This window comes from Paraliobacillus ryukyuensis (genome assembly GCF_003315295.1).
GTDB lineage: Bacteria > Bacillota > Bacilli > Bacillales > Amphibacillaceae > Paraliobacillus > Paraliobacillus ryukyuensis.
Map to the genome: position 1 here is coordinate 57672 of NZ_QNRI01000008.1, position 57671 is coordinate 115342.

General features: G+C 35.0%; 56 protein-coding genes, 1 tRNA gene and 2 pseudogenes (2 of these 59 cut by a window edge). 38 read left to right on the forward strand and 21 right to left on the reverse strand.

The window, feature by feature from the left end:
• Window positions 1–696 carry the end of a sensor domain-containing protein gene (locus DES48_RS11480; RefSeq protein WP_113869338.1) on the forward strand. Its footprint begins 1464 nt before the window's first position, so the window shows 696 of its 2160 coding nt (coding positions 1465–2160); the start codon falls outside the window, past its left edge; its stop codon occupies window positions 694–696.
• Window positions 697–1020: 324 nt separating this feature from the next.
• Here the strand turns inward: DES48_RS11480 and DES48_RS11485 are convergent, their stop codons facing one another.
• Window positions 1021–2373: an alanine/glycine:cation symporter family protein gene (locus DES48_RS11485; RefSeq protein WP_113869340.1), complete on the reverse strand. Its 1353-nt coding sequence runs from the start codon at window positions 2371–2373 to the stop codon at window positions 1021–1023.
• Window positions 2374–2538: 165 nt separating this feature from the next.
• Between DES48_RS11485 and DES48_RS11490 the strand changes: the two genes are divergently transcribed.
• The 3 genes from DES48_RS11490 (at window position 2539) to DES48_RS11500 (ending at window position 4230) form a co-directional block, all read left to right on the forward strand.
• Window positions 2539–3009: a low molecular weight protein-tyrosine-phosphatase gene (locus tag DES48_RS11490; RefSeq protein ID WP_113869484.1), complete on the forward strand. Its 471-nt coding sequence runs from the start codon at window positions 2539–2541 to the stop codon at window positions 3007–3009.
• A 1-nt stretch (window position 3010) separates the two neighbouring features.
• On the forward strand, window positions 3011–3292 hold the full coding sequence (locus DES48_RS11495) for a YtxH domain-containing protein (RefSeq protein ID WP_113869342.1): 282 nt from the start codon (window positions 3011–3013) through the stop codon (window positions 3290–3292).
• Between the two features lie 110 nt (window positions 3293–3402).
• Window positions 3403–4230 (forward strand): YihY/virulence factor BrkB family protein, encoded by an 828-nt coding sequence (locus DES48_RS11500; protein WP_113869344.1) that lies wholly within the window; start codon window positions 3403–3405, stop codon window positions 4228–4230.
• A gap of 357 nt (window positions 4231–4587) precedes the next feature.
• Here DES48_RS11500 and DES48_RS11505 read toward each other — a convergent pair whose 3' ends face one another.
• Complete coding sequence (locus tag DES48_RS11505; RefSeq protein ID WP_113869346.1) at window positions 4588–6453, reverse strand: heavy metal translocating P-type ATPase; 1866 nt, start codon at window positions 6451–6453, stop codon at window positions 4588–4590.
• Window positions 6454–6902: 449 nt separating this feature from the next.
• Between DES48_RS11505 and DES48_RS11510 the strand changes: the two genes are divergently transcribed.
• Together DES48_RS11510 and DES48_RS11515 are read left to right on the forward strand one after the other, a co-directional pair.
• Window positions 6903–7577, forward strand: coding sequence for an amino acid ABC transporter permease (locus DES48_RS11510; protein ID WP_079708796.1), 675 nt, complete (start codon window positions 6903–6905; stop codon window positions 7575–7577).
• Window positions 7578–7607: 30 nt separating this feature from the next.
• Window positions 7608–8507 (forward strand): ribokinase, encoded by a 900-nt coding sequence (locus DES48_RS11515; protein WP_113869348.1) that lies wholly within the window; start codon window positions 7608–7610, stop codon window positions 8505–8507.
• A gap of 16 nt (window positions 8508–8523) precedes the next feature.
• Here DES48_RS11515 and DES48_RS11520 read toward each other — a convergent pair whose 3' ends face one another.
• Window positions 8524–9702, reverse strand: a complete 1179-nt coding sequence (locus DES48_RS11520) for an MFS transporter (protein ID WP_113869350.1) — start codon at window positions 9700–9702, stop codon at window positions 8524–8526.
• A 148-nt stretch (window positions 9703–9850) separates the two neighbouring features.
• Here DES48_RS11520 and DES48_RS11525 point away from each other — a divergent pair, with 148 nt between their 5' ends.
• The 3 genes from DES48_RS11525 (at window position 9851) to DES48_RS11535 (ending at window position 11856) form a co-directional block, all read left to right on the forward strand.
• Window positions 9851–10243, forward strand: coding sequence for an OsmC family protein (locus tag DES48_RS11525; RefSeq protein ID WP_113869352.1), 393 nt, complete (start codon window positions 9851–9853; stop codon window positions 10241–10243).
• Window positions 10244–10390: 147 nt separating this feature from the next.
• Window positions 10391–11014, forward strand: a complete 624-nt coding sequence (locus DES48_RS11530; RefSeq protein ID WP_113869354.1) for a YczE/YyaS/YitT family protein — start codon at window positions 10391–10393, stop codon at window positions 11012–11014.
• A gap of 59 nt (window positions 11015–11073) precedes the next feature.
• Window positions 11074–11856, forward strand: coding sequence for a YfkD family protein (locus DES48_RS11535; RefSeq protein WP_113869356.1), 783 nt, complete (start codon window positions 11074–11076; stop codon window positions 11854–11856).
• A 164-nt stretch (window positions 11857–12020) separates the two neighbouring features.
• On the opposite strand, the gene DES48_RS11540 is transcribed toward DES48_RS11535, so the two are convergent.
• Entirely contained in the window at window positions 12021–12884 is an 864-nt protein-coding gene (locus DES48_RS11540) for a mechanosensitive ion channel family protein (protein WP_113869358.1), read from the reverse strand.
• A gap of 184 nt (window positions 12885–13068) precedes the next feature.
• On the opposite strand from DES48_RS11540, the gene DES48_RS15940 reads away from it, so the two are divergent.
• From DES48_RS15940 to pdaA, 3 genes are all read left to right on the forward strand, one after another.
• Window positions 13069–13230, forward strand: coding sequence for an SE1561 family protein (locus DES48_RS15940; RefSeq protein WP_170126207.1), 162 nt, complete (start codon window positions 13069–13071; stop codon window positions 13228–13230).
• A 103-nt stretch (window positions 13231–13333) separates the two neighbouring features.
• Complete coding sequence (locus DES48_RS11545; RefSeq protein ID WP_113869360.1) at window positions 13334–14635, forward strand: Na+/H+ antiporter family protein; 1302 nt, start codon at window positions 13334–13336, stop codon at window positions 14633–14635.
• 60 nt (window positions 14636–14695) lie between these two features.
• Window positions 14696–15487 (forward strand): delta-lactam-biosynthetic de-N-acetylase, encoded by a 792-nt coding sequence (gene pdaA, locus DES48_RS11550; RefSeq protein ID WP_113869362.1) that lies wholly within the window; start codon window positions 14696–14698, stop codon window positions 15485–15487.
• 60 nt (window positions 15488–15547) lie between these two features.
• Here the strand turns inward: pdaA and DES48_RS11555 are convergent, their stop codons facing one another.
• The 3 genes from DES48_RS11555 to DES48_RS11565 all read right to left on the reverse strand — a co-directional run bounded on the left by DES48_RS11555 (window position 15548) and on the right by DES48_RS11565 (window position 20833).
• Window positions 15548–17641, reverse strand: a complete 2094-nt coding sequence (locus DES48_RS11555; protein WP_113869364.1) for an RNA degradosome polyphosphate kinase — start codon at window positions 17639–17641, stop codon at window positions 15548–15550.
• Window positions 17642–17749: 108 nt separating this feature from the next.
• The gene (locus tag DES48_RS11560; RefSeq protein ID WP_113869366.1) at window positions 17750–19294 is read right to left on the reverse strand and encodes a Ppx/GppA family phosphatase; all 1545 of its coding nucleotides are present in this window, start codon (window positions 19292–19294) and stop codon (window positions 17750–17752) included.
• Window positions 19295–19456: 162 nt separating this feature from the next.
• The gene (locus DES48_RS11565; protein WP_113869368.1) at window positions 19457–20833 is read right to left on the reverse strand and encodes a tetratricopeptide repeat protein; all 1377 of its coding nucleotides are present in this window, start codon (window positions 20831–20833) and stop codon (window positions 19457–19459) included.
• Between the two features lie 207 nt (window positions 20834–21040).
• Between DES48_RS11565 and mbcS the strand changes: the two genes are divergently transcribed.
• The gene (mbcS, locus tag DES48_RS11570) at window positions 21041–22618 is read left to right on the forward strand and encodes an acyl-CoA synthetase MbcS (RefSeq protein ID WP_079708808.1); all 1578 of its coding nucleotides are present in this window, start codon (window positions 21041–21043) and stop codon (window positions 22616–22618) included.
• A gap of 17 nt (window positions 22619–22635) precedes the next feature.
• Here the strand turns inward: mbcS and DES48_RS11575 are convergent, their stop codons facing one another.
• Window positions 22636–23037 carry a hypothetical protein gene (locus tag DES48_RS11575; RefSeq protein ID WP_113869370.1) on the reverse strand — a complete coding sequence of 134 codons (402 nt, stop codon included), beginning with the start codon at window positions 23035–23037 and terminating at the stop codon, window positions 22636–22638.
• Between the two features lie 384 nt (window positions 23038–23421).
• Between DES48_RS11575 and DES48_RS11580 the strand changes: the two genes are divergently transcribed.
• The 7 genes from DES48_RS11580 to DES48_RS11610 all read left to right on the forward strand — a co-directional run bounded on the left by DES48_RS11580 (window position 23422) and on the right by DES48_RS11610 (window position 31336).
• Window positions 23422–25536 (forward strand): ATP-dependent Clp protease ATP-binding subunit, encoded by a 2115-nt coding sequence (locus DES48_RS11580; RefSeq protein WP_113869372.1) that lies wholly within the window; start codon window positions 23422–23424, stop codon window positions 25534–25536.
• Window positions 25537–26597: 1061 nt separating this feature from the next.
• The gene (locus DES48_RS11585) at window positions 26598–27461 is read left to right on the forward strand and encodes a ComEC/Rec2 family competence protein (protein WP_113869374.1); all 864 of its coding nucleotides are present in this window, start codon (window positions 26598–26600) and stop codon (window positions 27459–27461) included.
• A 56-nt stretch (window positions 27462–27517) separates the two neighbouring features.
• Window positions 27518–28384 (forward strand): dimethylarginine dimethylaminohydrolase family protein, encoded by an 867-nt coding sequence (locus DES48_RS11590; protein WP_245911427.1) that lies wholly within the window; start codon window positions 27518–27520, stop codon window positions 28382–28384.
• A 254-nt stretch (window positions 28385–28638) separates the two neighbouring features.
• Window positions 28639–29010 (forward strand): GntR family transcriptional regulator, encoded by a 372-nt coding sequence (locus tag DES48_RS11595; protein ID WP_113869376.1) that lies wholly within the window; start codon window positions 28639–28641, stop codon window positions 29008–29010.
• Window positions 29000–29866, forward strand: coding sequence for an ABC transporter ATP-binding protein (locus DES48_RS11600; protein WP_113869378.1), 867 nt, complete (start codon window positions 29000–29002; stop codon window positions 29864–29866). The genes DES48_RS11595 and DES48_RS11600 overlap by 11 nt, the downstream gene beginning before the upstream one ends.
• Entirely contained in the window at window positions 29863–30576 is a 714-nt protein-coding gene (locus DES48_RS11605) for a hypothetical protein (RefSeq protein ID WP_113869380.1), read from the forward strand. Before DES48_RS11600 ends, DES48_RS11605 begins: the two co-directional genes overlap by 4 nt.
• A 172-nt stretch (window positions 30577–30748) precedes the next feature.
• Window positions 30749–31336: a DUF421 domain-containing protein gene (locus tag DES48_RS11610; protein WP_113869381.1), complete on the forward strand. Its 588-nt coding sequence runs from the start codon at window positions 30749–30751 to the stop codon at window positions 31334–31336.
• A gap of 249 nt (window positions 31337–31585) precedes the next feature.
• On the opposite strand, the gene DES48_RS11615 is transcribed toward DES48_RS11610, so the two are convergent.
• The 3 genes from DES48_RS11615 to DES48_RS11625 are packed head-to-tail and all read right to left on the reverse strand — an operon-like array spanning window position 31586 to window position 33452.
• Complete coding sequence (locus DES48_RS11615) at window positions 31586–32359, reverse strand: ABC transporter permease (RefSeq protein ID WP_113869383.1); 774 nt, start codon at window positions 32357–32359, stop codon at window positions 31586–31588.
• Window positions 32359–33261, reverse strand: a complete 903-nt coding sequence (locus DES48_RS11620) for an ABC transporter ATP-binding protein (protein WP_113869385.1) — start codon at window positions 33259–33261, stop codon at window positions 32359–32361. The genes DES48_RS11615 and DES48_RS11620 overlap by 1 nt, the downstream gene beginning before the upstream one ends.
• A gap of 5 nt (window positions 33262–33266) precedes the next feature.
• Complete coding sequence (locus tag DES48_RS11625; RefSeq protein ID WP_079708818.1) at window positions 33267–33452, reverse strand: PLDc N-terminal domain-containing protein; 186 nt, start codon at window positions 33450–33452, stop codon at window positions 33267–33269.
• Window positions 33453–33563: 111 nt separating this feature from the next.
• Between DES48_RS11625 and DES48_RS11630 the strand changes: the two genes are divergently transcribed.
• Window positions 33564–33636: transfer RNA gene (locus DES48_RS11630), tRNA-Ala, on the forward strand.
• Between the two features lie 89 nt (window positions 33637–33725).
• Here the strand turns inward: DES48_RS11630 and DES48_RS11635 are convergent.
• Window positions 33726–34463, reverse strand: coding sequence for a tyrosine-type recombinase/integrase (locus DES48_RS11635; RefSeq protein WP_113869387.1), 738 nt, complete (start codon window positions 34461–34463; stop codon window positions 33726–33728).
• Window positions 34464–34564: 101 nt separating this feature from the next.
• Between DES48_RS11635 and DES48_RS16225 the strand changes: the two are divergent.
• Window positions 34565–35275 (forward strand): annotated as a pseudogene (locus DES48_RS16225) (phosphodiester glycosidase family protein).
• Between the two features lie 157 nt (window positions 35276–35432).
• Here DES48_RS16225 and DES48_RS11650 read toward each other — a convergent pair.
• Complete coding sequence (locus tag DES48_RS11650) at window positions 35433–36449, reverse strand: acyltransferase family protein (protein WP_113869393.1); 1017 nt, start codon at window positions 36447–36449, stop codon at window positions 35433–35435.
• Window positions 36450–36618: 169 nt separating this feature from the next.
• Here DES48_RS11650 and DES48_RS11655 point away from each other — a divergent pair, with 169 nt between their 5' ends.
• The 4 genes and pseudogenes from DES48_RS11655 to DES48_RS11670 all read left to right on the forward strand — a co-directional run bounded on the left by DES48_RS11655 (window position 36619) and on the right by DES48_RS11670 (window position 38053).
• Window positions 36619–36957, forward strand: a complete 339-nt coding sequence (locus DES48_RS11655; RefSeq protein ID WP_113869395.1) for a hypothetical protein — start codon at window positions 36619–36621, stop codon at window positions 36955–36957.
• A 25-nt stretch (window positions 36958–36982) separates the two neighbouring features.
• Window positions 36983–37242: pseudogene (locus DES48_RS11660) on the forward strand (holin).
• Between the two features lie 49 nt (window positions 37243–37291).
• Window positions 37292–37753, forward strand: coding sequence for a peptidoglycan recognition protein family protein (locus DES48_RS11665; RefSeq protein ID WP_113869397.1), 462 nt, complete (start codon window positions 37292–37294; stop codon window positions 37751–37753).
• Between the two features lie 15 nt (window positions 37754–37768).
• Window positions 37769–38053, forward strand: a complete 285-nt coding sequence (locus DES48_RS11670; protein ID WP_113869399.1) for a hypothetical protein — start codon at window positions 37769–37771, stop codon at window positions 38051–38053.
• Window positions 38054–38328: 275 nt separating this feature from the next.
• Here the strand turns inward: DES48_RS11670 and DES48_RS15945 are convergent, their stop codons facing one another.
• Window positions 38329–38664 (reverse strand): hypothetical protein, encoded by a 336-nt coding sequence (locus DES48_RS15945; protein ID WP_079708826.1) that lies wholly within the window; start codon window positions 38662–38664, stop codon window positions 38329–38331.
• Between the two features lie 842 nt (window positions 38665–39506).
• On the opposite strand from DES48_RS15945, the gene DES48_RS11680 reads away from it, so the two are divergent.
• The 5 genes from DES48_RS11680 (at window position 39507) to DES48_RS11700 (ending at window position 46038) form a co-directional block, all read left to right on the forward strand.
• Window positions 39507–40280 carry an HAD-IIB family hydrolase gene (locus DES48_RS11680; RefSeq protein WP_079708827.1) on the forward strand — a complete coding sequence of 258 codons (774 nt, stop codon included), beginning with the start codon at window positions 39507–39509 and terminating at the stop codon, window positions 40278–40280.
• 338 nt (window positions 40281–40618) lie between these two features.
• Window positions 40619–43780 carry a type II CRISPR RNA-guided endonuclease Cas9 gene (gene cas9, locus DES48_RS11685; protein WP_113869401.1) on the forward strand — a complete coding sequence of 1054 codons (3162 nt, stop codon included), beginning with the start codon at window positions 40619–40621 and terminating at the stop codon, window positions 43778–43780.
• 8 nt (window positions 43781–43788) lie between these two features.
• Window positions 43789–44703 carry a type II CRISPR-associated endonuclease Cas1 gene (gene cas1, locus DES48_RS11690; protein ID WP_245911429.1) on the forward strand — a complete coding sequence of 305 codons (915 nt, stop codon included), beginning with the start codon at window positions 43789–43791 and terminating at the stop codon, window positions 44701–44703.
• Window positions 44704–44722: 19 nt separating this feature from the next.
• Window positions 44723–45016, forward strand: coding sequence for a CRISPR-associated endonuclease Cas2 (cas2, locus tag DES48_RS11695; RefSeq protein ID WP_113869405.1), 294 nt, complete (start codon window positions 44723–44725; stop codon window positions 45014–45016).
• An 11-nt stretch (window positions 45017–45027) separates the two neighbouring features.
• A complete protein-coding gene (locus DES48_RS11700) occupies window positions 45028–46038 on the forward strand; it encodes a hypothetical protein (RefSeq protein WP_113869407.1) in 1011 nt (336 codons plus the stop codon).
• A 345-nt stretch (window positions 46039–46383) separates the two neighbouring features.
• Here DES48_RS11700 and tnpA read toward each other — a convergent pair whose 3' ends face one another.
• The 4 genes from tnpA to DES48_RS11720 form a co-directional block, all read right to left on the reverse strand.
• Window positions 46384–46689, reverse strand: coding sequence for an IS66 family insertion sequence element accessory protein TnpA (gene tnpA / locus DES48_RS11705; RefSeq protein ID WP_425451887.1), 306 nt, complete (start codon window positions 46687–46689; stop codon window positions 46384–46386).
• A 68-nt stretch (window positions 46690–46757) separates the two neighbouring features.
• Window positions 46758–48818 (reverse strand): methyl-accepting chemotaxis protein, encoded by a 2061-nt coding sequence (locus DES48_RS11710; RefSeq protein WP_113869411.1) that lies wholly within the window; start codon window positions 48816–48818, stop codon window positions 46758–46760.
• Window positions 48819–49025: 207 nt separating this feature from the next.
• Window positions 49026–49391 (reverse strand): DUF4363 family protein, encoded by a 366-nt coding sequence (locus DES48_RS11715; protein ID WP_245911430.1) that lies wholly within the window; start codon window positions 49389–49391, stop codon window positions 49026–49028.
• 19 nt (window positions 49392–49410) lie between these two features.
• Window positions 49411–50142 carry a YetF domain-containing protein gene (locus DES48_RS11720; protein WP_113869415.1) on the reverse strand — a complete coding sequence of 244 codons (732 nt, stop codon included), beginning with the start codon at window positions 50140–50142 and terminating at the stop codon, window positions 49411–49413.
• A 153-nt stretch (window positions 50143–50295) separates the two neighbouring features.
• Here DES48_RS11720 and DES48_RS11725 point away from each other — a divergent pair, with 153 nt between their 5' ends.
• Window positions 50296–50802, forward strand: a complete 507-nt coding sequence (locus DES48_RS11725) for a ferritin (RefSeq protein WP_113869417.1) — start codon at window positions 50296–50298, stop codon at window positions 50800–50802.
• A gap of 282 nt (window positions 50803–51084) precedes the next feature.
• On the opposite strand, the gene DES48_RS11730 is transcribed toward DES48_RS11725, so the two are convergent.
• A complete protein-coding gene (locus DES48_RS11730) occupies window positions 51085–51771 on the reverse strand; it encodes an aspartate/glutamate racemase family protein (protein WP_113869419.1) in 687 nt (228 codons plus the stop codon).
• Between the two features lie 139 nt (window positions 51772–51910).
• Between DES48_RS11730 and DES48_RS11735 the strand changes: the two genes are divergently transcribed.
• Window positions 51911–52669: a nucleotidyltransferase domain-containing protein gene (locus DES48_RS11735; RefSeq protein ID WP_281269245.1), complete on the forward strand. Its 759-nt coding sequence runs from the start codon at window positions 51911–51913 to the stop codon at window positions 52667–52669.
• Between the two features lie 301 nt (window positions 52670–52970).
• On the opposite strand, the gene DES48_RS11740 is transcribed toward DES48_RS11735, so the two are convergent.
• Complete coding sequence (locus DES48_RS11740; RefSeq protein ID WP_113869423.1) at window positions 52971–53417, reverse strand: MarR family winged helix-turn-helix transcriptional regulator; 447 nt, start codon at window positions 53415–53417, stop codon at window positions 52971–52973.
• A gap of 153 nt (window positions 53418–53570) precedes the next feature.
• Between DES48_RS11740 and DES48_RS11745 the strand changes: the two genes are divergently transcribed.
• From DES48_RS11745 to DES48_RS11765, 5 genes are all read left to right on the forward strand, one after another.
• Window positions 53571–54026: a CBS domain-containing protein gene (locus tag DES48_RS11745; RefSeq protein WP_079708840.1), complete on the forward strand. Its 456-nt coding sequence runs from the start codon at window positions 53571–53573 to the stop codon at window positions 54024–54026.
• A gap of 82 nt (window positions 54027–54108) precedes the next feature.
• Window positions 54109–55515: a DHA2 family efflux MFS transporter permease subunit gene (locus tag DES48_RS11750; RefSeq protein WP_113869488.1), complete on the forward strand. Its 1407-nt coding sequence runs from the start codon at window positions 54109–54111 to the stop codon at window positions 55513–55515.
• A 178-nt stretch (window positions 55516–55693) separates the two neighbouring features.
• Window positions 55694–56056, forward strand: coding sequence for a VOC family protein (locus tag DES48_RS11755; RefSeq protein ID WP_113869425.1), 363 nt, complete (start codon window positions 55694–55696; stop codon window positions 56054–56056).
• 45 nt (window positions 56057–56101) lie between these two features.
• The gene (locus DES48_RS11760; protein WP_113869427.1) at window positions 56102–56719 is read left to right on the forward strand and encodes an HAD-IA family hydrolase; all 618 of its coding nucleotides are present in this window, start codon (window positions 56102–56104) and stop codon (window positions 56717–56719) included.
• A 77-nt stretch (window positions 56720–56796) separates the two neighbouring features.
• The gene (locus DES48_RS11765) at window positions 56797–57198 is read left to right on the forward strand and encodes an HIT family protein (protein WP_113869429.1); all 402 of its coding nucleotides are present in this window, start codon (window positions 56797–56799) and stop codon (window positions 57196–57198) included.
• Window positions 57199–57271: 73 nt separating this feature from the next.
• Here the strand turns inward: DES48_RS11765 and DES48_RS11770 are convergent, their stop codons facing one another.
• Window positions 57272–57671: the end of a glycosyltransferase family 2 protein gene (locus DES48_RS11770; protein WP_113869490.1), read on the reverse strand. The gene runs 1058 nt beyond the window's last position; only the last 400 of its 1458 coding nucleotides appear in the window; its start codon lies beyond the right edge, outside the window — the gene reads right to left on this strand; the stop codon is at window positions 57272–57274.

The window sequence follows — 57671 nt, forward strand, 5'->3', positions numbered from 1 at the left end:
GTTGCTACTGGTGAAGTTACAGGATTAGAGGCTTTAATACGTTGGCCGCATAAAGAAAAAGGTAACATTCCACCTAGTGATTTTATTCCGCTAGCGGAGGAAACTGGGTTAATCGTGCAATTAGGAGAATGGGTCATCAAGAAAGCTTGTCGGCAGCACGTGGAATGGGTGGATAAAGGCCATAATCCAATTAAGATTGCGGTAAATGTCTCAGCCGTTGAATTACAACGGTATGATTTTGCTGATAAGGTTGCAACGATTATAGAAGAAACAAATATGAATCCAACGTATTTAGAGATTGAAATAACCGAAAATAGTGTGATGCAAAATACAGAAGACTGTATTCAAACAATGAAAGCTTTGCAAAAAATGGGCGTATCACTTTCGATTGATGATTTTGGAACTGGTTATTCCTCATTTGGTTATTTACGTAAATTTCCGATTAATTACTTGAAGATTGATCAATCATTTGTGAAAAATGCCTTAGAAGAGTCTAGTAGTGCGGAGATAATTAAAGCAATGATTCAATTAGCGCACACATTTGGCTTGAAAGTAGTAGCAGAAGGTGTCGAGGAACAACCGATTCTTGATTTACTACAACAACAACAATGCGATTATTATCAAGGTTATTTCTTTAGTAAACCAATTCCATCGAATGATTTGGAAAAATTATTATATAATCAACGAGCAGTGTAAATATTAAAATCATGTGCTTAGCAAAAAAATCGGGCTGGGGTAAAAGAGTAATTGCACAGGAGAAATCCGAAGATTAAAGTATGACGTACACCTAACGCTTCAACAAAATACTTCGCTTTCCGTGAGGTCAGATAGACGAAACTCATCACAGGACGTGATGAGTTTCGTCTACTTCTAGTACTTCACACAGTGGATCTTCAGCTTGCGCTTTTCACATAGGAGTCTACGTATTTTGCTTACGCTTTGTTCAGATTGCTCGGATGCAAGTTCTTCTAATTTAATTATTTCTCAGCCTCGTTCTCTTTTAATCAAAGAATTAGTCAATCACATATGCAGAGTGTTTGCTTTCTGTTCTTTTTCTTGTTTAACAACTTGTAAAAATAATTTTGTCTCTGCAACCACAACTCCCGATAAACCGAGTAGTCCAATTAAGTTAGGAAAAGCCATTAAACCATTCATGATATCTGCAATACCAAATACGATATCTAAGCTTGCGATAGCGCCAACAAACACAAAGGCAATAAATACGATTCGATAAAAAGTGATCGCTTTATCTTGAAAGAGGTAACTAAAACATTTTTCACCGTAATAAGACCAACCAACTAAGGTAGAAAAGGCAAATAAAATGATGCCAATCGTAACAATATAGTTACCGGGTGTGCCTAAGAAAGATTCAAAGGATGCTGAAGTAAGCTCACCACCATCTAACCCACTTGCGTATAAATCAGCCATTACAATCGTGACACCTGTAATTGTACAAACAATAATCGTATCAATAAAAACTTGCGTCATTGATACAAGCGCTTGTCTCCCTGGATAGTCTGTTCTTGCCGCTGCAGCAGCAATTGGGGCAGAACCAAGACCTGCTTCATTAGAGAAAACACCTCGAGCAACCCCGTAGCGAATTACTGTTCCTAATATCCCACCACCAATTGCGCTTCCGGTGAATGCATCGTTAAAAATAGTTTGAAAAGCATTCGGAAGTAAATCTACATGCATAATGATGATGATTAAACCGCCTATAACATAAAAAAGTGCCATGATAGGGACAAAAAAAGCTGTTACTCGACCGATACTTTTTATCCCTCCTAGAATGACTAAGCTTGTCAGACCAACTAAAATTAAGCCGGTTCCCCATGAAGGAAGCTGAAAAGTTGTTTCTACTACATCAGCTACTGCATTCGATTGCACCATGTTACCAATACCAAATGCTGCGATCGCACCAAAAATAGCAAAAAGAATACTTAACCATTTCAAATTTAATCCTTTATCAAGATAATACATTGGTCCACCAGACATTTCTCCCTTATTATTTGTTGTTCGATATTTAACCGCTAAAAGTGCTTCCGCATATTTGGTTGTCATACCGAATAACGCAGTGATCCACATCCAAAAGACAGCACCAGGGCCACCTGCAACAACAGCAGATGCAACACCTACGATATTACCAGTACCAATCGTAGCGGCCATTGCTGTTGATAGTGCTTGATAGTGACTAATGTCGCCTTTTGAGGTTGTGTCTTTAGATGGACTAAAAGCTAATTTCAATGCGTATGGCAAGGTGCGAATCTGGAGAAAACCTAAACGAATCGTTAAATAAATACCAGTCCCTACGAGTAGAATGAGTAAAGGAGGCCCCCAAACCCAACCACTAATCTTAGTAATAATATCAAGCAAAGCAAATCCCTCCTTTTAATATGTTTAAATTTTCTGAAAATAAAACAAGTTTGTCAAGCCTATTTTTTGTCGAATATATTAAAATTTCTAATATAAGATTAAGTTTTAAAAAATCGCCATATTTCAGTATAATAGGAGTAATTCTATAGAATGGGTGGTATACATATGATACATGTATTATTTGTTTGCTTAGGTAACATTTGCCGCTCACCAATGGCTGAAGCAGTGTTTCGGAAAATGTTAGAAGAAGAAGGGATTGCTGATCAATTCCAAGTCGATTCTGCAGGTATTGGTGCATGGCATGAGGGGTTACCTCCACACGAAGGAACAAGGAAAATTCTGGATGACAGAAATATTTCGTATCAAGGGATGAAAGCAAGGCAAATTAATAATCAAGATGGGGAGTATTTTGATTATATTATCGCAATGGATGAACAAAACATCAGTGATCTGCAATTTCTTCGTGATCAGACAAGCAATACTAACATAGCAAAATTAATGGACTTTGTTGAAAAATCAGAAGAAGTAAATGTACCAGATCCTTATTTCACGAAAAAGTTTGATTACACGTATCAGTTAATTGAAAAAGGTTGTAAGGCATTATTACAAACAATAAGACAAGAGCGAGGTGTATAAAATGGGAAAGAATTTATTAGTGAAAGGCATGATTTTGGGTGCTTTAGCTGGTGGGGCACTTACATTATTCGATCATGATACACGCAAAGAAGTAAAATATAAGGTGAAAAAAATCAATAGTAGAACCACATATTATTTTCGCCACCCTTCTGATTTTGTAGCGGAAGTAAGAAATCAATATCAAGCAGCTTCTACCATGATGACGCGTCAACTAAATACGGCATCAAAATTCTTAGCTGACATAGAAGCCCTGATTGAACAATCTACTAAAGCGGATGAGTAATGGGGTGGTATCTGCGGTAAACTAATAGAGATAGCCTTTGTTGGACTTCTGTAAAAATTGTTTTTACAGAGGTCCTTTCTGTAAATTATGAATAGATAGGGAGGGGAATTATGCAAAAATTTATTACTTTTATAAAGCAGCTATTTCAGAGGATTACCGAAGATGACGTTGGAGGACTGGCGGCACAGTTGGCCTATTTTTTATTACTGTCTCTATTTCCATTTTTAATTTTTTTAGTGACACTAGTCGGTTATTTACCAGTGGAAAATGTCGATATCATGAGTTTTCTCAACACTTATGCGCCTGCTGAAATAACACAATTAATCGAAAATAACATTAGCCAAATTACCAATCAACGGAATGGCGGACTCTTATCAATTGGTATTATCGGTACACTCTGGTCGGCATCTAATGGTGTCAATGCAATGATGCGCGCGTTTAACAAAGCATATGACGTAGATGAGAATCGTCCGTTTTATATCTCTCGTTTAATTGCTATTGTGTTAACCGTTGCCCTGGTAGTTGTTGTTATTATTGCATTCCTACTACCGATTTTTGGACGACAAATTGGGGTGTATGTATTTTCTTTCTTTAATTTATCAGAAGGTTTTCTTCAAGTCTGGAATGCAATGCGTTGGGTTATTTCATCTTTAATTGTCTTTATTGTTTTGTTATCTTTATATGTACTAGCACCCAATAAACGGATTCATTTAAAAAATGTCGCTGTAGGGGCTGTTTTTGCCACCATTGCTTGGCAGTTAGTATCTTTAGCGTTTTCTTACTATGTTTCGTCAATCGGAAACTACTCAGCAACATATGGAAGTCTAGGTGGTGTTATCGTCTTAATGATTTGGTTCTTTATTTCTGGCATGATCATTATTATTGGCGGGGAAATAAATGCACTTCTAAAAGAAAAACGACCTATAAAGAGGACATAACAATCTCAATTAAAAAATTTATTAAATGAGGCATCCGCAAAAAACTTTATGGATGAGTGAATTTCATAATTGCATTCACAATTATAAAACACGAATTTTACATGGATATTTCTTTTAAATGTTTTCTTTATACATAAGTGCAGGAAGCAAATGGGGGAGACTCCTGAAGGAAACGCATCAACCGAAGATCCACTTTTGGAGCGGTCTATGCTACAAAAGTTAGCTGAGGTGATGCCTTCGGAAAGCGACCCATTTGCAGACTGAACGAAGGAGTGTGCTACATTCAGTCTGTAATATCATTCGTGTTTACTAATCAAATATTGAATTATGAAACTGATTCGGAGGCCTCATTTTTTGTTAAGACCCTAATAATCGTAGACTATTTAAAATCACTAAAATTGTACTACCTTCATGACCAATTACACCTAGCGGTAAATCAATCCATTGCGTAAAGTTTGCTAAAATCAGCAAAACAATCACACTGATGGAAAAATAGACATTTTGCTTAACAATGCCTTTCATTCGTTCGGATAATCGAGCTGCGTAGGTAATTTTCTCTAATTTGTTTTTTACTAAAATAATGTCGGCTGTTTCAAGAGATACATCGGTTCCTGCTCCCATAGCAATTCCCAAGTCTGCAGTAGCAAGAGCGGGAGCATCGTTGATTCCATCACCAACCATAGCAACGGATTGGTATTTTTGTTTCAGTTCACGGAGATACGTTTGTTTATCTTCTGGCATACACGCTGCATAGTAACCATCAATACCTGTTTCTTCTGCTATTGCTTTAGCTGTGTTTTCATTATCTCCCGTTAACATGACGGTGTAGATACCCGCACGTTTAAATTTTTGAATAGCTTCTCTTGTATCTTCTCGGACCTCATCCTTTAAAGCAATTAAACCGACTAGTTGGTTATTCTTGCTGATATATACAACAGTTTTACCTGCTTCACTAAATGTTTTTCCTTGTTGTGCTATCGCAGTTTCATCTGTAGTCTTTAAATCAAATAATGTTTGATTTCCTATAAACCAACTATTGCCCTCATAAACAGCAGAAGCACCTTTACCAGATGCCTCATGCATCTCTTCAATAGAACATTCGGTAGGTAAGTGAAGATGTTTGCAATGGCGTACAATTGCTTGAGCTAAAGGATGACTTGAGTGTTTCTCTATTGAACCAACAATAGATAATAATTTTTGCTCTTGTTGTGAATCGATAAAATAGGTGTCCGTAACCATCGGTTTTCCGATTGTTAATGTTCCAGTCTTATCAAAAGCCACTGCCTTAATTGAACTTAATTGTTCAATTGGCAAGCCTCCTTTAAAAAGAATACCATTTTTGGCACCATTGGATATCGCTGATAGTGTTGCAGGCATAATCGATGCTACAAGGGCGCATGGGGAGGCAACAACGAGTAAAATCATTGCACGATATAATGTATCAATCCAGCTCCAGCCAAATAGAAAATGTGGAAGAAAGAGCATAAATGCAACGGTTATCAGTACCACTTTGACATAGGTGCTTTCAAATCGTTCAATAAATAATTGTGACGGTACTTTCTCTTGTTGAGCGGTTTGGACAAGGTGGATCATTTGTTGCACAAAGGAATCTTTCGATAGCTTTGTTATTTTAATCGATAGACTGCCATTTAAATTTACCGTTCCTGCATAGACATCGTTATTGATTTGTTTGGTGGTAGGGATGGATTCTCCGGTTAATGCACTCTCATCAATAGCGGATTGCCCTTTAATAATTTTTCCATCTGCCGGAATACGTTCGCCAGGTTTTGCTAGAATAACATCATCAATTTTTAGATCTTCTACGGGCAGCAGCTTTTCTGTTCCGTTAGTGATACAAAGTGCTTCTTTTGGTTGCAAATTCATCAAAGCAGATAGTTCCTTTTCACTTTTTTGCATGGTATACGTCTCCAAAGCCCCTGATAAAGAGAAGATGAAAATTAAGATAGCTCCTTCTGTCCAATAGCCAATTGCTGCTGATCCAATCGCAGCCAATATCATTAATAATTCCACATTTAATGTGTGATTCTTTACGGTATCTTCAATGCCTTCTTTTGCTTTAGCAAACCCTCCAATGATGAAAGAAAATATCATCAAGGTAATCCAAAATGGAGGTGGTATGACGCCTTTCAATAACCAAGCAATTAGAATGATAGTCCCACTAACAATGGCAGCAATTAATTCCATGTGTTTTTTAAGTAACATTAGCACTCACTCCTGTTAATAATAATTATAAATAATTGAGAAAAATTATGGACGAAAAAATTCTAATTGATAATAAAATTCATTTGCTAAATCAGAGGAAAACCTATTAATCGTAATGTTTTTAATTGATAATGAGAATATTTATTAATTATAATTATTATAATCTATATTTATATAATAGCAGGTTTGCTAAAATTAACAAGGTTAATTTGTTATATTTTAAAAATAAAATGTAAAGGGGATAAATGGAATCTGTGGAGGGAAATAAGAAGAGAAGATGCAAAAAATAGAAGTAAAACAGCTCATTATAATGCCTATAACAGTTGGCAAAAACATTGAAACATTAACGATTTACTGTTATATTTTAAAATCAATACTATATAACAAAATGTATTACATGAAAATATTTTAAAAATAATAGTCATTGATTTATGAGGGGGTATACCTAAATGGATACATTTAGTTCTGTTTTTGATATTGAACTAGCATTAACTAATTTACCGTTCTTGTTGAGTGGATTACCAATGACAATTGCTGTTTCATTCGTTTCAATGGGAATAGGTTTAATTTTGGGATTATTTTTAGCGTTAGCTAGAAATTCCAAACAACGTTTACTACGTTGGCCGTCGCGTGTTTATATTTCTTTCATGCGGGGGACGCCAATTCTTGTGTTTCTGTTTATTCTGTATTTTGGTTTACCTACAGTTGGGATAGAGATGTCCGCTTTTCAAGCAGCAATCCTTGGTTTTGGCTTTAATAGTGCTGCTTATATTGCGGAAATAAATCGTTCTTCACTTAATAGTATCGATCAAGGGCAATGGGAGGCAGCAGCGACATTAGGTGTTCCGTATTGGAAGTCGCTGACTGGAATTATCTTGCCGCAAGCTGCCAGGATAGCTATCCCACCTTTGACGAATGTTTTCTTAGATTTAGTAAAAGCAACGTCACTTGCGGCTGTTATTACCGTTCCTGAATTATTTCAAAAAGCACAAATTGCAGGTGGGCGTTCTTATGATACATTAACGATGTATATCATGGTGGCACTCATTTATTGGCCATTATGTATTGTCATTTCTTTTGTACAAGAGCGACTTGAAAAAAGGTTCAGTCGTTATGTAAACTAGAATTATCTTAATAGGAAGAAGGTCCAGCTAATGACAAAGAAAATCGTAGTACTAGGTAGTCTGAATATGGACATTGTCGTATCAGCTGAGCGAAATCCTGCTGTTGGAGAAACGATACATGGTGAGCGTGTGGAATATGTTTCTGGTGGAAAAGGTGCCAATCAAGCGGTAGCTTTACATCAACTAGCAGCTGATGTGCAACTTTTAGGCTCGATAGGCACAGATGTGTTTGGGGATAGAATTAAAGAGCAGTTAATTTCCTTTGGGCTAGGTCCAACTTACCTCCAAACTGTAAATGACGTAGCTACTGGCATTGCAAGTATTACGCATGTCCCTGGTGATAATAGTATTATTGTAGTAGCTGGTGCTAATGCTAAAACGAATCAGCATTATATCGATCAATATAGAACGGTCATTCAAGAAGCGGATATTCTGTTAGTTCAATTTGAAATTCCGTTGGAAACCGTGCGTTATGCATTACGTGTTGCCAAACAAGCGAATGTCATTACAATTGTGAATCCAGCACCAGCCCAACAACTCGATCAAGAATTTATGAAACTAGTTGACTACCTCACGCCAAATCAAACGGAATTAGCCACAGTGTTAAATAAAACATACACTCTGTCGGAAGCGTTTCAAGTATGGCGACAACAATTTGATACACAATTAATTGTGACGTTGGGTTCCGATGGAGCTGCTTATGCAGAAAATGGAGAAGTAGTAACCGTTCCAGCCATGGATTTTGGAAAGGTAGCGGATACGACAGGAGCTGGTGATGCTTTTAATGCTGGTCTTGTGTATGGTTTATCGAAGGATTGGTCTATGTATGATTGTATTGCCTTTGCTATTAAAGTATCAGGATTAGCAGTAACAACGTTTGGTGCGCAAGCAGGAATGCCAACGTTAGATAAAGTTAATGCTTATCAATAAAAAGAAGCACAAGGACTTATGCCGATGCCGACATGGTTCCTTGTGCTTCTTTTCTCGTAGAAATCGCAATAACCACAACAAGTAACAATACAACAATTACATGGAAAAACGATAGATTAGGGAATAATTCAATAAACTGACCGCCGATATAAGGGCCTACAATACTGCCCATACTAAATGCAATACCACACATAATATTCCCTGCTGGTAACAATGCTTTTGGTAATAAATCTGCCATAAAAGACACACCAAGTGAATAAAGGGACCCCAATAACATTCCAGCTAGTGCAAATGTGATGAATAAACCTGCCACCGCATGTTCGATTAAAGCACCAACAAAAAATACGATAATACCTGAACTAATCAAGAGCATTAACATTTTTTTGCGCCCTAGTTTATCACTTAACACCCCAAGGGGAATTTGCGTAACTAGACTAGCAATCGAAAAGAAAGGAATAACGAGTGATAGTAAATCAACATCATGTCCGATCCGCAAGCCGTAGACAGGAAAGATACCATGTAAAGATGATTCTAATATTCCGTATGCGAACGGAGATAATAAAGCAACCCAAGCTAGCTTGCCAGTTTTAATAAAACGGCCGATCGAAGAAGTTACTTCAACGGTTTCCACTTCATCGCTTAGATCTACATGTTCGTTGCGGATGAATAGTACTAGAATCCATGCAATGCTACAAAGCCCAGCGGAGACAAGAAACGGTAAGCTTTCATGTATAGCAAGCAAACGTGTCATTAATGGACCAAGTGAAAAACCCAGACTAAAAAATAAACCATATAACGCAATTGTTCTTCCTCTTTTTTCTGGTAAAGCTGTGGAGGTAATCCATGTCTGTGTAGCGAAGTGAAGCATATGATCACCAATGCCGACTAACAGACGTAATACAAACCAGAACCATAAAGCTTGCCATAATGGGAAAACAAACAATGAACCAAGTACTAAAAAACCTCCAATAAGAATAATCGGTTTGTAACCAAGCTTTTGTAATGGTTTTTCCATAAACGGAGAAGCAATTAACACGCCAATATAAAGGCCTGTTGCGTGTAAACCATTTACTGACGAAGGAACACTGTTTTGCTCTAAAATCACTGCCAATAGCGGAAGAAGCATTCCTTGTGAAAAACCAGATATCGTAACAAAACTAATTAATAGCCAAAAACGAATTTTTTCTGAAAACATATGTATCACTCCATTAAATTACAAAAGATGCAACATAATATACTGTAATCCTTTTATCAAAAATGGTCAATTAAGTTTTAATTAGCTAAATGTGTTATAGTAAAGATTAAAGGGAATACATAAATATGGGAAAAAGGAGTTGATTTAAATGGAGTTTAAACTGAAAGAAAAAGGTGTTCGAGTAGATTTACCATATGGTGTATTAGACGTATCAGGAGACGATGATTTTGGATATCGTCCATACCAATTAATGGTTGCCTCAATTGCTGGATGCAGTGCTTCCGTGTTTATGAAGATTTTAGACAAACAGCGAATTACGTTTGAAGACTTAGTTCTTCAAACAGAAGTAAAGCGTAATCCTGATGAAGCGAACCGAATAGAAAAAATAAAATTACATTACGTGATTAAAGGCAAAAATTTAAGTGATGAAAAGTTATATAAAAACTTAGCTGTAGCCCATAAGAACTGCTCAATGGTTCGATCTGTGGAAGATAGTATTACCATTGAAGAAAGTCTTGAAACCATTCAATTAAGTCTATAAAATGAAAGAGCGTTATTCTTTTGAATAAGCGCTCTTTTTTCATTTTTTAAAAGTAATCATAGTAAAAATACATATCTTGAATTTGGTTGTGTTGTTTTATATCAAAAAATTACGCTTGTGGGAGTAATAAAAAGGGGAGCATGGGTTTTGGAGAGTTTAAAATTAAGAGTTTTATTTTTTATTGTAGGATTAATTATTATGACATTTGGTATTTCAATGACGATTAAAGCAGACCTTGGTGCTGGTGCGTGGGATGCGTTAAATGTAGGGTTAAAAGGGTTAGTTGGATTGACTGTTGGAAATTGGGTTATTATTATTGGTGTCCTTCTGATGTTGGTCAACGCATGGATTCTAAAGAAAAGGCCAGATTATTTAGCTATTATTACGGTGCTTGTTATTGGTGTTATGATTGATTTTTGGTTATTACTTGTCATGGATACTTGGCTAATGGAAGGTTTCATTAAACAATACATATTTTTATTTTTAGGTATAGTAATTCTTGGGTTTGGTGTATCAATTTACTTACAACCTAAATTTTCACTCAATCCAGTGGATGGATTCATGGTATCCCTTCGAGAGCGATTTAACTTGAGCACACGTGTCGCTAAAACATTAACAGAAGGAATTGCTTTTGTTATTGCGTTAAGTGTTGGCGGGCCAATAGGGATAGGCACGTTCATCATTTTGTTTTGTGCTGGTCCAGCTATTCAATTGTTTGAACCGACAATTACTAAGCTGGCTACCTATTTGGATCAGAATTGGGCGGCTTAGCTGAATATTTTTTCCTTTCCCGTTGATACTATAACAAGTACCAGGAAAGGAAGGAAAATATGCGGTTTTTAAAAAAACTCATTATTGTTAGTATGATTGGATCACTTGGTGTTACTATCCCTGTAGCTGCAGCGGACAAGAAACCAACGGATATTCCAAATCACGTACTATCGATTTCTGAGGAAAATACTTCTCCTAATTCAACAAAAGATGAAATTACGTTAGAACCTAGTGAATTTGTTAAAGAATTACTGGAAGATTCCAAAGTTGCCATTGATAATCCTGATCTAATTCAACAATTAAACGAAACAACGATTAAACCTTCTCCATTAGCTATTGGTTATCGTGGCTCTATTTATCTTGGACATTGGCCATTACATTATCGTTCTGATCAATCAAAAGTGAACTGGGAATATCAAAAAATCAATACCAATACACTAAACAATGGTGGTTCAGATGTTAAAAAAACAGTCACCTATAATCAACTAAGTGAAGCGCATATTAAAGGTGCTTTAATGACAAAAGTAGACCAACCGGATCAAATTAAAAAAATGATGTTATTAACAGCAAAGCAAAGTACGAAACTTCCACTTTCATTCCATACAGTCGTCGGCAAAGATACCAAAAAATCGCACGCATACGCAGTACCGACTAAAAAACAAGGCGAATTGCAAGCATACGCACCTGCAGTAAATGAAAAAGGTATTATTACGTATGGAGAAGTATATATTCAGTTAAAAGGATCAAATAAGGAACTGATTGTAAAAAATGTTACCAAACAAGAAGTTGCAGCCTGGATCCCGATTCAAGACTATGTTTCCTTTTCATTCTCAATAAAATAAAAAGGCGGAGACAAAAGAGTGACTGAACAGGGAAATCCGAACATTCAAGTCTGCCGTACATATAACGCTTCGTTCAGATTGTTCGGATTCTAGTTCTTCTAATTTAGTTATGTCCCCGTCAACTCTGCTTGAAAAAGCAACAATGTTTACGAAAATAGCGTTTATTATTCGTTAGGATGGAGTCCGCGCATTTCGATGTGTTGTTCAGCCATCTTGATCTCATGCTCAAACATCGTTTCAGCTAAGATACGACGAACTTCTTTGGCAGCTTTAAAATAAGCCAAATCTTCACATAACCCAGTAACCGTATATTTGTACCCGCGATAATTATCATTTAACGAACCTAGACCAAATAAAGTAAAAGGCTCAATCGCTTTACCTGTAAGGTCTTTTTTTAAATATTGTCCGAGTTCTTCATTTAGACGGACACACATGTCTTCAAGAATAGCAAACATCTTCTTGGGATCTTCATAAAAACTAACCGTTACGCTTTCAATCACACGCATTTGATCAATATTATAATTTTCTATTGTTTGAATTTGTCCACTACTAATGGTGAGGAGTATCCCCGACCATTGCCTTATTTTAATCACACGAAAACCTATCTCTTCAACAAGTCCTTCAAAGCTACCATTCACTTTCACCCAGTCGCCTTGCTGTAATTGTTTCTCATATAACAAGAAAATACCGGCAAAAAGATCTTTTACTAAACTTTGTGCACCGAAACCAATCACAATACCAAGTACTCCAGCACCAGCTAGCATACTGCCAATTCGAACATCAAAGAGCACATTTAGAACGTAAAAGATAAACCAGATGGTGGCTACATATCTTAATACCGAATTTAACATGGATTGAATCGTCTTTTCTTTCTTTTCATCGATGAAGTTTGTTCTTTTAAAGAAAGAATTAATTATTCTTCTGAAAAAAAAGATTACAAATAAGACAATTATTCCAGCTAACATAATCTTGACAATGTTGTTATCGAACATCGTATTTAAAAATTCTAAAACACTTCTTAAATTCATTGCGAAACCTCCAAAAACAATTCACTTGTATTATAGCATGAATGAAACCGGAATACCTAAGTGGATCGTTCCAGAAAATGATACTATAGGTGATGAATTTTTATCTTAAACACTTCAGAGTGGTGGCAACCGCTATTAAAAACAGGTATAATGGCACAAGAATGCTGAAAATAAGGAGAAAATTATGGAACAAGAAGCAAAGATAACACATCTAAAAGCACAATTGCAAACTTTCTTAGACCAACTAGACCAATTAGATCCAAGCAAAACTTCAATTGAAGATATTGATCATTTACTTGATATAATTGAGGAAATGGAAAGTGCTTTACATGAGAAGACCAATTAATCCCAAAAGCAATTCCTGTGCAAAAAGGGATTGCTTTTTTTTATTTTATACTTTATTATGGTAAAACGGTAAAATGTTAAATTGATTTTGGGGAGGTTTTACAATGGCTTGGATAGTGGTACTATCAGTACTGATTATGATAGGACTAAGCTTAGCACGTGTGCCAGTAATTATTGCCATATTAGCTGCTGGTTTGAGTGCAGGGTTAATGGCTGGCTTAAGCTTATCCGAAGCGCTTCAACTTTTAGTGGAAGGAATGGATCAACAGTTAGCTACCTCATTAAGTTATATCTTACTTGGCGCGTTTGCCGTAGCGATTAGTTATACAGGTATAACAACTGTGTTGGTACGTAGTCTTATACGTGTGTTAACTGGAAAACGAACGATGCTTGTCTTAGTGATTGCGGGTATTGCATCATTGTCACAAAATGTTGTACCGGTGCATATTGCCTTTATTCCGATCTTAATACCGCCATTATTAAAATTATTTGATCAAATGAAATTAGATCGGCGCGCAGTAGCTACGGCTTTAACGTTTGGTTTAAAAGCTCCATATATTATGATTCCGGTAGGTTATGGATTCATCTTTCATGAAACGATTGCAAAAAGTATGGAAAACAACGGTGCTTCTATTACGATGGATCAAGTAACATTGTCCCTCCTTATACCTGGGGCAGGGATGATCATTGGCTTGCTTATCGCTATCTTTATCACTTATCGTAAACCGAAACAACCTATACAAGGTAGTGAACCAATCAGTGCTAATATCGAAAAGGAAACAATTGTTTTTAACCGCAAACATTGGTTCACCCTAATCGCAATAATTGCTGCATTAGTCGTACAAATTATTACAGATAGCTTAATTATTGGAGCCTTGACAGGACTAGTACTCATGTTTGCCTTATCTGTTGTACCTTTCAAACAAGGGGAAAGAGTAGTGACAGATGGTATAAGTATGATGGGGACAATTGCGTTTGTCATGCTCATTGCACCAGGGTTCGGGCACGTGTTAGAAGTAACCGGATCAGTAAGTGCATTAGTGGAATCAAGTTCAGCTATTTTAGGAAATAACAAGCCGTTTATTGCACTTGTATTATTAGTGGTTGGTTTGTTAATTACCATGGGGATTGGTTCTTCCTTTGCCACAATTCCAATTATTGCGGCATTATATGTACCAATCTGTATCGCAACCGGGTTTTCACCATTAGCGACAGCTGCTCTCATTGGTACTGCAGGTGCATTAGGAGATGCCGGTTCACCAGCTAGTGATAGTACACTTGGCCCAACTTCTGGATTAAATGCCGATGGCAAACACCATCACATTTGGGACACATGTGTACCGACATTTATTCATTTTAATATTCCGTTGTTTATTTGTGGTTGGATAGCGGCACTAGTGCTTTAATAGTGAAAGAATAAATCACTCGTTTTTTTGACAAACTAAAAGAAAAAACGGGTGATTTTTATGTTGAAAAAATTATGGTTGATGGCGTTCGCATTAGCATTAGTGATAACAATCCTGCCAAGTATAGTATCGGCACAAAGTTACGGATGGGGGTACAAAAAAGGAAGTAATAATCAGCCACCAGAAGTCGGAGAATACGGAAAAATCCTTGAAGAAAATGGTGGGTATTATATGGATAACTCCGGTGACAAAGTCATCTATTTAACTTTCGACAATGGATATGAAGCGGGACATACAGAGTATATATTAGATGTGTTAAAAGAAAAAGAAGTACCTGCTACTTTTTTTGTCACTGGTCATTATGTTCGTAGTCAACCTGATTTAATTAAACGCATGGTAAAAGAAGGGCATATACTTGGCAATCATTCTGATAGTCATGGTGATTTCACAAAAATGTCCAAGGCAGAAATAAAGAAAGAGTTATCCGATTTAGATCAGGAAGTTGCCGCTATTACGGACTTGAAAAAATTGCAATATGTACGCCCGCCTAGAGGAACTTTCAATGCCCAAACCATTCAGTGGTCGAATGAACTTGGGTATACGCATGTGTTTTGGTCACTAGCGTTTGTTGATTGGCATAAAGATAAAGAAAAAGGATGGAAATCAGCCTATCAAGAAGTTATGAAACAAATCCATCCTGGGGCAGTTATTTTATTACACACCGTCTCTAAAGATAACGCAGAGGCAGTTCCATATTTCATTGATGATTTAAGAAAACAAGGCTACCAATTTAAATCACTAGATGACTTAGTGATGAAAAATACCATTCCTAAACCGTTATTTGGTTTGTGAAAGTAATAAAAGTAGTAATCCACTCTAGTCTTCATGCTAGAGTGGATTACTTTATATCCGTTATTCTTCGTCATCCATCACTTGATATGCTCGATCATAGAGGGTTAACTGACTATTAATTCCTGGTTCACCTGTTTTATGTTCCACATGTTCATAACTTCCATCAGGATGTTGTATCCTTGCTTTCAAATTGTCGTGCAGCGAGATATCTAAGATTTCTTTAATCCGCTCTTTAATAGTTGCGTCATGAATTGGAAATAACAGTTCTACCCGTTTAATCATATTTCTAGTCATCAAATCTGCTGATGAAAGAAAAATTCGGTCATCACCATTATGATGGAAATAATAAACACGACTGTGCTCTAAGAATCTTCCTACAATACTACGTACACGAATATTCTCGCTTACACCCTCAATTCCTGGTTTTAAACAACAAATACCACGCACAATTAAATCAATTTGAACACCTACTCGCGATGCCTCGTATAATTTTTTAATTAATGGTTTATCCGTTAATGAGTTCATTTTCGCAATAATCCTGCCGTTTCCAAAACGTTTATGGAAAGTGATTTCTTGGCTAATATACTGAATAATGTCTTCTCGAATATTATACGGCGCCATAGAAAGATGATGAAATTCTGGTTTTTCTGTGTAACCACTCAAATAATTAAAAAAGTTTGTTGCATCAATACCGAACTTTCGTCTAGTTGTAATAAAAGACATATCGGTATACAATGCAGCAGTTTGATCATTGTAGTTACCTGTTCCGAGATGAACAAACCGTTCAATTCTTCCTGCTTTTCGTCTGACAATAAGCGTGATTTTACTATGTGTTTTCAATAAATTCATCCCGTAGATGACGTGACATCCAGCTTTTTCAAGCTCTTTTGCCCACTGTACGTTTTTTTCTTCATCAAATCGCGCTTTTAACTCAACTAGTACGGTTACTTGTTTTCCATTTTCTGCTGCTTCTTTTAACCCTTTAATTATTGGGGAATCACCACTCACTCGATAGAGCGTTTGTTTAATGGCTAGAACATTTGGATCGGTTGCCGCTTCTCGCACAAGATCAATAATGGGTTCGAATGATTCATATGGATGGTGTAGAAAGAGATCCTTCCGCGAAGCTGCTTCAAACACGGATTCATTTGATCCAATATCATTAGCAGGTTGTGGGATTAAGGTTTGGTAAATCAGTTCCTCTTTTTCTACTGCTAATTTTTTGTAAAAATTAAATAAGAATGTTAAATCCAGTGGTCCATCAATTAAATACATATCATTCTTATGTATTTCTAGTACATGAAGCAAGAAATTAATGATACGTTGATCATACACATCATTTCTTACTTCAAGTCGAACTGCGACGCCCCATTTTCGTTTTTTTAATACTTTTTCAATTTCTTTTAAGAGGTCACGTGATCCTTCTTCGTGGATGGTAAGATCGGCATTCCTAGTAATTCGAAAAATTGTTTTTGATTGTACTTGATAGCCTTTAAAGAATGATTCAATAAAATGGGCGATAACATCTTCAAGCAAAACATAGTGATGTCTATTACCGACTTTAATGAATCGTTCTAATAGCGCCGGTACTTGTACAATAGCTGTCTTTTCTTCCTTATGATTCTCATCTTTTAGATCACTTAAAACGACGGCAATATTAATCGACTTATTCAATAGCATGGGGAAGGGGCGGTAAGCGTCAATCGCCATTGGTGTTAATACAGGAAATATATTGTCTTCAAAATAAGCTTCTAATTCAGCCAATTCATTTTTCGTTAAATCTTCAATAAGAAGTAGTTTGATTTGTTCGTCTTCTAAAGGCTTTTTTAATGTTTGAAACATTTCGTATTGGCGAGACACAATGCGATGATTCTTCTCAGAAATACGAGCTAATTGCTGTTTTGGCGTCAGACCTGATTTGTTGTCTTTGCGATTAAAGCCAGCACGTACTTGATCTTTTAACCCAGAAACCCGAACCATAAAAAACTCATCTAGATTAGAAGAAGTAATTGCTAAAAAACGCAATCGTTCCAACAATGGATTGGATAGGTCCGTTGCTTCTGATAATACACGTTCATTAAAAGAGAGCCAACTAAGTTCTCTATTGTTATAATTATCTGGATTATCTAGCAGTGATTGTATTTCTATTGTCATATATGTTCATCATCCTTTGTCAGTCTTCTACTATTCATTTTACTAGAGACCCCCGATAAATAGAAAATAGAAAAATATTAAGTTTTTGTAAAAAAGATAAATGCAAAATTAATATTTTCTTATTACTGAATGATCAACAAATTCAAGTTCAATGTTTTTTTTAAGTGTTTTTTCTAGGTGTTTCTTTTGTTTTTCGCTTTGGTATGCTTCTGGCATCCAGTTTTTTTGGCAATAGAGCTTAAGGTAGATGGTGTCACCCTTTACTTCAAATGAAAAATCACTAACCACTTGCCGTTTGGTTGCATCTAAACAATAGGTGAATTTTAACAATGAACCAAGCAAACGTAATTTTTTTCGCTCTTGTTTTAAAAACCACTCTTTATAGGGTTTGATAAATTGCTTAAATACGGTTTTATTCTTGAAAGAAGCGATTAATGCAAGTCGCAGTCGATCCATATGCATTAATCCATCGATCGTTCGGTTCGCTAATAAATAAAATGTATGCTGGGCACTCGACTCTGAATCAATATATTCCCCTAAATTAAACACATAACATCCACGTTTAATTAACATCCAATCATTTGAATTGACCGATGCAAGTCCACTTTCTTTGAGACATTGAAATAATTTTCTAGTTAAATATTGGACGTGTAAAATTTGTTTTAGATTTAAATCGTAATCCGTTATTAATTCTTGAATACTATCTTCTAATACATTTGGAAACAGTGGATCCTGTTGATTTGGTGATAGTAATTCATAAAATACACCGTCCCTAAGACCTTTACGACTAAGAACAAAGCTAGTGGCCTCAATGGTTTGGTATAAACAATAAAAGGCTTCAATCGCTGGTAAAATAATATCTGCTCGATCTTTCGATAACCCTTCCACTTTTTGAAGTTTGTATGATGGAAGAGCAGCGAGATAATTACTAATCCCCACGATATCATCATCTTGCATGTTGTATTGGTGTAATCCGGCTAATGGGTATGCTTTTTGATTTTGATCGATTTGGACTAAGTTACGCGCACTTCCACCAATCCCGATTAAAGGCACATTCTTTTGTTTTAGCCAAGGTAATGACTTGAATTGCTCAAATAGATATTTTCGCAAATGTTTAATTTTGTAAGGCATCGAGCCTTCTTCATCGATAAAGGAGCGTAACGTCAGTGCTCCAAAAGGAAAGCTATGCGCATGGATTAATTGACGATCTTTGAAATAAGTTACCTCTGTACTTCCACCACCAATATCAATGGTGATTCCTTCTTTAATAGAGGTAGAGTTAACAACAGCTAAGTAGCCATAAAATGCTTCTTCATGCTCAGATAAAATACGCATATTCCACTGTAAATGCTCTTGAACAAGTTGCTTTATCTCGTTTTGGTTTGCGGCCTGACGGATCGTTGCGGTAGCTACACAAACGAAATTAGTCAATTCATAGGTTTGCATTACATCAGAAAAACTATGTAACGTATCTAATAAAATCCGTTGTCCAGTTTCTGTTAGCTTAGCGTCTTGATCTAAGTGATTACGTAGACGGGCAACAGCCTTCACATTCTGGACCTCTCGCAGTCTGCCTGCTTTTTCCTGCGCATAGATGACTAATCGCATCGTATTCGAGCCAACATCAATGATGGCATAATAATTTTTTTGCATTTATGACACCTGCCAATTCCCTAACATTTATTACAATTAGTATAACATGGGTAAAAACTTGAAAATAGTGGATGATCGGATAAGTTTGGCAGTAATAATGCCATTGTATGATCAGCCATCATTGGATAGAACCTGGAATGATGGCAGTTCACACGGAGAAACTTAACCATATTTTTGTGTTTGAATCAACAGGTCTTGATAAGTACCTGCTTCTGTTTCATTTCCCATTTCTTTATAAAGATGTGCTACTGCTTGAATTGCTTTGGTGTTTTGTGGATGTAACTCCATCTCCCATTTATAACAATCAATTGCTTGTTCCACTTGATCTAAAGATGCGTATAATTCACCCAGTTTATCTTGGTGATCCGGATCATCTTGTAATTTTTCCATTGTATGAATAGTTTGTTCAATAAGAAAGAGCTCATTACTCTCATGAAAAGCGCGGAACCATTGGTTAATTTCTTCAAAGGAATAAGTAGATAAAAATGCTTTTATAAATGGCGTAATCGCTTTTTCTAGTTGATTTTTCGTTATGGATTGCCGTAAAGTTGCAAACTTTTCTTTTGATTGGTGAAAGTATTGGATTAATTGTGACCGATCGGTGTGATTTAAATGATCGATAATTTTATCCATTTCTGTTTGAGTTGGTAAGTAGTTCTGTTCAAGTAAAAAGGAAACTACTTCATTGTGATGGGAAGAACCAATTAATCGTCCTGTAAGTTCTTTTTCTATTATAGGATGAGGTTGGTCGCGGTATAGATCGGATAATACAATTATTTGTGCTTCGTTATTCCACGTTTGAATCGTAGCTTGTAACTGCTGCCAATGCGTTTCATTAAATTGTTGTTTTAATAAATAGAGAAGCACCATGATGGCATCGATGTGTCGATTTTTTTGATCGTAGAACATTAATAGGTTTTCGTGATAGATCCCATCTTGTAGATGTCGGAAGCAAATATCTTCAAAATAGACTGGATCTTTTTCCATAATTATATCTAGAGTTTGGTAAGCTTCATTATATTTTTGGAACTCCATTTTACCAATTAGATCGTTGGCAAAAGTATTCTGAGCATCTACTTCTTTAAGCAGATACAACGCTTGTAATGCTTTGCGCATTTTACCATTTCTTCTGAAATCATAATATGTTTTTTTAATTAATTTTGGTATGGAACCTGCCGTAGTGAAAGAATCAAAAAAAGATAGGATAAGCGCAGTTTCAAGTGGAGGATAGTGCTGTTGTAACTTTTTAAATAACTGATTGAATCTTGTCATGGATAGGGTTTGTTGACCAATTAGCTTATTTACTAATGGATGATCGCCAGGCAAGGAAATGCCATTTGTGATCGCCCGTTGGACGTGAGAATGACGTTTCATATGTGTAGGCTTTACAACATTAATAAATTGATCTTGATAGAAAACAACATAATAGTAATTATTTCGTTTATCCATTGCTTCTATCACTTTACTTTGTTGGTAAAGATGTAGCTGTAAGACGTTTGCTTGTATTGTTTTTTTCTGAGAAGTGATTGTTAGTTCCATGAAAAAAACCCCCCTTAATCGTTACTAACATCATAACACATCATACGAAAAAAAGAGAATCTATGCTTTGATAGCTGAAAAATTGATTAAAAGGTTTATTAGCATCTTTTTTACTTGTAAAATCAAATTAAAATCTGATATAATGACAAGCAATTAGTACCTACTACTAAATTGTATGAAATCATACAAATAAAGAAGGGTGAAAAAATGAAACGAGAAGATCTGATAGCTCCAGAAAAGTACAATATTGTTATGGAAATGGAGAAGTATGCAAAGGATCCGAATAAGACTGCGCTCATATGGCAAGATGATGCTGGACGCGAAAAACAAGTAACTTATCAACAATTGATATACAATGCAAACAAAATCGGTAACATTTTTTTAGAAAAAGGCTTGCAAAAAGGTGATAAAATCCTTGTGATGATGCCTCGATTAATTGAAACGTATGAAGTATACCTTGCAGCATTAAAAACAGGTATTATCATTATTCCTAGTTCGGAAATGCTACGAACAAAAGATTTACAATATCGTATAACCCACGGGGAAGCGAAAGCGGTTGTTAGTTATTATCCATTTGTCGAGCAATTTAGTGAAATCGAACAAATAGACACGTTAGAGAAATTCACTGTTGGCGCGAAAGTAGAAGATTGGAATTTCTTAGATCAAACGAAAGAAGAAGCATCAAATGAGCTCGCAATCGCAGATACAACGCGTGATGATCTTGCCTTCTTACCTTATACATCAGGAACCACTGGAAATCCTAAAGGTGTTATGCACACACATGCGTGGGGATATGCGCATTTAAAAACGGCGCCAGCAAACTGGTTAAGTATTAGTGAAGGGGATATCGTTTGGGCAACGGCTGCTCCAGGTTGGCAAAAATGGGTATGGAGCCCATTATTATCAGTTCTAGGTTCCGGAGCAACTGGCTTTGTTTATAATGGTAAATTCGATCCGAAGAAATATCTACAATTATTACAAGATCAACAAATTAATGTATTGTGTTGTACCCCGACAGAATACCGTTTAATGGCAAAAGTAGATAATTTAACGGACTATCAGCTTCCTGCATTACACAGTGCAGTATCCGCTGGTGAACCGTTGAACCGAGAAGTAATTGATACCTTCCAACGCCATTTTGATATCACTGTTCGTGATGGCTATGGTCAAACAGAGAGTACCTTGTTACTAGGTTTCTTAAAAGGAATGAAAGTGAAAGCTGGTTCGATGGGGAAACCTACACCAGGAAATGAAGTGGTGTTAATTGATGAAGATTGCAATCCAGTCCCAGTTGGAACGGTTGGAGACATTGCGATTCCATTAGATACACCAGCTTTGTTTAAAGGTTATTATAAAGATGAAGAGCGAATGAAAAAAGCCCATCGTGGCAAGTATTTTGTAACAGGAGATCAAGCTACACTTGATGAAGAAGGTTACTTCTGGTTTGAAGGGCGCAACGATGATATTATCGTTAGCTCTGGTTATACGATTGGACCATTTGAAGTAGAAGATGCGCTGGTGAAGCATCCAGCTGTTAAAGAATGTGCGGTTGTCGCAAGTCCAGATGAAATTCGTGGGAATGTCGTAAAAGCGTATGTTGTTTTACAAGAAAACATTGATGCAACTGATCCGACTTTAGTTAAAACGTTACAGACACACGTGAAACAAATGACGGCTCCTTATAAATATCCACGTAAGATTGAATTTACAGAAGAATTACCGAAGACAGCTTCAGGTAAAATTCGTCGTATTGAGTTGCGTCAGCGTGAGAGACAGATGATATAACAAGAAAGGAAGAGGCATTAAGCCTCTTCCTTTTTCTTTATATTTCGCACAGACTTCATTCGTTTCACTAATTTAAAGTAGTTACGTTTACTAAAACTCCATACATTACTTGCTAAGCGAATAATTTCTTCTTTTTTATACTGATAAAGCACAATGCTAATCAAACATACTTCACAAATCACAAACACCCATATTGCAATTTGAAGTCCAATAAAAAAGTGGGAAGTGTGCTGCAAAAAAGTGTAGAGAAACCAACCGAAGACAGCCAGGGCATAAGCAGATAACTGCATGACACTAGCAACAATAACATTTGCATAAAGACCGATCGTCGTTGTCTTCATGGCGTAGTGAATATAGAAGTAACTAACAAAAAGAGTAGCCAACAAAATAAAACTATAAAACACGTAACCTATGATCATATAAATCCCTCCTCGCTAACTAGTATGGTAAATTACTAGAGTTTTCATACGCTTAAGGAATAAAAATAATTATAGTCAGTATATGTTATGTCTTTATTTGATATGAGAGCGAATAGCAATACCCCAGTTATCCTTTTGATGCCTAAGTAAACGTTTGATGTTTAAAAACTGCATATGCAAGGAAGAATCCCTAACGTAAACAGTATTGAAAGGCGCTTATATCAGTATAGAAAGAGCAATTTGGATTTTTTATCAGAAGTGAAAAGCAAAATACTTGAAAGTCAAAGAAGGTCAGATTATAATGAAGTCAAAGGTCAAAGATAGTCAGAGAAAATCTTGACCAATTAAACTAAACTCAATGAACAATTGAAGGAGGAAATAAATATGAAATGTCAACATTGTGGCATTCGCCCAGCTAACATTAATGTAACCCTTCGATATAATGGTGAAACCCAACAATTGCACGTTTGTGAAACTTGTTTTAAAGAGATACAACAAAATGCAGCAAATCCATCAGGTATGTTTGGTGGACAAAGTCAAGGACCTCAAGGTTTCCAAGACTTCTTTGCAGGCGCAAATGCGAATGGAGCAGAACAACAAGGCAACCAAAAAGAAGGTTTACTCGATGAACTTGGCAGTAACTTATCACACGCAGCTAAAGCGGGTATCATTGATCCAGTAATTGGCCGTGAAAAAGAAGTAAAACGAGTGATTGAAACATTAAATAGAAGAAATAAAAATAACCCAGTATTAATTGGAGAGCCAGGTGTTGGTAAGACAGCTATCGCTGAAGGACTAGCCCTGAAAATTGCTGAAGGAAATGTACCATCTAAATTACTGGATAAAGAAATTTATCTATTAGATGTCGCTTCCTTAGTAGCAAACACTGGTATTCGTGGACAATTTGAAGAACGCATGAAACAACTCGTAGCTGAAATGAAAAACCGTAAAAACGTCATCCTATTTGTCGATGAAGTTCATTTACTAGTTGGTGCAGGTACAGCAGAAAGCTCTCAAATGGATGCAGGAAACATCTTGAAACCTGCCTTAGCACGCGGAGAATTACAATTAATTGGTGCGACAACATTGAAAGAATACCGTCAAATCGAAAAAGACGCAGCGCTTGAACGTCGTTTCCAACCAATCATGGTAAAAGAACCAAGTGAGGAAGAAGCCGTACAAATTTTACAAGGTTTGCAAGAGCGCTATGAAGCTTATCATAACGTCTCTTACACACCTGAAGCAATTGACGGTGCAGTAACTTTATCTAAACGTTATTTACAAGATCGTTTCTTGCCAGATAAAGCAATTGATTTAATGGATGAAGCAGGCTCGCGATTGAATCTAGCACATGCAGAATCAGATAAAGAAACATTGCAACAACGCTTAGATGAAATTGCTAAAGAAAAACAAGCAGCAGCAGAAAAAGAAGATTATGAACGAGCTGCGAACCTAAGACATCAAGAATTATTACTAGAGAAAAAAATAAACGATTCAACGGAACAAGCAAAAGCAGAAGTAACTGTGGAAGACATTCAATTAATTATTGAAGAAAAGACAGGTATTCCCGTTCGAAAAATTCAAGCAGATGAACAATCTAAAATGCAACATCTTGCTAGCAACTTAAGTAAGAAAGTAATTGGACAAGACATGGCTGTCGAAAAAGTAGCAAAAGCAGTACGTAGAAGCCGTGCTGGATTAAAATCTAAATATCGTCCAATTGGTTCATTCTTATTCGTTGGTCCAACTGGTGTTGGTAAAACCGAATTAACCAAAGCATTAGCCGAAGAACTATTTGGTACAAAAGATTCACTTATCCGTCTAGACATGAGTGAGTACATGGAAAAACATGCCGTTTCTAAAATTATCGGTTCACCACCAGGATATGTCGGACATGAAGAAGCAGGTCAATTAACAGAACGGGTTCGTCGCAATCCTTACAGCTTGATTCTGTTAGATGAAATTGAAAAAGCACATCCAGATGTACAGCATATGTTCCTACAAATCATGGAAGACGGTCAATTAACTGACAGCCATGGAAGAACAGTAAGCTTCAAAGATACTGTTATTATTATGACAAGTAATGCAGGCACTGGCGTGAAAAATATCAGTGTAGGTTTCACTAGCGACAATAACGAAGCAGTATCTACACTAGAATCACTAAGCGATTACTTTAAACCAGAATTCCTAAACCGTTTCGACGCGATCATTCCATTCAATGAACTACACGAACAAGATCTCGTTGAAATTGTCGACATTATGCTAGACGAACTAGGAGACAATGTCGAAGAACAAGGTTATACCATCACTGTTTCGAATGAAGCCAAACACTTCTTAGCAAACAAAGGGTATGATCCAAAATTCGGCGCACGTCCATTACGTCGTGTCATCCAAAATACCGTAGAAGACGGCATCACTGACCTATTATTAGAAGACGATCAAGTCGTCGACATTCAGGTTGAATTACTTGATGATCACATTGAAGTGAAAAAAGCATAATTGAAGAATAATGAAATAAAAAGAGAAGCTACATCCGCAAAGGGTGTAGCTTTTTTTGCTTTATGTTGATCACTAAGTGTTGCGTTGGCAAGGTGATTTTAACTGTAAGCAGGTTATAAGTTGAAATTCTGGCATGTAAGGGCATTGATTTCGGCTTTAAATGAATCATAAGGTAAAATCCTGAGATGAGAGGTTCCTGATTTCGGCTTAAAACAGATAATAAGATGAAATCATGAAGAGTTGTGTCGTTGATTTCATGTTTAAATGAATCATAAGGTAAAATCCTGGGATGAGAGGTTCCTGATTTCAGCCTAAAACAGATAATAAGGTGAAATCATGAAGCTTTGTGTTGTTGATTTCACCTTTAAATGAATCATAAGGTGAAATCCTGGGATGAGAGGTTCCTGATTTCGGCTTAAAACAGATAATAAGATGAAATCATGAAGAGTTGTGTCGTTGATTTCATGTTTAAATGAATCATAAGGTAAAATCCTGGGATGAGAGGTTCCTGATTTCAGCTTAAAACAGATAATAAGATGAAAACGCAATCAGTTGAGGCCTAGATATCAATGAACAAACTTTATTAAGGAAAAACTCCAAGCAAGTAGTTTTATAAATGATCGAAGTGAAAGGTATCAGAGAAATTAAAGGTGTTCTCATTTTTTGAAAATCGTAGTAAAGAGAAATATGCTATTTTAACAACTTCAGTCGATTACTTTTCTTTCCGGTAAGTCATTTATTTTTTAAAATTGACACTGTTATCTAATATATCTGCAAATATCATTTTTGTCGATATTTGAATAAACGATTTACCTATGGCTTGTTTCAATAAATTAATTTGATGGTCACTAATAAAAAATATGTTGCTTCAAGTTTCGATTAATCCTCTCTTTTGCATCTTAAACAATTGCAATTCTAGACAAATAAATTGATTAATTACATTGGATAAACATAGAAATGTTTACTTCTATTTTTTAAAACAATTCATCATAAAAAAATTATTTTTACTAAACCTATGCCTAATTATTACGTCATTTTCATGCTAGGGGAGGTAGGTTTTAGTGAGAAGTTTGCGACATTATGTTGTATTTACGATATTATTTTTCGCTTTTCACCCAACCTGTATTAGTGCTGAGGAAACGGTGATGCGTGTTCATTTTATCAATGTGGGACAAGGGGATAGTATCTTGATCCAAACCCCGAATGAAGAGAATATCCTTATCGATGGCGGCCCACCAGCAGCAGGGGAGAAGGTGAAGACATATTTAAAAAATCAGGGAGTAAAAACATTAGATTTAGTCATAGCTACCCATCCAGATATCGACCATATCGGAGGGCTTCTGTCCGTAATTAATCAAATTCCGATAAAAGAAGTTTGGGATAGTGGGAAATTTTATTATACGCGAACCTATCATCAGTATTTCCGTGATCTGAAAAAGAAATATATACCGATTCATATTGCGGAACTCCATGAGGTAAAGGCATTGGCGGATAATATTTCGCTTATTGTACTAAATGCCAATTCCATCTTGAAAACCAATAATCAGTCGTCATTGGCCATGCAACTAACCTATGGAGAAGTGGATTTTTTATTAATGAGTGACGTGGAAAAAAAACAAGAAATAAAAATTATGCAACGTACGGATGTCGATGCTGAAATTATTAAAGTCGCGCATCACGGATCAGATACCTCAAGTTCGTTTGCTTTTTTACAAGCGGTTGACCCAGAGGTTGCAATACTTTCGTATGGAAAAGATAATACATATGGTCATCCAACCCTTGCAACAGTCAATAATTTATTGCGTTCTGGGGCAACAATTTATTCCACCGCCAAAGCAGGTGATATCGTCATAACAACAGATGGAGAGGATTATACGATCTCCAATACGGGAATAGACAGAGTGTTGATAAAACCAATTCGATAATTTCTGTTATAATATAGAAATAATGAAGAGAGAAAAAAATAAGGGAGGTCATTCTTGTGCAACTGGATTCACGAGAATTTACTGAAAGAGTGGGTTGTGACACTGAATATGAAAAACTAAAGCGAGTAATTGTTTGTTCGCCACGTTATATGAGAATAGGAAAAATCATTAATGAGACACAGAAACACTATAAATCAGAAAATATCGATGTGGATATTGCCATGAAACAGCACGAGACATTTGTTCAAACCTTAAAAAGTTATCAAGTAGAAGTAGTTGAAATGACACCTCATCAAGATTTATACGAACAAGTTTTCACAAGAGATATAGGTTTTTGTATTGGGAAAAACTTATATACGGCAAATATGGGGCAAAAAATCCGCGTACCAGAAGTCCAACAATTGGAGACATACTTAAACAATGGAGCAATCACTTACCATTCTATCGATACAAACTCCATTGAAGGTGGTGATGTGATTGTTGATGGTCAAACCATTTGGATTGGAATTAGTGACAGAACAAGTAAGAAAGCAGTAGAAAAATTACAAGAACAATTACCGAATTATCAAATCAACCCATTACCGATTGATGAACACATTCTGCATTTAGACTGCGCCTTTAACTGTATTGCACCGAATATGGTGTTAGTCTATCCAAAAGCATTCGCTGAGAAAGAATTAGAAAAAATTCGTCAGCACTACGAATACATTATCGAAGTATCAGAAGATGAAGCCTTTACATTAGGTACCAATGTTTTTATGTTGGATCATAAAACTGTTATAAGTTTACCAGAAAATCAGCAAGTCAATCAGCAATTACGTGCGCACGATTTTTATGTAATAGAGGTACCTTTTAATGAAATTATCAAATCAGGTGGTTCTTTCAGATGCTGTACGTTACCTGTACTTAGAGAAAATAGCTAATCTCATAAAGTAATAAGTAAAGAGTGGACACCAGAAGAATTGGTTGTCCACTTTTTTATGGAAAAAATAAGTAGGGGGTGGGTTCCCTTTTTGCTAACTAAAACCGATCATCGACGGTTTTGGGAGAAGATCAGCCGGAATAATCAGCGTTTCACACAAAATTTTAAAATAAATTTTAAAATAACTTGACGTGGTGATCTTTTGGTTGTATGGTTAGTTACATAAGTAATTAACCAATTAAGTGAGTTGATCATATGAAATTAGATGATAGTAGACCGATCTTTCAACAAATTAAAGAGTACATTGAAGATATGATTATCAATGAGACATTGGCAATCGAAGAACGTGTTCCGTCAACTAATGAATTTGCTAAGTATTATAAGATTAATCCTGCGACAGCTGCTAAAGGGATTAATGAATTAGTAGACGAAGGCATTATTTACAAAAAAAGAGGTGTTGGGATGTTTGTAACGGAGCAGGCAAAAGAAATCGTGTTTCAAAAACGAAAGTCAGCATTCGTAACCAATTATATTACGCCAATGAAACAAGAAGCCGCAAAACTAGGACTTTCTTATGAAGACCTCGTGGAAATGGTTACCAAGGAGGAAGAACATAATGAAAATTGAAGTTATCAATCTTTCGAAACGATACGGGAAAAAGACAGCACTTCAAAATCTTAATTTCCTTATAGAAGAGCCTAAGATTTATGGGTTGCTTGGAAAGAACGGTGCAGGAAAGACAACGTTTATGGAATTGTTATCTGGTTTAATGCGAGCTTCATCAGGAGAACTTTTAGTAGATGGCGTGACACCTTTTGATAATCAACGTATGATGGAAAACATTTGTTTTGTAGGAGAAGCAAATAATTTTAAAAAAGAACTTAAAGTAAAACATGTGTTGAATATAAATCGGTTATTTTACCCAACTTGGGATCACTCTCTAGCAGAAGAGCTAATTGCTAATTTTAATCTAGACATGGATACAAAAGTGAAAGCTCTATCAAAAGGAATGGAATCTGCCCTTGGTATTGTTGTTGGTCTAGCATCAAAAGCAGCTATTACGATTTTCGATGAACCATATATCGGACTAGATGCCTCCAGTCGTTCTTATTTCTATGAATTATTGATTGAACATTACGATAAATATCCGCGCACAATTATCTTATCTACGCACTTAATTGATGAGGTGAGTGCATTATTTGAAGAAGTGATTATCTTAGAAAACGGTCAATTATTATTAAAAGAAGAAGCAGAAACGTTACGTGAATCGTGTTTTTCCATTTCAGGAGAGCGTCAAAAAATCAACAATTTTACAGCTGAGAAAAAAGTGATTTATCAAAAAGATTTTATGAATGAACGAACGGTTGTCTTACTGGAAGAGGATCGAACAACAATTGAAAATGCAGGATTTTCAATCCATACCGTATCACTTCAGGATTTAATTGTCTATTTAACAGATAAAAAAAGGGAGGTTAAACAATGAAGCGTCAATTAAAAGCCATGTTATATTTTTTTGGAACGGATATGCGGCACCCATTTACAATTTTTTGGTGTATTTTATCGGCAGTTATCGTGTTGGGTTTGATAGCAGCATATTTCCTACTTAATCGAATAGACGGAGCAGATTTTTATTTTGGTATTTCTATAAGTGTGTATATCTTTGCTTCCATATTTGGTTTTAAATCAGTCAAAGAAAACTTACCTTATACGTTGAAATTAGGTGGCACCAGGAAAAATTATTTTGTGGGAATTGGAGCTTACTTTACGCTTGTTGCTATCATTACAGCTTTAATGGAAACTGTCGCCCATCAGCTAGTAACATGGATAACCAATCTGTTAACCCTAGATACATTTTATTTAATTCATCCAGCGACATTGTTAGATTTGCAACATTCATTTTGGGGCCGGTTTCTTGTAGATGGCGTTATTCTCATTTTTTGTCTCATTTCCTCTTATCTGTTAGCTTTAATTTTCTATAAGTATCATCTAATAGTTGGCTTATCAATCATAGGAGCACTGTTCTTGACATCTTTAATTATGATGGCGAATGGATCATTACCGGATTTAATAAGCGAATTAGTAATCAATGCAGCATTATCTCAATATGGGATTTTATTTATAATAACAGTGGTGTGTTATCTGTTGACATGGCCGATACTTCGAAATATTTCAACCAAATCGGTAAGAGAATAATATGCATAAGGAATCCTCTACCTTGAGGATTCCTTATTTTTTATCAAGACCTTCCCCATCAATAAATGCATAACATATTTGTGGAACCGGAAGATAGAAAAATTGATTCTGGATAATATCGAGGCTTTTGCTAAATATAAGAGTAGTAAACATAGACGGAGGAACGTAAAGTATGGAATGGCAATTTATTTGGAAAGCATTCGTCATGATTCTGTCAGGCTTCATCTTGTTACGATTATCTGGTAGAAAATCAATTGCCCAAATGACTGTAACCACAACGATTGTCATGATTTCTATTGGTACCATCATTGTGCAACCAATCATTGAAACAAGCGTACTTAAAACATTTATTACCATCATTATCTTTATCTTGGTATTAATGTTTTTTGAATATATACAAGTGAAGTCTAGCAGGATTGAAAAAATTATCACAGGGGAGGCAATCCCCGTCATTCAAGAAGGAACGTTATTAACCAATAATTTAAAAAAAGTTCGCATGACTGTCGATAAATTAGAGATGCAACTCCGTCAACAAGGAATTTCTAATATGAAAGATATTAAGAATGCCACAATTGAGGCGAATGGCAGAATTGGCTATGAATTAATGCCAGATGCAAAACCTTTAACTGTAGGTGAATTTAAAAAATTGATGGGTATGACATTTACAACACCATCATCACTTACGAACCAATCTGGTGATTTATTTTATGAAGTCAATGAAAAAAAGCACCGTACACCAAATGATCCGAAATTAGATTAAAGCAAAGAGGGTGGGACAAAAGAGTAAATGAACAGGAAAAATCCGAACATTAAAGTGTGAAAATGTAACGCTTTGGCAAAATGCTTCGCTTTCCACGGGCACAGCCTCAGCTAACTGTGTGAAGAAAAGCGCTTCACACAGTTAGCTGAGGCTTGTGCTTTTCCCGCAGGAGTCTACGTATTTTGCCTACGCTTCGTTCACATTGTTCGGATTCGGCTTCTGCTAATTTTGTTTTGTCCCGCCCTCATCCTAAGCTACCTCTTTTTTTTGAAAGATAACATAAGCTACTATAAGTAGTATCAAACTACTTCCAACCGTGATAAAAGATGTGCCCCATAATGCGTTTGGTACAGATCCAGTTTGTAACATTTCACGAATATGTGAACTTAAGCTGTTAGGAAACCAAGTTAATACGTGTGAAAAAATATTGTAAATCGAAAACATAAGCAATAATGTTCCTATTGTTGAACCTAACACCACACCAGATGATTTAAACAGACAACTAAAGAATACAGTGATAGTAAGGACTAGAACGAACCATAAGCCATAAAAGCCAATTGTTTGTACCAGCGCACTAAAAGCAATGTTTCCAAACAATAAATTTACATAATACCAACTTGCAAATAACCCAATAATGTAAGACGTTAACACCAATGTCAATTTAGCAGCCCATTTACTAGAAATATATGTTGCGTAATGAACCGGTTTGACCAAAATGAGTTCGGCAACCCCACTCTTGCGTTCGCCAGCAATAAGTCCCATTGTAATGAAAATAATTACTAATACCCCAAACATACTAAACTCACTTAAGCTCATCATGAGCGCATCAGTAGGGTTCACCTCTGGAATTTCGACAGACGCTCCTTCTGGAAGACCGCCGACATTGTCTATAATAATCGGTAAATAGTAAGAGGTGATCGGGTCCATAATAGCAAGAATGATAAATACGATCGGTACCCATATCCAACTAAAATTACGCCAGTATTCTAACATTTCTTTACGGTAGATTGTACGCCATTGCATTACTGCTTCACCACCTTCATAAATAAATCTTCTAGCGAAGTTCTGCTAACTTCAAATTTGGTAAGCGGGTATTGATTGGTCGTAACTATATTTAATAATTCGTCCCTTGCTTGTTCCGTGTCTTCCACAATACATACGAGTTCCTCTCGTTCAATAAAGCAATCCGCTATGCCAGGCAATCCTTTTAAAATATCAACATAATTTTGATTTAATTCATGGAATGAAAGATTAATCTTGGCTGTTTGATGTTTATTACGAAGTTCGTGTAGAGAGCCAGACTCTACAATTTTCCCTTGATGCATAAGCAACAATCCATCGCTAATCTCTTCGGCATCACTTAAAATGTGTGTAGAAAATAGAATCGTCGTTTGTTGTTTAAGCTCTTCCATTAAGGTTAAAACTTCTCTACGACCAATAGGATCTAAAGATGATACAGGTTCATCGAGCATAATCATTGTGGGTTGATGAATCATTGCTTGGGCGATACCTAGTCGTTGTTTCATGCCACCAGAATATTTACCAATACGTTGATTCTTGGCTTCAGGAATTCCAACCCGTTCTAAAAAATAATCAGCACGATCTAACGCATTCGCTTTCGTTAAATTCGCAAGCTGCCCGACGTAAACTAGAAATTCCTTGCCCGTCATCCATGAATGAAACACAGGATACTGAGGCAGATAGCCAATATGCTCACGTCTATCTGCATTAGGTTTCATTCCTTCCAATTCAATCGAGCCATTACTAGGTTTCAACAAACCAGCCAACATACGTAATGTTGTTGTTTTTCCTGCACCATTGGCACCTAGTAATGCAACACAGTTTCCAGGTTCTAATGTGAAAGAAATATCATTTACGACAGGTGAGTTACCAAAAGTTTTGGTTAAATGCTTTACATTAAACATGATCGTTATTGTTGCCTCCTTCCAAAAATAAAAAATAATATCGGGCCGATGATTTGTATTAATAAAATAATAACAAGCCATAACCAACGAGGGCCATTGGTTTCATCTGTTTTGAACCATGCGATAAGTGCAACAATCGCAAGAACTGCTTCTAGAATGATTAATGGCGCTAAAAGCGAAAAGACATTCACCTATATTCACCTCCTGCTTCCTTTTATTTGTTTACGAATTAGTAAGCAAAAAGATTCAAATATTGTAGTCATCAACAAAAATAGTTATAATGAAAACTACATAATAAATACGGGGCATTAGCTCAGCTGGGAGAGCGCTACACTGGCAGTGTAGAGGTCAGCGGTTCGATCCCGCTATGCTCCACTACCAAAAGTATTGATATAACAACATTCTGAGCAACTTGTTCGCAGTGTTGTTATTTTATTTTTATGGAAATGCCGACATTTTGCCGACTAATCGTTGTTTTTAGTTGTTATTTGTTCCTCTTTTTTGTTATCTAACATGATACTGTCCAATTTTTTTGTGGCGATTTCATCAGCTTGTCTTAGAACGTGAGCATATACATTCATCGTTGTTCGTATATCGGAATGGCCAAGTCTTTCTGAAATGATTTTAGCGTGCACACTTTCATTAATTAACAGTGTTGCCGACGTGTGACGTAAAGCGTGCAAATGGATGTATCTTAATCCGTTTCGATCTAAAAATCTTTTCCACCAGTTTTTAATGGTAGATGGATTATAAGGCTTTCCGTTAATATCACAAAGCAAGAACATATGATCATCGTTCCAATAGTTTGGTGATATATCTTTTTCGGCTTGCCTTATTTCCTGCAATTTTTTAATTGGCTCAATTAATGATTCAGATACCACGATTTTCCGAGCGTTGTGATTTTGGTTACCTTTTTTTATTTCATGCACTTGTAAACCTTCTGTTTTTGAATACGTGACAGCTTGTCTAACGTACAGTAGTTGGTTGTCGAAGTCGAAATGTTTAAATTCCAATCCGAGCAATTCTGATCTTCTAAGTCCCATCGTAATAGCAATCTTGATGATAATATTCCAATGGATAGGTGCTTTTTCTAAATGAAACAGTAACTTTCGTACTTCTTCTATTGTATAAACATCAATATCTTTATTTCTGAACTTAGGCTTATCCACACTATCGACAGGAGATTCGCTAATGATTTTCATCTTTTGAGCAAATCGAAATATATGACTTAAAATGCTTTTTTTATAAGAGGAACGACGAAGGAGAAACGCCAAGAAGCTTTGCTAATAGAAAAAACGCAACAGTGGCAATCAATGCTTCTTATTTTGGTTCTGGAGCTACACTTTCCGGTAAAAAAATACATGATGGGGTTATTATATCCGATACCGCAACAAGTTTTTATACATTAGGTATAAAACCAGGTAATACATTTGCAATTTACAATTCTTCTTACAGTGCGCAAGATATATTAAATGATGGCTGTATTAATAGTTTTGCTGGGTTTATACCTTTAGTTGAAAACGGATCATCTGTACGCCAATCCGTTAAGGATTTATACAGTGCTGGGTCGGAAAAACATTCAAGACAGGTTATTGCACAATACAGCAATAAAGATATATTAATTCTAACTGTTGATGGTAGGTGATTGATAGTGCTGGAGCTAATAACGATTTTACTAACAGAAGGTGTGGAAACAGCATTCATGCTTGACGGTGGTGGTAGTAGCCAAACCGTTTTTAGAGGTAGGACAATAAACGAATATAGCGACGACAACGGATTTATCGAAAGACCGGTAGTTGATTTTTTATATTTTGCTAAAGATACAAAATCAAGACTAGACCAAGACGTATTAAATGCTTATAAAGATATCGGAGATTTAGGAAAAATAGTATCAGATTTAAATGCTGGTTTAGTGGGCTTTTTTAATAAAGTTATTTATGTAGATAATTTAAATAATATTGATAAAAATGGTATGTATTGGGCTCTTGAAACATCTCTAAATCATCCAGAATAATTCATTTTGAAGTTCCTAATTTAATAGACTCTAATGTTAGACAAGCCATGCAGCTTTCAATACCGTCTTCAACAACCACTTCCAGAGTATTGAAATTAAGAAGAACTGAATCAGATGGAACGTGGAGTGCGTGAAGAGATTTTTAATAAAGCGACAGTTATGCAACCGTCGCTTTATTATTTTTTTGTTTAACAGTATTTGAACTTAAACCTAAAAAAGCAATACTTATATAAGGTACTCTTAAAAGGATTAAATAACAGATAAAAGGTACTAACACACCTATTATTGTATAAACTACAATTCCGTAGTTAAAGAAATGACTGAAAAAATCATTGGAAACACGATGTAAAAACATAATAGTTATTGTGGAAGTTCCTATTTTGCTCAACGTAGTACTGTATTGATATTTTGATAGTATTTTGCTGACATTAAAGACTACAAAACAAATAATTACTGGTATGAAAAAATCTAAAAATAGATGGTTGTATACATTGGGCTTTAAATCAATCTGATAAAAGTAATTATTCATGTAGTCATATACAATAAAGACTGTTAATAAAAGAAAAGAGGCTATAAAAGTTTTTACATTAAGTATTAAGCCGATGTATTTTTTTATATAAAAACCGAATGCATAGAAAGGCAAAGTGATTAATACAACATCAGCGCTCCATGGTACAGGAGATTCAAATGGTTGATAAAATGCATAAATGTGTGCTAACAAATACGATAGAGTGATAAGTGCGATTTTTGTAATGTTGTTTTTAAAAATTAAATCAATAACAGCAAAAATGATTTGTACTAAGAAAAGACAGGTGATAAACCAAAAAACCGTAACTAAACCTTTCATCATCATTCCACCATAAGCAAGCTTATATAAATCGGTTAAAAATGAAGAAAGTTCAAAACCATTTTTTAACTCTATATAAAAATAAATGGTTATTCCGAATGAAACATAAGGTAGTAATAATCGTATCGCTCTTTTTTTTATGAAATTAAATAGATCACTAAAGTTATCTATCGGTTTAAACAAAAGCCCACTAAGAATAAAGAAAAGAGGCATATGAAACCAATAAGTATAGTGGTGCGCTAGTTCATGACCACCGTGACCCATAACGACAGCGATAATGCCAATGCCTTTGGCTATATCAATCCATTTTAAGTGTTCATTATTCATTTGTTCACATCCTATTTGTAGATAATTATATGATAAAAATAAATAGATCCTATTAAGATAGGATCGTATAAACTAATTTATAAAGTATCATAATTTTAACAATTTCGACAGGGTTAATTAAAATCCCTGTCGTTTTCAATGAAAAATTTGTGTAACTAGGGGGTCGAGTATGTCGAACAAGGAAGAAGGCGAAAACGTGAAAGAATTTATGGAGTTGTTGATGGAATTAAAAATATCTATTACTCAATTAACCGCTAAAGTGGATCAATTAACAGACATGAAAAACGTACTTGAAGAAACGAAGAAGATTGGTAATGAAACAGCATACCGTTCATTTGAAAATGAAAAAGATATAGATCATTTGCTAAAAAAGGTTGCTGAAAAGGCAAGTAAAGAAGATGTTAATCGAATTGTTGAAGAAAAAGATAATTGGAGAAGGACATTTCCATCTTGGGTGGCGGTAGCTATTGCAGCTATCGCTTTAATTTTGCCATTTTTAACGAATTGAAAGGAGGTGAGAACGTACGGAACAAATATTGATTTTTGCAACGGTGCTATTGCTAATTGTTACTGCTTTAGTTGAATTAGTGAAACGTACTGTAAACATTTCAAAGAACATTGTACCTCTGATCAGCTTAGTTGTTGGACTTGCTGTAGGTGCAGCTGCTATCCATTTACAGATCTAGAATTAATCATGTGACTATGGGCAGGTGGATTTGCTGGACTAGCCGGTACTGGATTATTTGAATTAGCCATTAACAAAAGAGAAGGAAAAATAAAGGATGCTGTTTAATGTGGTGTCCTTTTTTCATTTTAATAAGATTTAAAAGGAGAGATTATCAATGGTAAAAGTTAAAAAACAATTAGTTTCTGAACACGTTATTGACGAGCGGTCTTATGGCTATGGTAATCCAGTTAATACTATTACAATCCATCAAACCGGTAACACACATGCAGGAGCAGATGCACAAGCACATGCTAATATCCAAACAAATATGAACAGTAGACAAGCGTCTTGGCATTACACTGTAGATGATGAAGAAGCTATTCAATCTTTCCCAGATAACGTTCAGTGCTGGCATGCGACAGATGGTGGTGGACCAGGTAATACAACATCGCTTGCTATTGAATTATGTATTAATAAAGATGGTGATTATGAGAAAACAGTACAAAACGGTGCTGAACTAGCGAGAGAACTGTTAGACAAGCATCATCTAACTGTTAATGATTTAAGACAGCACCATGACTGGCATACGAAAAATTGCCCTGCACAAATTAGAGCGGGGAAACATGGTATTGGATAGAATGACTTTGTCAAAATGGTGCAAGGTAAATCAGTCAAAGTAGATACAAAAGTGAAAGCTACGTTTAAATCTAAAAAAGGTGATCTAACCGTTGATGGAAAATGGGGTAACGCAACTACTACCGCACTACAAGAATACCTTGATACCGTAGTAGATGGTATTATTAGTGACCAAGTACACAACGATGTAACAGAAGCGTTTTACGGTGATACGATTGACTTTGGAGATGGTGACGACGTAAGCATCTACAACGTAAAATCGGATTCAAAGCAGATGGTTTACTTGGTCCCAACACAGTAGGAGCATTACAAAAATATCTTGGTACACCTTATGACAAGAAGTTAAGCAGACCTTCAACCGTTGTTAAAGAATTTCAACGTAGATTGAATAAAGGTAATCTATAATAAAAAAGCCCTCACTTAGTGGGGGCTACTTAAATATTTTCCGCATAGCTTTACCTGCCGCCTTACCCGCAACACGACGACCAATCCTTTTACCAACTTTACCTTTTCTAACACTATCAACATCGTTCCATATACGAAGTATCTTATATATTGTAGATTTTAGTCTCAACTTCAATCTCCTTTAATATTTTCATCTAATTCTTTCATGTAGGATTCAAGTTTTTCTTTTGTTTCAAAATTATCAAAATCAAATTCTTGATTTCCTAATATATGTTTTTGAAAAGTTTCGCTTTTTTCTCCGTTATTTATCATATACTGTTCTAAAACAAATTTTCTTCTATCTATAATATCCTGCAATTCTTCAATATCTTGTAATGTAGCGTTGTTTTTAATAAATGATCTAGTAGTTCGTCGATAGCTATCAATTGTTGCTTTACTTCTATTCTTCTTTTCCCAATTTCGTGATGCTTTTGCTTGTGAATTACTTTTATTTGTTTTTTCGCTCATTTTCTAATCGCTCCTTTTCTTTTTGGAGTTTTCTTTTAGTATTAAGTAATGCTAATTTCCATATTCCGAGGACTGCAATGACAATTACAATAATCAATATAAGTTTATAGTACATAATTTTTGTGGTATACTTAGAGAAGAGAGAAGGGATTAACCCCCTCGTCTCATTCTTTTAATTTCTAGCTCCAATTTCTTTTTTTCTAACCTTGACTTTTGGCAGGACAACCAAAGTTTGTAGGTGGTTAGTAATAATGTGATTGGGGCTATTATTTTTGCTAAGTATTCCACTTGTTCACCTCCTTGTCTATACTTATATTTTATAACGCATGCGTTATAAAATCAAGCGCTTATGTAAAAAATGTACAATTTGTGAATAATATCTAAAATTACCAAATATAAGTTATGATAAAGTTACTTCATATTTCAAATCTTCACTTCGCAAAAAAAGAATTGGCTTGGAAACCAGGTCTTTTTTTATACATAAACATTGCCGACATCCTGCCGACCAATTATAAATTATTCGATTAAAAATGAAGTTTTTAAATGTGTTGATATTATTGCTTTTATGCTTATTAAATAATTAAAAATTTTACGATATTACGTTAAGTCCCTCACTGGCAGTGTAGAGGTCAGCGGTTCGAGCCCGCTATGCTCCACTCCACTTCAAGAGTCTGATACAGCATTGACATTAGCCAATCCTCCGATTACTTCTTTTTTATTTTTTTGTTATGTTTCTTTATTTTATTATGCTCGGGCTCTGCTAACGGCAATTCATTTAATTAAAGTATGGTAAACTGATAGATGACAATTTTAAAAAAAGTGAATGTAAAATGGAGGACAAAATGAACAAGAAATTTTTCTTCTTTGATATAGATGGTACCTTAACAAACAAAACAACAGGGGAAATCGTACCAAGTGCAAAGCTGGCACTTGATTTATTGCAAGAAAACGGGCATTTCGTAGCTTTAGCTACTGGTCGAGCACACTATAAAGCGAGAAAAGTTATGGAAAGTTTTGAATTAAAGAATATGGTCTGTGCAGGTGGAGCCGGGATTGTCATTAATGATATTTTAATAGAAAACAAGCCTTTAGACTTTGATAGAAGTATTGAATTAATCAATCAAGCAGAAGCACTCGGATATGGTGTTTTAGCTACGAAAGACGATACCATTGATGTGTATTCCAAAAATAATTTGTTTCGTGAACAAGTGGGAGACAGACAAGAACCTACTGTGTATCATATTAAAGAAGATTTATCCTTTGATGAATTTACTGATATTTTTAAAATATACGTTTCGATTCCTGAAAAAGAAGAGCATCTTTTGACTAAAAAGAATAATCTGGGGCATATGCGTTTCGTTCATGATTATTTGATGTTTCAGTATGATGATAAAAAAGCAGGTATTGAGTACATGATGAAGAAAATAAATGCGCCAATAAGTGATGTAGTTGTCTTTGGTGACGATACAAATGATTTAAATATGTTTGATTCACAATGGATGAACGTTGCTATGGGTAATGCTGTAGCGGAATTACAAGGTAAAGCCGATTACATAACAGATACAAACTTAAATGATGGCATATATAATGCTTGTAAGTATTTTAATTGGATATAAAAGTGATAATAAAATTAAGCAACGTTGTGTGATAATCTATAATAATAAAAAGTTTTTTGGGAATCATTTTAAAATAATTCCCAAAAAACTTTGACAGTAAATGCTATATATGGTATGTTTATATTGTCTCTTACAACCGACGGGTTGTATTACTACCTAAAAACATAGAATCTACTAAAATAAGGCCTTAGTGCCGGATTTGTCCCTATTTATAGGGTCCGAAAATCGCTTATTAGTTTAAACTAATAAGCGATTTTTTTGTTTTTTATTGTCAAATTTATGGTAAAATAGAATTAAATTGGTTGTAATATACTTTTATTTTACAGGAGGAATAGACTATGAACGAGCCATTTGTTTTAGGATTAGATATAGGGATTGGTTCGGTGGGTTGGGGAATGATTGATAAAGACCAAAATATCATTGATGCTGGCGTTCGATTGTTCCCTGAAGCAGACAAGAGTTTTAATGAGAGTCGACGTAGTTTTCGTGGGGCAAGAAGGTTATTAAGAAGAAGGAAGCATCGTATTGAAAGAGTGTATCAATTATTGGATAGACACGAAATATGGGATAAAGGAACGAAAGTAGATCATCATAGTGATAATGTAACTCCGTATCACATTCGTATGAAAGGTTTAACAGAACCTTTAACAAACAAAGAATTGACCATAGCCCTAACCCATTTAGCTAAACGAAGAGGAATACATAATATAAATGTAATTGATGAAGAAGATCAAGGAAATGAATTGTCTACCTATGAGCAAATTAGACAAAATCAAACCTTACTGGAAACGAAATATGTCTGTGAGGTGCAAGTTGAAAGATTAGAAACTGAAGGAGAAATCAGAGGGCATAGAAATAGATTTAAAACTTCTGATTATGTAAAAGAAGCAAGACAAATACTAGAAACACAACAACAATCTAACGAAAAAGTAACGGATGAGCTGATTGAAAGTTATATTGATTTGTTAGAAAAAAGACGTGAATATTTCGATGGGCCAGGGTATGGCAGTGAATATGGTTGGGAGCAAGATATAAAGAAATGGTATGAAAAGATGATGGGAAAATGTAGTTATTTTCCTGACGAATTAAGAGTTGTTAAAGAATCTCATTCTGCACAATTATTTAATCTATTAAACGATTTAAATAATCTTACTCTGAATCGAGAAGAAAACACGAAATTAACGCAAGAAGAGAAAGAATTAATCATTCATAATCTTTTTAAACAAAATAAAACTGTTTCGTTAAAAAAAATAGCTAAGATATTAGGAGTTAGTGAAGACGATATTAAAAGTTTTCGAGTTGATACAAAAGGTAAACCTCTATTTACATCTTTATCAACTTATTTTGAAGTGAAAAAAATCACCAATAAACCAGCGATACTTGAAGATCGAGAAGTCTTAGACCAGATTGCAGAGCTAATTACGGTTTATCAATCTAAACAAGATATACAACAAGCACTTGAACAAAATAACTTACCTTTAAACGATGAAGAACTGGATCAATTAAGCGAATTGAATTTTAATGGTACACATTCATTAAGTTTGCGTATGATCAATGAACTTTTACCAGATCTCTGGAGTTCTGCAAAAAATCAAATGCAGTTAATCACGGAAAAAGGGTACAAACCAAAAGACGTTGATTATGAACAAAAGAAATATATCCCTTATTATCAAATTGATGATTATATCCTTTCCCCCGTAGTCAAACGTTCATTTAAGCAAACCGTGCGCATCATTAATGAAGTCATCAAAAAATATGGGACCCCAACTGAAATTGTTGTCGAATTAGCAAGAGAAAAAAATAGTGATGACAAAAAGAAATTTTTAAAAGAATTAAATAAGAAAAATGCCTCTATTAATAAGCAAGTAAAAGAAAAATTAGATACGTTGGATGTGAATCCATCAAAAGGCTTATTTAATATGCTTCGATTGTGGCATTTGCAAGATGGGAATTGTATGTATTCTCTTAAAGAAATCCCAATTAATGATTTGATGGAAAATCCGCAAAACTTTGAGATTGATCACATTATCCCAAGATCTGTATCGTTTGATGATTCTCAGAATAACAAAGTGTTAGTACGAAAAGAGGAAAATCAGAAGAAGGGGAATCTTACACCGTTTCAATATTTTCAGTCCAATAAAGCAACAGTAAGTTATGAAAAATTCAAAGCACATGTTTTACAATTAGCTAAGACATCACAAAAGATGTCTCGCAAAAAGAAAGAATATTTACTAGAAGAAAGAGACATAAATAAATTTAATGTACAAAAAGATTTTATTAATCGAAATTTAGTAGATACTAGATATGCAACAAGAGAAATTTTAAATACATTACAACAATTTTTCTATGCCAATAATCAAGCTGTGAAAGTTAAATCTGTTAATGGCGGATTCACGAACTACCTACGAAAACTGTGGGATTTTAACAAAGATCGTGGAGCAGATTATAAACACCATGCGGAAGATGCTTTAATTGTTGCGATGGCGAACTATATATTCGAATATAAGGATGCATTCAAAGCAGATCATTTGATTTATGCGAATGACAACATGATTGATACAGAAACAGGTGAGATACTGACTGAAAAACAATTTAATGCAGCATTTACCGAAAAAATCCACAAAATTAAAGCCGTAAAAAATTATAAGGGTTATAAGTATTCTCATAAGGTAGATATGAAGCCGAATCGACAGTTGATGAACGATACGCTTTTCTCTACAAGAGAAAAGGATAACAAAGAATATGTGGTCAATAAAATAAAAGATATCTACAATCCTGATAATGAAAAGCTAAAGAAAATCATGACAAAATCTCCCGAAGATCTATTAATGTATCAACATGATAGAAAGACTTTTGAAAATCTAAAGTCTATCTTTGAACAGTATAGTGAGGCGAAAAACCCCTTATATCAATATTATAAAGAGACTGAGCAACATTTCACAAAGTATAGTAAAAAAGGAAATGGTCCAGTTGTTAAATCGATAAAATATTTAGGTAATGCAGTTAATGAGCACCATGATTTATCTAATAAATACAATCCGAAAAATAAAAAGGTAATCACACTTTCTATAAAGCCTTTTAGAATGGACGTTTATTATGAAGATGGTTTATATAAATTTATCACAGTTCGCTACAATGATCTTAAAGAAATGAAGAATAGTTATGAAATTGATAATAAAAGATACGAGGACAAATTAAAAACTAGGAAGATTAAATCAAAAGATAATTTCTTGTTTAGTCTTTATAAAAATGATTTGATGAATTTTAATGACGAAGAATTAAGGTTAATAGGAGTAAATGCTGAGAAGCGTAATACGATAGAAGTTAATACGGTTACTTACGATTATAAAGATTATTGTGATAGGAATAATATAAAAACAAATAGACTTAAAAAAACAATATCAAAAAACACAAAAAACTTTTCTAAATTAGCAACCGATGTATTAGGAAATAAATATTTAGTGGAAAATGAAAAGCTAAAGCTCAAATTTGAAAAGTAGAAAGGGGGATGGAACCTTTGGGATGGAGAATTATTCATATTTCAAATGTTGACCAGCTATCATTACAATTAGACAACTTGAAAGTGAAAAAAGCAGATGATGAAGTTAGAGTGCCATTAAGAGATATTTTTGCCATTGTTATTGAAGATCTAACGTGTAAACTTACTAGTCGTTTAATGATTGAGTTATCAAAAAATAATATCCTTGTATTGTTGTGTAATCAAAAATATTTACCCGAATGCATTGTTCAACCAGTCTCTGGCCATGCACTACAATATCGTCAAATGGTAAAACAATTGAATTGGGGAACTGATTTGAAAGCTGATTTGTGGAAAAAGATTATTCAAAAAAAGATATTAAATCAAGCAGAAGTGATGAAAAGAAATGATATAGAGAAAAACCGTGTTTTTAAGCTGAAAGAACTGGCTACGAATGTTGAAACTGAAGATAAGAGTAATATGGAAGGACAAGCTGCAAGGATTTATTTCAATAGTTTTTTTGATGAGAATTATACAAGAAGTAATCCAAATTATATCGAAAATGCAGCTCTTGATTACGGTTATGCTATCGTTCATTCAGCTATTGCTCGAACTGTAGTTGCTAAAGGGTTGATTTCAGGGCTTGGGATTTTTCATAAAGGTGAAAGGAATCCGCATAATTTAGCTTCAGACATCATAGAACCTTTTAGACCGATAATCGATTATTTTGTAGTGAAACAACCACCTGAAGGTTATTTATCTAAAGATTATCGGATCCAACTCATTAATTTGTTACATGCCAAAGTAGTAATTAATTCGAAGTTACAAACATTAATTAGATCAATAGAAATTTGTATCGACTCCTTTTTAGAATATTTTGAGACCGGTAAATCTGAGAAGATCCAATTACCAAGTTTAGACAAAATCGTATTGTATGAGTCTTAGATTTGTGAGAGTAATGATCATGTTCGATTTACCGGTAGAAACAAAAACGCAGCGGAGAACGTACTCAAAATTTCGAAAAGAGCTAATTAGGCATGGCTTTTTAATGATGCAATATTCGATTTATGTTAAATCTTGTTTGAACAAAGAAGCAGCAGAGGGAACAGTTAATTTGGTAAAGCGCTTTTTACCACGTGATGGACATGTGCGCTCTATCATTATAACGGAGAAACAATTTGAGAAAATGAACATACTAGTTGGCGAAGAAGATAGAAACATAAGTATTCTGGGAGATAATAGAACAATTGAATTCTAGGTGGTGTAAGCATGGATTTTCAATTATTGGTTAAGAAAGATTATGAGGAATATGAGATAAATATTAGTCAGTATAGTTCCTTATTCGTAAATCACACTACGGATGAAAGGTCACTTATTCAGCCAATCATTGAGTATTTCCAACCAAGAAGCAAAATGAAAAATGAATTAAAAGTGATAGACCTTGAGAATGACGAAGAATTATCCACTGCTCGATTTCAAGCTATTACGTTTTCAAATGATTTGCTGTTAGAAGAAACAAAACTAGGTTCTAAGTCTTTATTGAAAGGACAAGTTAAACAAAGTTTTTTAAACAATGTAGAAGCTGACGGTTATATCAATAATATTAATATCTTATTAGAAGATCTAGTGGATAATTCCATTGCAGAACTTCCAGTAAAACCAAAGCTTTTGACGTATGATTCGATCATTAAATTGCTGGAGATAGATATGGGACAAAATATGGTAGGAGAAACCAATCAATTTATATACCAAAACAAATTATTATTGCCGATATTAGGTCGACATTTGCGTAATAATTTAAAGCAACCAGGTATTATATATTTTTTCTATCCGGAAACCTATTTAAGTCCAAAAGAACAAATTGAAATGTATGAATTATTACAAATTTTTAGTGAAACTATCCCAGTATTTGTTATTACCAAATCAAAACAATTCTTAACGAAACAAATGTCTGGAATGAATTATTTTATTAAAAATAAGCAAATGTTTAATCCTAAATTTATTGAAGATCTAGAGTGGAATTGTCCTGTGAACTTTGAGTATGAAGATCTTAAACAAAGTGTGATGAATATTCTCTTTAAATATGCTGATGTATTGGAATTAGAACCTGAACTTTCAAATTTCACTGATGCAGATGTTATATTATTTCAATCGATTGATTTGTATGTGTTTACGTCATTAATGTATAAAATGAAGTTTAAATTTTCAATAAATCTTGATAAAGATAAAATGTACACACCAGTTTACAATTTTATATTAGAACTTTATGAAAAAATTTGATATATTTTCATTAGAGGTTTTAGTACTCTGTGTTTTTAGGTAGTAATGAGACATCAAAAAAGAAGATATTACCGCCGAACAAGTTTTAGTACTCTGTGTTTTTAGGTAGTAATGAGACTAAATTTCGTAGTTTGCTTTAACAACCATAGTTTTAGTACTCTGTGTTTTTAGGTAGTAATGAGACCTCATACCTAAGCATCAACATTCAAACGAGTTTTAGTACTCTGTGTTTTTAGGTAGTAATGAGACTAAATCACGTCAGATGTCATTTGTTATGGGTTTTAGTACTCTGTGTAATGAGTCTTAACTTTCCCACACCGCAATAAGAGTTGACAAACCACCTTATTAAAAATAAAAATGGGTAAGGTCAGTGGCGCCCTTACCCATTATCTGTTTGCTGGATAACAATGAATTGATAATGATGGATGAATAATCGTCGATGTTATCTGAATGGCTAATTTCTAACCAATCGCTAGAAGAAGGATTATCTGTTTGTTGATCAAATTTACGTTTCCAATAATACATTTGATGAATATTAATATTTTCTTTACGGCACCAAGCAGCCATACTAAGGTCGCTTTCACTCCATTGATCCATTCTTCTCTCCCATTCTAAACTGTTTATCTGACATAAAAAGCCTCCTTTGAGAATTAATCTATGAAGATTAGCTCATCTGGAGGCTAAGTTGCATACGTGTGTAGCATTTGACGCTTACGATTTTAAAGTTTAAATTTAGAAATGCTCTCTTGCATCGTTTCAGCTAGCTCTGCTAATTCATGTGTAGAATTAGCTAGTTCTTGCATGGATGCTGTTTGTTCTTCTACTGATGCAGATGCTTCTTCTGCCCCCGCCGCATTTTGTTCTGCAATCGCAGAAAGGCTATCAATTAAACTAATAAGTTCATTCTTTTTAACTAACATTCCTTGTCCGGATTCTGCTATGCTACTCATTGCTTTTTTCATGATTTCGATAGCATCCGCAATACCAACAAATTTTGTATTAGTTAATTCAAGACTTTCTTCTTGTGAGTTTGTATTATCAACGACATGATTCATCGTCGTCACTGCATTTTCTGTTTTTGCTCTTAATTCTTGTATGATCTGAACGATATCTTCGGTAAACTCGTTTGATTGCTCGGCGAGCTTACGTACTTCATCAGCAACAACCGCAAAGCCTTTTCCTGCCTCACCAGCTCTAGCTGCTTCAATCGCTGCATTTAAAGCAAGAAGATTTGTTTGTTCAGAAATGCTTTTAATCATTTGACTAGCAGAAGAGATCTTTTCTGCACTTTGGTTTGTTGTTGTGATTATCTCTTTTATTTCTTCAATTGATTTCGCATTTACATTTGTTTTTTCAATTAGTTCTTTCAAGCTAGCTAATCCCTCATCTTTCAGAGCACTAACATTATCTGTTGATTCTACTAAACTTGAAACATATTGTTGATCTTTTTCAATTAAACCAGCTAAATCTTGAATTTGAGCAGCTCCTGCTTCTGTATCACTTGCTTGACTTGAAGCACCGGTTGCAATTTCATCAATTGTGGTTGCGACTTCATCTGCAGCTTTTACAGTTTGTTGACTTGTAGCCATTAATTGCTGAGATGAGGCAGACACTTGATCTGAAATGTTACCAGTTGATTTGATTAGCTGTCCAAAGTTTTCACGCATGCGTTCTAGTGCATATGCAATTTTTCCGATTTCATCTTTTCTTTTTAGATACTTTTTAAAACGATCATCTTTTGTTTCCGTTAAATCATAATTAGCGAGTTTATCAATTTCATTAGAAACGCCTATCAATGGTTTACTGAACGAATTACTTAAGAAATAGGTTGCTACTGTGCCAATGATTAAGAAAAATACAATGACAATGAGAAGGGTGTTTCTCAAATTATTTAAACCAGACATTACTTCCTTTTCATCCATTTCGACGGTTAATACCCAGTTAGTACCATTAATAGGTGCATAACCAATTAAAGTGTCCACTCCGCCAAAGGAATGAGACCCAATGCCATTTTCTCCTTGACTAATATGTTCTTTAAATAATGTTGCTAATTCTGCTAATGCTGGGTCTACCTTTTGTTCTTCCCCAGTTTCTTCAGATAATTGTGCCATATATTCTGGATCTGCTAAATCCAGTAAATTAAGTTCATTTGCTACAAAGGTTGGATCCGAGTGATATTGATAAGTACCCGCATTATTAAAAATAAATGTTCTTGTGGATTGACCGCTATCTTCAGTAATAGATTCTGCAATGTCAGTAAGTTTATTTGCTGGTCGAGTTCCTGTAAGGACTCCAACGATTTTGTCCTTTTGTTTGAGTGGCGTATAATAGATTAAATACGGTTCTTGTTCAATAATGGTTACGTCTGACACAACTGTATCGCCAGATAATGCTTGATCATATTGGGGTGAACCTTCCATACTGAAATGTGCATTATCGCTATTGAATGTTTGAACCTCTGCGTTTGTGTCACCGACTGAAAAGGAATCAAATCCTGTTCTAGCCGCTTCACTTTCAAAAAAAGCAATTTTCTCTTCTAAGGAAACGTCCTCATCTAAAACAATTGGATTGGCAGCTAAAGATTCCAGATAAAACTTTTGTTGTGCAAGGTATGATTCAACTAGTTTTGCTCCTTGTGCCGTAGTATTTGCTAACGCCTCGTTTGCATCATTACGAACGGTTGCAGAACTGTTGATAAAAGATAAAATACCTAAGCCTAAAACGGTAACTAAAATAAGTGTGCTAAAAAATAATAACATTCTTGTTTTGATTGATTTCATAATTTGTACCTCTTCTCTTTGTTGACTGGTAATATTACTTATATCGACATATTTTTACAAGAATAAATATTATTTAACATATTATTTCAATTTAAGAAATTATTTTTTCTTTTGTACGAAGAAATAGTTCTTGAAAATGACGCACAGTAAGATGAAATTGGGTAGGCGACTTGGTATCTGTCTTCTATCTTTTCAAATCAGTTGTATTTATTTCGCTAAATTATGCCATAGTTCGTAAAAATAATAGACTTCTTCCATAATAGCTTTATCATCCCGAGCAGCTATGCCACCTTTTATTCGAGACAATGTACCATTTAGGTCAATAATATATTCTTTTTCTACACTAAACTGAATTCTGCGAACAATTTTTTTCCATGCAGCTTCTGCGTAATTAATATTTTTATTTGCTTTTTTCCAAGCTTTTTCTTTTACATTCGTTTCTATCTGATAAATCGATTCATACAACTGATCCTCTTTGCTTAGAGGTTGTTTTAGTAGTGAACCACTGTTCATAACAAAAATAAATAATGCTAACGTGCATAAGGGGATAAAATATAAAAAGAATTTTTTCACTGTATTCACCTCAAGTTTATTAATAAGGTCCGTGATAATCACCCATATCCGATTTTTCATTCACATTATCTTCGTATTTATCTATATATAGCTGATCGTTAGGTAAAATTAGAGCATAGAAGACTTGATGAACCTCTGTTATGCCTTGTGCTTGTAATTGCTGTAATAACCAATTTCGATCTTTTTTTCGCTGCTGTAAGTTTTGTTCAATTATGATGCCATCTTGAATGACTTCAGTTGATAAAGCACTCGGAGTGGTGTGAATGTTTAAATCTTTTGGCGTTACAGGAAGATATTCTGATTTTTGTAATACAGATAAATTACCGTTTATTTCTAACACGGCTAATTTGACCTGTGAAATATCAAAAATACCTCGGTCTCTAAGTAAGAGCATGATCTCACCAACTTTTATACGCATTTTCATCAAATTTTTTTCTAAGATTTTTCCATCCTCTATTACTACAGTGGGTTCTCCATCTAATACTTTACCTAAGTATCGATTTTTCACAGTGATAAATTGTAAAAGAAAGGTCAGCAGTCCATAACCTGATAAGCCTACCCAGTGTGCCCAAGCTTTTGATGAGAGATCTGTTGCTAGTGTGGCAGCAATGGAACCTATGGTAATGCCGTTAATGTAATCGAAAAAAGACAATTGGCCAACTTCTTGTTTTCCGAGTAAACGAGTGTATATTAATAAACTGAAGAAAGATATAATAACTCTCACCAATACGACAAGTGCCTCATCGAACATGATTTACCTCCTCAACAAATACGTTTATTGTAGTATGGTCAAAAGTAGGAATTACTATTTCTATTGCTACTTTTCTAACCGTAAACTTTTATGAACGTAATTGTTTATTGGGCATACTCTAATAGAGATGAAAAAGCAAAGAGGAGTGTGAATATGGTTAGAGAAGAAGTGCAACAACTTATTAATAGCTTAATCCAAATTGAACATATTTCGACGACATTATATTTAGCAATGTCTGCTTATTTGGATCGTATGAATTATATAGGTATGGCAAAATGGCTTAGACTTCAATCAGAGGAAGAACGTACACATATGCTAACGTTAATCGATTATTTAGCAGGAAAAGATGGCGTGGTGAAATGGAGCGATGTGCCAGCGCAGTCTAGTAATTATGGAACACCGCTTGAAACATTTCAAAAAGTGCTGGAGCATGAGGAATATGTGACCAACGCTTATAGGCAAGCTTATGATTATATTAAACAAGTTGACCCGCAAACAACCGTTATTATTCAGGATTTTCTAAGAGAACAAATTGATGAAGAAGCACAATCATTAACCATAGTCGATCGTTTGAAGTTGGCCGGAGATAATTCATCAGCATTATTACTTATTGATCAGGAACTTGGCCAACGTCAAAATGGTGGAACACCTGTTGGTTAAATGGATTTGAATCAAATAGTGTGTAATAACAAAAGGTAAGATAGAGAATGAATTTTTGAAAAAAGGATATCTATACTTGAATAAGAGATGTTTTGCTGTGAAGATGTAACGGTAGAGGAATAAAAAGATTCGCCCCCAGTTTATGAAAATATTTTCATATAAAAATAGGTGGTTTTCTGAGTTTAAATATCTTTAGAAGAATCATAGACTCAAAAAACTACCTATAAAAGTGATTATGATTAACAATTAAGATGAACGATTTGATGATGATTACCTATTTTTTTAGATATCATCTTCAAGTGATAAATACCTAGATACAATTGCTTGTGCAAGGCTAGTAGAAGAATCGACTAATGGGAAAGGTGCTTCTTCATGATCAATTATGACGTTCAGATCTGTGCAAGCAATAATAGCGGTATCGACTTTTTCCGCTAAGTTAGTAGATACTTCTAACCATAATTGTTGTGCTGTGTTTATCTCTCCCGTTTTAATATGCTTTATGATCTGATCTACCTTGTGTTGCTCTCTACTTAGATCAACAGATTCAAAACCAGCAATGGTTAATTTATTTTGAAAAATATTGGATTCTATAGTCTGTTGCGTCGCCAGAACAGCAACTTTTTTAGTTGCTGTCGGCAATTTATTTATTGTCTCGTCAACCATATTCAAGGTAGGGATAGAAAGAGAAGCATTAATTTTTTTAAAGTAAATATGTGCCGTGTTACAAGGAATGGCAATGAAATCTACCCCAGTTTTCTCTAATCGTCTTGCTCCTTCGATAATTGCTCCTTCCATAGCGGTATGGTCGAGCGGTTTATTGATAAAAAAAGGGGTAGGACATGAATAGATCATCATGTGTGGAAAATCAATATCATTTACTGCTCCGTAGATTTGTTGGCATTCCTCAACCACTTTATCCACGAATGGTCCGGTTGATTTAGGGCCCATCCCAGCTAGAATTCCGATCATTATTTTTCCTCCTATTTTAGCATTTAAAAACTATCTTGATATTTATTATTGTAATTCAAAACAAAAATTTATACTATAAAAGGAAATAGCCAATGATTTATAGCTGGAAAAAGTAAATGGAGGGAGAAGGTTAGCACTGATACAGGAAGAAGCACTTAAACCGATAGTAGCTAGTTTAAAAAAAGATCCAGTTGTTAAAGCAATTTTCTTAAAAGGTTCGATGGGAAGAGGGGAACATGATCAACATTCGGATATTGACCTTTATTGTTTCGTTAATGAAGAAAATAAGCAACAATTTTTAAAAAACAGAAAGAAACATCTAACCGCTTATCGTCCGTTGTTGATGTATGATGAGATCTATATCATTGCACCGCAAATCGTAGCCGTCTACGATAATTTATTACATATTGATTTATTTACCGTTACGGAAGAAAGCTTATTGACTAAAGACTTTTTCACGGTCTTATATGATCCAGAAAATCACTTAGAAGCGTTTCAATCCAGACAAACACTTGGATTATCTATACAAGAATTTGATGATGCCGTAATGGATGCGGTGTGGTTTTTATTTCAATATAAAAAATCTACCGCAAGGGGCAACGACCTTTGGGCTGTTCATATGCTCGAACAAGCATTTACACATTTTGCTAAAGTGCTTTTGCGTCATTATGTTCCAGCAAGAGCACAGTTAGGATTAAAAACAATGGAACGATCCTTACCAGCTGTACCATTAAACAAATTCAACCGTATGTATGAAGCCAATACACCAAATCAGCATCCTCAAGCGGCAAAGTATTATTGTCAATTTTTAAGCGAAGAGAAAGAATGGATACTCGCTAATATGCAGCACCCTATTAAGATACAACCTTTATTTCTACAGTTAATTCAATCATGGTGAAGCATAATATGAAAGTAGGGTAGCCAACCATCAATGTTGGATACCCTAAATAAAATTATTTTTGACTTTCAATAAGTTGTCTTTTCAATAACTCAATGATATGTTTGTTTTGCGCCACTTGATGTTCGCTATTTTCTTTAATTCTATAAACCCATACGAGCAAAAAGATAAGCACAACTATCGGTGCAACAAGTATTACTAATGCTATTAGTACATTTACGATAGTAAAGGTCCCTAATCAAAATCCCCCAATCGCTATAATTCTACCAACATTATATGCGAAACGGAAAAATAATCTAAATTATTTATGGTTGTCTTGATACATTGCATGAGCGGTTTGATTAAACTTTTGCAGTAATCGACTAAAGTCAGCTTGATCTTGTTCCGACCAATCTTTCAACATTTCCGAAAATATTGCTTTTCTTCTTTGTTTATAAACAGCTAATTGTTTGACACCGTCCTCACTAATTTTGTAATAGTACGAGCGCTTATCAGCTGGGTTAGGGATTCGAATAATTAGGTTGTCCTTCTCTAATAATGCTGCTTGACGACTAACAGTTGATATATCTAATTGGAGGAGTGTAGCTAATCTTTTCACCCCTGTTTCCCCGTGATTGTCTAGCGTGCGCAACAGTAAATAAGCGGATCGATGAAATGCTTTCTTTTTATCTGCTGCCATGGCAGTTATTCGCCGTGCTAGTAACGCCATTTCTACTTCAAGTTGATCGATTGCATCTGTATTATTCAATATACATCTCACCTTATACTAACTTTTTACAAATAATCTATTCCATATTCCTTTTTACACTAAATCAATCGAATTGACAAGTGATTAGTTGTCATATACAATTATATAGTTGCTTAATACAACTATTTTATATTGGAGACAGGGGTGTTTTTGTTGAAAGCTAGTCAAATTATGAAACGTTCTGTCATTAGATTAAAAGAAACAGCCACTATAAGGGAGGTTGTGGAACAATTTATTGAACATGGCATTAGTGGCCTACCGATTGTAAATGATCGTAATGAAGTGGTTGCTTACATCAGTGATGGTGACATCATGCGTTATATTGGAAAGCATAAGAATTATGTTATTGATATGTATTCCTTCATCAATGTCATTATGGGTGATGATGATAGTTTTGAAGAACGGATGAAAAGAATTTTGAAACTGAATGTTCTAGATATAGCGAAGAAGAATGTCATTACGGTCAGTTTTGATGATAGAGTTGAAGATGTGGCATATATCTTAGGTCAAAAACGAATAAAGAAATTACCAGTATTACGAGAAGGTGTTTTAGTTGGCATTATTAGTCGAGGGGATGTCATTCGTGATGCTTTTAAAATTGTTTTATAAGCAAACTTTGATAAAAAGGAAAGAGGGGTAAGAATTGAGCACCGATAGCGTTCATACAAACGAAGAAAAATCATTTAACAAAATGCCGCTATTAATTGTATTAATCTCAGGCGCATTTGTCGCCATATTAAATCAAACGTTACTAGCAACGGCATTACCGAAAATTATGGCTGATTTGCAATTAGAAGCAAATACAGCGCAATGGCTTCAGTCCATTTTTATGCTTGTTAATGGGATTATGATCCCAGTTACAGCATTTTTAATTGAGAAATTTACGACAAGGAAGCTATTCTTAACCGCAATGTCATTATTTGCATTAGGTACACTTGTTTGTTCTTTAGCTCCGAGTTTCAGTTTTCTGATGGTCGGACGGGTATTACAAGCATCTGGAGCGGGGATTATTATTCCATTAATGCAAACCATTCTCTTTATGATTTTCCCTGTTGAAAAACGAGGGACAGCAATGGGAATGTTCGGGTTAGTTATCGCATTTGCTCCTGCCATTGGCCCTACATTATCAGGTTGGTTAGTAGACCAGTACCCTTGGAGAAGTTTGTTCTATGTAATTTTACCAATTGTTATTTTGGATATTATTTTTGCCTACTTCTTGTTACGCAATGTGACCGAAAGAAAAGATACAAAACTAGATATGTTATCCATATTACTATCTTCCATCGGTTTTGGTGGACTACTATATGGATTTAGTACAGCAGGTAATACTGGCTGGGCAAGCTTACAAGTTGCGATCTCATTAGTAATCGGCGCGGTTGGTTTAGCATTATTTATACACCGTCAATCTAATTTAGAAACACCAATTCTAAACTTCAGTGTGTTTAGAAATGCGATATTTACGGTTTCTACTGCTTTGGGGATGATTGTATTTATTTCTATGATTGGTGGTGCGGTAATTTTACCATTGTTAATGCAAAATATGCTTGGCTATTCTGCTTTACAGTCTGGTCTAATGCTAATGCCAGGTGGTTTAGTTATGGGGGCAATGAACCCAATTACTGGACGATTATTTGACAAGTTCGGTGCAAGATGGCTGGCAATCATTGGGTTAACTATCTTGGTATTATCAACATTTGCATTTACCAATTTAACAGCAGATACATCCATTATTTATTTGACGATCATGCATGCGTTCCGTATGTTCGGTATTGCAATGGTAATGATGCCAGTGACCACAGCTGGTCTAAATCAATTGCCAATAAGTCTCATTCCACATGGTACTGCTATGAATAACACCATGCGCCAAGTTGCAGGTGCAATGGGTACTGCCTTATTAGTCTCTGTAATGACGAATAGCGCACATCCAGCAGAAGGTTTAAATGGAGCGATTCACGGGGTCAATGTATCCTTTATTGTAGCAGGGTGTATTGCGATTGCAGGCTTGATTTTATCTTTCTTTGTGAAAAGTAAAAAACAGATTGATCAAGGACAAAAAAAAACAACTAATCAATCGACAAATCAAACGGCAACAGAATAATAAAAAAATGATTTAATTTGATATGCTCTCCTTTGTGTAGACAGGTGAAAAATCTGACTATATAAAGGAGAGTTTTTGATTAGTTCCTTCATAGATATCCCAAAGCAACCAAGAATATAGTTAACACATATGGTAAACTAACAGCAAGAAATAATTAATTATATTAGGAGGACTTGTCATGATTAAAGAGCTACATCACGTACAGATTACCATCCCAAAAGGAACGGAAGCAGAAGGAAGAAGCTTCTACTGTGATTTATTAGGATTAAAAGAAATAGAAAAGCCAGATATACTTAAGGGACGAGGTGGTTTCTGGGTCCAGGTAGGGGACGTCGATCTACATATAGGAACAGAAGATGGCATTGACCGTTTGTCAACCAAATCACACGTGGCTTATCAAGTATCTGAGATTTCTTACTGGCGAAATAGGTTACAAGAGCATGGTATTGAAGTGATAGAATCAATCCCCTTGCCTAATTATGACCGATTTGAATTTCGAGATCCTTTTGGGAATCGAGTAGAAATGATCCAAGCATTATAAATAGAATCTTTAAAGCATGACATTATAAAATAGAGGTGGGTTTGATTGTATAAACATATAATCTGGGATTTTGATGGGACACTTTTTGATACATATCCAATGATGGCTAGGGTTTTTAAAGACTTGCTTCAAGAAAATGGTATAGATGAACCTTTAGAGGAGATAATTACCCAAATGAAGGTGTCTGCTTCTGCTGCTATGAAACACTACGAACGAAAGTATCAAATAACAGAAGCATTTATTGCTAACTATAAGGAAAAACAAAAGCTAGCAGTAGTTGAACAAGCTGAGCCATTTGCTGGAATAAAAGAAATTTGTAGCTATATTCACACAACCAATCGAAAAAATTACTTACTCACGCACCGCGGCGAATCTTCTATTACGGTCTTAAAAAAACATGGTTTATTTGACTGTTTTTCGGCATTTATTACATCCGAACAAGGGTTTGAGCGAAAACCGAGTCCTGCAGCCATTCATTACTTGATGGGTAAATATGATATGAACCCTTCAGAATCTATTATGATAGGGGATAGAGATTTAGATTTATTATCAGGAAAAAATGCAGGAATAAGTGCCTGTTATTTTAGTGAAGCACATGGTGCAAGTGAACACGCAGATTATAACATGTTTGATTTTCAGCAGTTGTATGAAATCATTTCTTGATTTTGAAAGTGACTGTTCTATAAATAAAAAGATCTTCGTATGGCTGGTTATTAAGCGTATTGGATAGGAGTGTTAGTATGACCGAAAGTTGTGTTTTTTGTTATCCAGATTTGGAAACTGAACAAGTTGTTTTATTAAGCAATGAATATTGTCTGTTTTTACAGTTGAAACGTTCTCAACTGAAAGGGAATCAATTAGAAGGAGCGGGTGTCATTGTACCTCGAGCACATAGAGAAACTGCTTTTGATTTAACAACTGAGGAGTGGGTAGCTACGCAACAATTGTTGCAAGAAGTAAAAAGTTACTTAGATGAAACCCATCGACCTAAAGGATATAACCTTGGTTGGAATTTTGGCCAGGTAGCTGGTCAGCATATTGGACATGCTCATTTCCACGTTATTCCTAGGTATGAAGACGAACCACTTGTTGGTAAAGGAATAAGATATATGTTTAAACATGAAGCTAATAAAAGAAGATAAGGGAGATGTGTTGGGTGATAGCTTGTCCCTAGCACATCTCATGTGTTTTATATGATTGATCAACGGTCTCTTTTTACGCCAAATATCTACCGCGCAATGTCCAAATTTTATAGAACATAATAATTGATTGAAGAATCGTTAAATAAGTTAGTGTAATCCATCCAGCCATTAAGTAGGGCTGAAGTGTAGCTTGTACATTGGTACTAGTAAGACCATCACGATATATGATGCTAAGATAAATGGTACTGCTAATACACAAGGCGATAAGAATAAGTGCGATGCCGAGTTTGCTTTTCGTTTTACCTGCTTCTGCATTATATTGATTGGCCCAACCGTCTTTCTTATGAGCGGAAAATTTATCAAGCCAAACTTGACAAAAGGTTATTAAATTTGCCCATAAATAAAGTTCGGGACTGATGAGAAAAAAGGCAAGGATGATATCAATTGGGCGGTGCATCGGGGTTTTAACTGCT

Bases quoted from the DNA above. Each gene is read 5' to 3' on its own strand.
- DES48_RS11490 (WP_113869484.1), top strand. From the start codon at position 2,539: ATGATACATGTATTATTTGTTTGCTTAGGTAACATTTGCCGCTCACCA.
- DES48_RS11495 (WP_113869342.1), top strand. From the start codon at position 3,011: ATGGGAAAGAATTTATTAGTGAAAGGCATGATTTTGGGTGCTTTAGCT.
- DES48_RS11500 (WP_113869344.1), top strand. From the start codon at position 3,403: ATGCAAAAATTTATTACTTTTATAAAGCAGCTATTTCAGAGGATTACC.
- DES48_RS11505 (WP_113869346.1), bottom strand. From the start codon at position 6,453: ATGTTACTTAAAAAACACATGGAATTAATTGCTGCCATTGTTAGTGGG.
- DES48_RS11510 (WP_079708796.1), top strand. From the start codon at position 6,903: ATGGATACATTTAGTTCTGTTTTTGATATTGAACTAGCATTAACTAAT.
- DES48_RS11515 (WP_113869348.1), top strand. From the start codon at position 7,608: ATGACAAAGAAAATCGTAGTACTAGGTAGTCTGAATATGGACATTGTC.
- DES48_RS11520 (WP_113869350.1), bottom strand. From the start codon at position 9,702: ATGTTTTCAGAAAAAATTCGTTTTTGGCTATTAATTAGTTTTGTTACG.
- DES48_RS11525 (WP_113869352.1), top strand. From the start codon at position 9,851: ATGGAGTTTAAACTGAAAGAAAAAGGTGTTCGAGTAGATTTACCATAT.
- DES48_RS11535 (WP_113869356.1), top strand. From the start codon at position 11,074: ATGCGGTTTTTAAAAAAACTCATTATTGTTAGTATGATTGGATCACTT.
- DES48_RS11540 (WP_113869358.1), bottom strand. From the start codon at position 12,884: ATGAATTTAAGAAGTGTTTTAGAATTTTTAAATACGATGTTCGATAAC.
- DES48_RS15940 (WP_170126207.1), top strand. From the start codon at position 13,069: ATGGAACAAGAAGCAAAGATAACACATCTAAAAGCACAATTGCAAACT.
- DES48_RS11545 (WP_113869360.1), top strand. From the start codon at position 13,334: ATGGCTTGGATAGTGGTACTATCAGTACTGATTATGATAGGACTAAGC.
- pdaA (WP_113869362.1), top strand. From the start codon at position 14,696: ATGTTGAAAAAATTATGGTTGATGGCGTTCGCATTAGCATTAGTGATA.
- DES48_RS11555 (WP_113869364.1), bottom strand. From the start codon at position 17,641: ATGACAATAGAAATACAATCACTGCTAGATAATCCAGATAATTATAAC.
- DES48_RS11560 (WP_113869366.1), bottom strand. From the start codon at position 19,294: ATGCAAAAAAATTATTATGCCATCATTGATGTTGGCTCGAATACGATG.
- DES48_RS11565 (WP_113869368.1), bottom strand. From the start codon at position 20,833: ATGGAACTAACAATCACTTCTCAGAAAAAAACAATACAAGCAAACGTC.
- mbcS (WP_079708808.1), top strand. From the start codon at position 21,041: ATGAAACGAGAAGATCTGATAGCTCCAGAAAAGTACAATATTGTTATG.
- DES48_RS11575 (WP_113869370.1), bottom strand. From the start codon at position 23,037: ATGATCATAGGTTACGTGTTTTATAGTTTTATTTTGTTGGCTACTCTT.
- DES48_RS11580 (WP_113869372.1), top strand. From the start codon at position 23,422: ATGAAATGTCAACATTGTGGCATTCGCCCAGCTAACATTAATGTAACC.
- DES48_RS11595 (WP_113869376.1), top strand. From the start codon at position 28,639: ATGAAATTAGATGATAGTAGACCGATCTTTCAACAAATTAAAGAGTAC.
- DES48_RS11600 (WP_113869378.1), top strand. From the start codon at position 29,000: ATGAAAATTGAAGTTATCAATCTTTCGAAACGATACGGGAAAAAGACA.
- DES48_RS11605 (WP_113869380.1), top strand. From the start codon at position 29,863: ATGAAGCGTCAATTAAAAGCCATGTTATATTTTTTTGGAACGGATATG.
- DES48_RS11610 (WP_113869381.1), top strand. From the start codon at position 30,749: ATGGAATGGCAATTTATTTGGAAAGCATTCGTCATGATTCTGTCAGGC.
- DES48_RS11615 (WP_113869383.1), bottom strand. From the start codon at position 32,359: ATGCAATGGCGTACAATCTACCGTAAAGAAATGTTAGAATACTGGCGT.
- DES48_RS11620 (WP_113869385.1), bottom strand. From the start codon at position 33,261: ATGTTTAATGTAAAGCATTTAACCAAAACTTTTGGTAACTCACCTGTC.
- DES48_RS11635 (WP_113869387.1), bottom strand. From the start codon at position 34,463: ATGAAAATCATTAGCGAATCTCCTGTCGATAGTGTGGATAAGCCTAAG.
- DES48_RS11650 (WP_113869393.1), bottom strand. From the start codon at position 36,449: ATGAATAATGAACACTTAAAATGGATTGATATAGCCAAAGGCATTGGC.
- DES48_RS11655 (WP_113869395.1), top strand. From the start codon at position 36,619: ATGTCGAACAAGGAAGAAGGCGAAAACGTGAAAGAATTTATGGAGTTG.
- DES48_RS11665 (WP_113869397.1), top strand. From the start codon at position 37,292: ATGGTAAAAGTTAAAAAACAATTAGTTTCTGAACACGTTATTGACGAG.
- DES48_RS11670 (WP_113869399.1), top strand. From the start codon at position 37,769: ATGGTGCAAGGTAAATCAGTCAAAGTAGATACAAAAGTGAAAGCTACG.
- DES48_RS15945 (WP_079708826.1), bottom strand. From the start codon at position 38,664: ATGAGCGAAAAAACAAATAAAAGTAATTCACAAGCAAAAGCATCACGA.
- DES48_RS11680 (WP_079708827.1), top strand. From the start codon at position 39,507: ATGAACAAGAAATTTTTCTTCTTTGATATAGATGGTACCTTAACAAAC.
- cas9 (WP_113869401.1), top strand. From the start codon at position 40,619: ATGAACGAGCCATTTGTTTTAGGATTAGATATAGGGATTGGTTCGGTG.
- cas1 (WP_245911429.1), top strand. From the start codon at position 43,789: ATGGAACCTTTGGGATGGAGAATTATTCATATTTCAAATGTTGACCAG.
- cas2 (WP_113869405.1), top strand. From the start codon at position 44,723: ATGTTCGATTTACCGGTAGAAACAAAAACGCAGCGGAGAACGTACTCA.
- DES48_RS11700 (WP_113869407.1), top strand. From the start codon at position 45,028: ATGGATTTTCAATTATTGGTTAAGAAAGATTATGAGGAATATGAGATA.
- DES48_RS11710 (WP_113869411.1), bottom strand. From the start codon at position 48,818: ATGAAATCAATCAAAACAAGAATGTTATTATTTTTTAGCACACTTATT.
- DES48_RS11720 (WP_113869415.1), bottom strand. From the start codon at position 50,142: ATGTTCGATGAGGCACTTGTCGTATTGGTGAGAGTTATTATATCTTTC.
- DES48_RS11725 (WP_113869417.1), top strand. From the start codon at position 50,296: ATGGTTAGAGAAGAAGTGCAACAACTTATTAATAGCTTAATCCAAATT.
- DES48_RS11730 (WP_113869419.1), bottom strand. From the start codon at position 51,771: ATGATCGGAATTCTAGCTGGGATGGGCCCTAAATCAACCGGACCATTC.
- DES48_RS11750 (WP_113869488.1), top strand. From the start codon at position 54,109: ATGCCGCTATTAATTGTATTAATCTCAGGCGCATTTGTCGCCATATTA.
- DES48_RS11755 (WP_113869425.1), top strand. From the start codon at position 55,694: ATGATTAAAGAGCTACATCACGTACAGATTACCATCCCAAAAGGAACG.
- DES48_RS11765 (WP_113869429.1), top strand. From the start codon at position 56,797: ATGACCGAAAGTTGTGTTTTTTGTTATCCAGATTTGGAAACTGAACAA.